Raw genomic sequence first — 57,671 nt, forward strand, 5'->3', positions numbered from 1 at the left:
GGACTCATGAACCGCATTATACATTTCATCTCCGTTAAAAAATCTAGATTTATCTGATATAATAATTTTTTCTCTTCCTACTAAAGCTGCAAACTTGCCTAGTTTTATTTCTGCATCTCCATATTCAGGAACTATGGCAGTATCAAAAAGGTTACAACCAAGTGTAAAGGCATAGTTCATTATGTTTATAGCGGTTTTTTCATCAGGACTGAAATAGTCAGGTAGTACAGGAACATTTCCACTGAGTATAGGAATTGTTCCAAAACCTATTTCAGATACCTTAAGTTTAGTACCGCCTAAAATTCTGTACCTCATGATCTCCTAAAGCTGAAGGCATCATCCTTCACTGAAACATTTTTTGGAAGATTTTTAATATCTATTTTTGAGCACCAGGCAAAGGCTCTTGAATCTATTTTTTCAAGGTTTTCTGGAAAATTTATTTCTGTTAATTCATAACAAAAAGCAAAAGCTTCTTTTCCTATATTTTTAAGAGTGGAAGGTAGAGAAACCTTTTTCAAATTTTTGCATCTGTAAAATGCTTTTTCTGGAATTTCAGTAATGCCTTCTGGTATTTCAATATTTTTTAATGAGGAATATTCAAAAGCCCTCATTCCTATATACTCAAGGTTATTAGAAAGTTCAATGCTTTCTAATATATAGCAACCTGAGAATGCAGATTTTTCTATCTTTTTTATATTACCTGCATTTTTTACAGAAACAAGCCATTTACAGTTTTTAAAGGCACTTTTACCAATTGTGACAGTATCTTTAGTTAAGGTTATATGTGTAAGTAAATTACTATCTTCAAATACATTATCATAGATATCAGTGACACCTTCTGGCAAAACTAGATTGTTGATATTTCCTGTACATTCCACAAGAACATTATTTTCATCCGTTTTAAAGCAATTTAAACAATCCATAAAAATTTGCTTTACATTTTGGGGAAGCATTTCGTTTTCTCTATCCTGAATTTTTGTTAGTCTATATTCTTTTCCATCAGCTAAGGTTACTTTTTTTAAATTAATACAGTTCCTAAAAGCATATTCTTCTATAATTGTTTTTGAAGAAGAAAAGGTGATTTCTGTAAGATCATAACAATTAACAAAAGCCCAGCCAGAAACTATTTTTACATACTCTGGAATTATTATATTACCATGACAATAAGAAGCATCAATTAATATGTTATTTACAATTACCATAGGTTTAATAGACTTCTGTTTTTCTAACCACATTGTATTATAAAAAGCTCTTTCACCAATATATTCTACATCTTCAGATATATATACTTCTTTAAGATTCATTGCATCTTTAAAAACTTCATGTTCAATTCTTTTAATTCCTTTTGGAATATGTACTAAAGAACCTTTATTTATATATCCAAATAGTGAAAGATTTTCATCTATATTAAAGCAGCTCATTGCGCTATTATATATGGATTTTACTATGTTTGGAATATCTCTTTGAAAAATCACTAAATACTCATCTGTAATATACTTTTTATGGCCAATATATATTGCATTAATAGCAGTACAACCTGAAAAAGCATAACTACCATATTTCAAGCCTTCACCTGATAAAATTACTTCTTTTAAGTTTCCACAATCTTCAAAAGCATGGGAAGAAGCATAAGTGTTTTCGTTTAAGTAAATGTTTTTAAGAGAATTACAGCTGGAAAAGGCACTAACACCTATAAATTTTACATTGAAAAAATCAAAATTTTCTAGTGAAATACATTCGTTAAAGCAATTATCACCTATATATTGAAGTTTACTGCATTCACAAATTTTAAGAGCAGCACAGCCGCAAAAAGCTTCCTGCTTGAAAGATACTGTTTCCTGAAGTGTAACATCTTCTAAATTTGTACAGTATGAAAAGGCTCCTTCTCCTATAATTTCCGCACAGCCGCTGACCTTGGTAAGAGATACACACTTTTCAAAGGATTTTTTTTCAATAGATTTTATTGAAGGCAGAACAAGTTCCTTTATACTTTTACATCCACTAAATGCTCCAATACCTATAATTCTGAGGCTTTCTGGAAGTATTATACTAGTTATATTATCATTTCCTGAAAAAGCATAAGGAGAAATGCTTACTATTCCTTCAGGAACAATAACATCACCTGTACAGCATTTACCATCTACCAAAGTATTTGATATTATGATAAGTGATGAATTACTCCTTAAGCTATCTAAAAAAGCAGTATTTAAAAAAGCATCTGCTTGTATGTCTGGGCAATTTAGCTGTATATTATCAAGCTTTTTACAACCATTAAAAGCATTTTTACCTATATATATGGCATTTGATGAAGGAACTTGTTTTATAGAAGTACACCCATAAAATGCATTATCTGATATATGCTTAATTTTGCCTTGTGATTTTACACTTTCTAATGAAGTACAATAGGAAAAAACTCCTTCTTCTAATACAGTTACACCATTAGGAAGCACTGCATCTTTAAGTGAAGTACATCCACAAAAAGCTCTTGAACCAATTTGTACAAGAGAATTAGGGAAGTTTACAGACGTAATTTTTGTATTGCCATAAAAAGCACCTCCAGCAATGGCCTTTATTCCATCAGGAAGTACAATATTTCCTGAAAGTTCACTTCCATCTATAAATATATTAGATGCTGCATTTTCTGTAAGTTCTTTTATATAAATGCTATCTTCAAAGGCATTCCTGCCAATGTATTCAATGGTGGAAGGAAGATTTACATATTTAAGAGAAATACATTTAAATGCAAATTTGTCACCAATACTATTAACTCCTTCATCAAAAGTCAGCTTTCTAAGCTTGCTGCATTCTGAAAAGACATCTGTTCCACATTCTTTTAAATCGCAATTTATTGATGCTGATTTTACACCTGAGTATGTAAAAATGTTATTACCAAGCTTAACTAAGGATTTTGGAAGCGTTATTTCCTTTAAAGAAACACATTTATAAAAGGCCATATCACCTATACTTATTAGCTTTTCTGGTAGGTGTACATTTTTCAGGGAATTACATCCGTAAAAAGCTAAGCTAGATATTTCTTTAATATTGCTTCCAAATATCACTTCATTTAAATTTTTACATCTATTAAATATTGAGTTTTCTATTTTATTAAGTGATTCTGGCAATTTTACACGTATAAGCTTTACACAGTTTTCAAAGGCCGATTGACCAATATACTCCAGACCTTCTGGAAGTGTAATAGTTTGTAAAAGAACACAATCAACAAAAGCTTCCTCATGAATTTCTTTTATAGAAGCTGGTAAAATAACTCTGCCAATTATCTCATTACCTGCAAAGGCTTTTTCACCAATTACTGTTATACCTTCTGGGATTACTACTCTTTCTTCCTTTCCCCTATATTGCATTAAGGTTGTTCCACTAATAAAAAAGTTATTCAGTATTTGAGAATGAATTGTATGTATTATCTCAGGAAAATCTTCATTATATTTATCTGGAAGTCCTTTAAGTTCATAAGTGTTTCCATCAGATAATGTGATATATTTTAATGTTGTACAGTTTTTGAAGGCATCTGCATTTATAGTTACATCTTCACTAGCAAATTCTATTCTTTCTAAATTGATACAATTTCTAAAGGCTTTACTTCCAATATCTTTTAAAGTTTTAGGCAGTTTAACAGACACTATACCTTTTTTATCAAAAAAACAACTTTTAGAAATAGCAGTTATTCCATTAGGTATTTCTACATCTTTAACATTTATAAGAAATCTTAACAGCATACCATCTTCAATTTTCATCATTCTATATATATCAGTTGCAATTGCTTTAATTACTGGATGTATATTAGAATGTGAAGATATAATATCAATGACACTCTCAATATTGTAAGTTGTTCCATTTGATAAGATTATTTTTGAAATTTTACTGCAGCCTGTAAATACATCGCAAATGCATGACAAGTCCAAGTTATTTGAAACTTCTATTTCTCTTAAATTTGTGTCATTTGAGAAAACTTGCTTGCCAAGTTTTGTTACTCCAGGCATAGAAACTTGTTCAAGGTTATCACAATATAAAAATGCACAACTTTCAAGATTTTCAACTGTAGAAGGCAATTTAACACTATGCAATGAATGACATCTATGAAAAGCATATTCTCCTATATGGGTAAGCTTTGAAGGAAAGTTGATTTTTTTAAGTTTTCTACATCCTTTAAAAGCGTCGTCCATAATGTCTGTTATAGTTTCAGGAAGAATAACCTGTTCAATAGATACACATCCTTTAAAGGCACCTTTGCCTATTACCTTTACTTCCTTTGGAACTTCAACTAAAGTTTCTCTAAGTGTATATGTTTCTAAACCTCCATTTTGAATAATAAATTTATCTTCCATTAATCTTTCTCTCTCTCTTTGCAAAAAATTTCCTCTAGAATATCTCTAAGTTCTAGTATATTACCAGATTTGTATAGTTCTGTTTTATATTTATTGTTTCCTTTTTTTCCTCTCATTAAAAAAGAAGCAAGTCTTTTTATATAAGAAATTGTAAATGTGTCATCATAGTATTTGGTTGTCAAATCAATTTGTTCAAATATTATGGTGTGCTTATCCTTTTTAATTTTTTTATGTGTAAGTTCACTGAATATAAATGGATTTTCAATGGCATATCTTGCAATCATAATACCATCTGCGCCTGTAAGATTCATCATTTTATCAGCATCTTCCTTTGAAAAAATACCACCATTTGCAATTACAGGTATTCTAACCACTGATTTTGCTTGTTCTATTTGGTCAAAATAAGGAGTACCATGATACATCATATTTCTAGTTCTGCCATGTACAGTAATCATATCTGCTCCTGAAGCTTCACACATTTTTGCAAATTCTGCTGCAATCATTTCATCTTCCTTAATTCCTACACGGAATTTAACAGTAATTACTTTTCCACTTTTTTTACAGCCTTTAATGATAGAGGATGCTCTTTTTAAATCTCCAAGCAGTGCACTACCTTGACCACTTTTAAATACATTTGGTACTGGACACCCCATATTGATGTCTATTATATCAAATTTTGAAAAGTAATCACTTCTTGCCATTTTCTCCATTATCCTTGGGTCAGAACCTATTAACTGGGCAGCTTTTATTTTTTCTTTTGGCGTTGTAAAAAGTAGTTTTTGTGTTGCTTTATCCTTATATTTAAGTGCATTACAGTTTACCATTTCTGTATAACAGAGTCCTGCACCTAGTTCGCTGCACAAAATTCTAAAAGGATAGCAGGTGTATCCAGCAAGTGGTGCTAGAAGAACATTGCAGGGTATAATTATGTTTCCAATTCTTAATTCTTTTATTTCCAAGTGATATTATCTCCCTTACAAATATATCTGCTTAAAACAATTAAGCTTATATCTATTTTTTATATAAATGTTAATACTTATACTTTCTATTTAAAGTAGAATCTTTGCTTTGTTAATATTAAATAACATTGTAGTTATTTTTGCAAGCATGCTTTATAATAAAAGGGGGCAAGGAGGTAAAAAATGAGAAAAAAGCTTTTGATAATATTTTTAATTTTTATTTGTTTAATTACTATAGGTTTTAAATTTTTTGCACAGAAAAATTTGTCCTATAATAAAAATGCAACAAAGGAGCAAACCAAAAATACGACTAGTAAAAAAAAGATTGAAACAATTAATGAAAAGTTAAAGAAAAGAATAGTATTAATAAATTCAGACAAAGATAAAGATGGTATAAAAGATCAGGAAGATATAGTTCTTGGAGCAAGAAAAGAAGCAGATAAAAAAATAAAATACAGAGGAGATTATTATGTAGGGGGATATCCTCCAGAGAATGAGGGGGTATGTACTGACTTGGTATGGAGAGCTTTTAAAGATGCAGGATATAATCTAAAAGATATGGTAGATGAGGATATAAGAAATCATCCTGGTGATTATAAGAGAATTGAGGGGAAACCAGATCCCAATATAGATTTTAGAAGGGTACCTAATCTTTATGTTTATTTTAAAAAATATGCAGTAAGTATTACTACTGAGTTAAAACCTAATGATATAGAGAATTTGAAGGAATGGCAGCCAGGGGATATAATAACCTTTGATAATAGAGAACATATAGCTATAGTTTCTGATAAAAGAAGAGCAGATGGTATTCCATATATAATACATAATGCACCCCCTTATGCCAGAGAAGGTGACGAAATTATGTATTGGATGCCCAAAATAACAGGTCATTTTAGATTTCAAAAATAAGATTTTAAGAATTTAATGGATATGAATATAATTTTATCTGAGCTTAAGTATATATTACTTAGGCTCTTTTGTTTTGCTCATATAAATTTATAATGAAAGGTGGGGCAATATGAAAAAAGAGGATCTTTTAACAAAGAATAAGCTTACAATGGATGATCATACTGATAACTTAATTAATTTTTTGAATAAGTTAAATCTAAATTTAATAAAGTACAGTTTTAAAATTTGTTAAGGGTTAGAATTTGGTTTGTTCTAACCCTTGATTTTTTATACTTAATGTAACATGAAGCTGTATGTCTAATATTTCTTGGATTACCACAAAAGTTGGAAGCTTATTGCGAAATCAATTTGTTCATTTCAACTGCTATGTTTTTTAAGTTTTCCGCACTGTTTGTCAATTCTTCGCTTACTTCTGTAGTTTCATTTATAGATTTATCAACCAGATTGAAGTTTGATATGGTTTCTTTCATAGTTTGGAAAATATTATTGTTAAATGTAACAACATTTTGAGTTTCTCCTAAGAGAGTATTAGTCAAGTCGCTTATTTCCTTAATATTATGTCCTGAATCTTTTAGTCCAGTCAACATAATCTTTATATTTTCAACAGCTTTAGTTATAATAGCATCACCATTGCTTACTTTCTCTGAGTTTTCAATCATAAGGTATTCTACTTGAGTAACCTTTTCTTTAACTTCGTTAGTGATCAAAGTTGCATTATTCAAGGACATACCTGTATCTTCAGCAAGTCTTCTAATTTCATCTGCAACAACTGAAAATCCTTTTCCAAACTCACCGGCGCTTGCAGCTTCAATTGATGCATTTAAAGCAAGGAGGTTAGTTTGTTCAGATATTTGTTTTATTATAAGAAGTATCTCATCAATTTGTTTGGATTTTTTTTCAAGGATCTTTGTAGCATCAAGGGTGTTATCTATGCTGTTTTTTATACCACTTATGATAGTTAGAGTTTCATTTAAAGCTTCCTCATTTTTAATAGATAAATTAATTAAACTAACAAAATTAGTTTCAGTATCCTTAGCTTTTATAGATATAGATTTATTAGCATCTAAAAGCTGATTAAGTACTTTAGTATTTTCAGAAGAGTCCTTTAATATTTTGTCTGTATCTTTAGTAACAGATTGAGTAGTACTTGATATTTCTTCCATAGCTGCGCCTTCTTCTGAAGCTATGGATGCTAAAGATTCACTTGAACTTAATAAAACTTTAGCAAATTCGGTAGTTTTGTTAAATAAATTGCTTATACTATCATTATTTATTTTAAGTTCATTTTCATTTTTTTCAATGGTTTTTAATAATTTAGCTGCAAAGTAGGTAAAAGAAAAAAGTCCAAATGAAACAAGAAATATAGAAGTTATTCTAAGTATCAATTCTCTTAAAAAGAACTCATTAGGTAATATACAGGAATTTAAAGTAAATAACATAATTTCTGAGATAATACTTAATATAATAGCAGCTATATTAATTTTATTATCCAGAAATAGAGAAGTCAGTGTAATCATATAGAAAATGGTTACCCATAACTCTTTTGACGGAATCATAAAATTCATATATAAATAGTTTATATAACAAGCTATAAGTGTAACTATTTTCATATTTTTGAACATTTTAATATTCAATTTTTCATCTATAACTGTTAGCCTGTACATAACGTTAAAAATAAACATCTCTAAAATTCCTACTAAAAACAGACCAATTAGATAAGTCCATTTAACCTCGTTGTATAGTCCTAATAGTTTCATTACTGAAAACATTGAACCTGCTAGTAATGCACTTATGGAATATATAATTATTACAAATTTCAATGTTTGTACTTGATATTTAATTATAGTACTTGTATCAGTATTCATATTGTTAATCAACTCCTTAATTTGTTATCATTAGTATATTAATTACTGTTTTAGTTAAATTATAATAATAATATAAATTATACTATAATTTATATTAAAATCAATAAGGCATTTGTAGTAATGTGCATAATATGGTTGAATTATATATATTTTAGTGAGTAAATTTAGTAGCAAATTTATTTTTGCTTCCTAACTATGTTTTGTATAAGTTTGAATTTAGATATAATAAATTCACTAGATCCTAATGAAGATAAAACTTGATTTATATATTTTTTAACATAATACATGTAAAGTAAATTTGACAAAGAAAATGTATTTTTTTATTGACAAGCTAAGCATAAAAATTTATACTTACACAGTATGAGAAATTTAGATAAAATTGAATATGTATTGTTAGGTGAGGCTCCTATATTAGATACATGCTACTGCCCAAAAATATCGAAAGATGCCAATGGGTCAACAGGTACTACCGAATTAAGGTTTTACTTAATGTAGCTGAGTTTAACTCAAAGCTATATAGTGCTAAAGCTCAACGAAGGATATTTATAAGAATATTTATTTATTCGTCTTTGGAGTTTTTAGAGAGCCTTTTTTAGGGCTCTTTTATTTTTTACTTAGAAATTCAAGGTACTAATGTAGATAAGGTATTTAATTAAAGCTTATATAGACTTTATTTTATGAATAAGAAAGGCGGCGGTAATTATAATGAGTATTGAGGATGGTGGTAGTTATTGAGTAACAATTAAATTAAAGGAGAGTGGATTAAAATGAAATTAGAAAAAACAGTTATAAATAGAAAGCTTGGAGTACTTGATATAATTATATTTTTAATTATTGTATCAATATTATATTTAGCAATTTCTCCAGGTATAAAAGGAAATGTAAATACTAGTGGAATACAGGTTTCAACAGATATAAGAAATCTTCCAATGTACGTTTTGAAATCAGTTGGTAGGATGACAGGGGCTTACGTCTTATCTTTAATGTTTACTCTTGTGTATGGATACATAGCTGCACATAATGAAAAAGCTGAAAAGGTAATGGTTCCAGTACTGGATATTCTTCAATCCATACCAGTATTATCATTTTTACCTGCAGTAGTTTTAGGCTTAATAGCATTATTCCCTAGTCATAATATAGGTTTGGAATTATCTTGTATTGTATTAATATTTACTGGGCAGGCTTGGAATATGACCTTTAGCTTCTATAATTCTATAAAAATATTGCCTAAAGATTTAAAAGAAGCTTCTGGAGTATTTGGATTAAATAAATGGCAGAACTTTAAAAAGTTAGAAGTACCCTTTGCTATTATTGGATTAGTTTGGAATAGTATGATGTCTTGGGCAGGTGGCTGGTTCTTTCTTATGGCTTGTGAGATGTTTACATTAAAAGGTAAAGATTTTAGACTTGAAGGTATTGGTTCTTTCTTGCAAACTGCTGCAAGTCAAGGAGACAAGAAAGCATTAGCTTGGGGAATAGCTGCATTAATATTGGTTATTGTAGTTTTAGATCAATTATTTTGGAAGCCAGTAACCGTTTGGGCAGATAAGTTTAAAATGGAACTTACCGAATCTAGTGAAATACCTCGTTCATTTGTACTTACACTTTTGAGAAGATCAGTGATTGTCGAGTTTTTGATTGAAAAAGTATATGAACCTGTTGCAGAAAATTTAAATGATGCTATAGATAGATTTCTTGTAAAGCTTATGAGCAAAGAGAGAACTAAAGGAAAAAAAATAGGATTTACAGTTAGATGTATAGTAAGAGTATTAGTTTATGGATTGCTTTTGTATTCAGGATTTAATGCATTTAAACTATTAATGCATCTTTCCAAAAATGAATGGGGAAGGATACTTCCTTCTGTAGGTTATTCATTCTTAAGAGTTATTGCAGCTCAAGTTATAGCATTAATATGGACAGTACCTGTAGGAGTAGCTATAGGTATGAATAAAAAGGTAGCAAATGTTCTACAACCCATTATTCAGGTTGTAGCTTCAATCCCAGCAACTGCACTTTTTCCTGTAATTTTGATATATTTTATGAATAAACTTGGTGGATTAAATATTGCATCAGTGATTTTAATGTTAATGGGAACTCAGTGGTACATATTATTTAATGTAATTGCAGGGGCAATGTCTATTCCTGAGGATTTAAAGGCTGCGGCTAAAACCTTTGGCATTAAAGGATGGAAAAAATGGAAAGTTCTTATACTTCCTTCTATATTTCCTTATCTTTTAACTGGAATGGTAACAGCTACAGGTGGATGCTGGAATGCAAGTATTGTATCTGAATATGTTAACTTTGGTGGGAGAACTATATCTACTATAGGACTTGGAGCTCTTATATCAGAAGCTACAGAAAAAGGGAATTATCCTCTTTTACTTATAGCAACTATTATCATGTGTATTGTGGTAGTTGGTGTTAATAAAACTCTGTGGAAGAGATTATATATACTGTCAGAAGAAAAATTTAAAATAGAATTATAAAGGGGTGGAAAACATGAAGAACATAAAAGAATTTATAAAGGTTAAAGGAATTACAAAATATTTTGGAGGTTCAGATAAACCTACTTTAGAAGATATAAATTTAACTATAAACGAAGGTGAGTTCATTGCCATATTAGGACCATCTGGTTCAGGTAAATCAACGCTTTTAAGAACTATAACAGGACTAGTAGAATCAGATTATGGTGAAGTGGTTTTTGATGGTAAGAAAGTAACTGGAGTAAATCCATATGCTTCTATAGTTTTTCAAACTTTTGCACTTTATCCATGGCTTACTGTTCGTGAAAATGTTGAATTAGGACTTAAGGCTAAAGGATTTCCCAAAGATTATACAAGAAGAAAAGCTGAAGAACTTATAAGGCTTATAGGTCTTGATGGATTTGAAGAAGCATATCCAAAGGAACTTTCAGGAGGAATGAGACAAAGGGTAGGATTTGCAAGAGCATTAGCGGTAGAACCAAAGCTGCTTTGCTTAGATGAACCTTTTTCGGCACTAGACTTTTTAACTGCTGAAAATTTAAGAACGGAATTAGTTGATCTATGGCAGGAAAAAAGGATGCCTATAAAAAGTATAATAATGATCACTCATGGTATCGAAGAGGCAGTACTTATGGCAGATAAGATTGTAATGCTCAGCAGAAATCCTGCACATATAATTGCTGAGATTAAAATAGATCTTCCGCATCCAAGGAACAGAAAGTCACCGGAATTTGAAAAAATAGTTGATAATGTTTATAAGTTATTAATCAAAGGAAAAACTGAAAATAATGAAGAAAAGAAATTAAATAAAAGTGTGAGTTCAAACAAAGAAAATGGAGAAAAGCCTATTCAGATTCCAAATGCTCATGTTGGTGTGATGTCTGGTTTACTTGAACTTATAGATGATAATGGTGGTAAGATGGATATATATCAGCTAGGGGGAGACTTAATGATGGAAATAGATGATCTTCTTCCTAATATAGAAGGTATATCTATGCTTAACTTTGCAGAGGTAAAGGAAGGGGATATTTTTATAACTGAGCTTGGAAAAGAATTTGTAGAGTTAGATAAAGATGAAAGTAAAGAACTTTTTAAAAAGCAGCTGAAGGATATATCTACATTTCGATTAATAATGAATGTTTTAAATAATAAAAGGAATCATACAATGAAAGAAGAATTTTTTAAGGAGTTATTTAAGCAGCACTTTTCATATAATGAAATTGAAGGAATGATGGATATCATAATTGATTGGGGAAGATATGCTGAACTATTTACTTATGATCATGATTCAGAAGAACTTTATATACCATCTTTTTAAGATAATTTTTTAGGTTGATGGTTAAGAATAAGCTACACCTATAATCATCAATGTAAGAAGCTTAATATGCAAAAAAATATTTTTGTAAGATAACGAAACAGATCCTACAGATAGTTGTGATATCTAAGGATTCTGTTTCTTTATCTTACAAAAATAGACTAGTATAGGGTTTTGTTATTTTTGAAGATACTTTAATTATATTAGAACAGTAAAACAAATTGACCTGCCATCATCACTTCTAACAGAAAGTTTTCCATGATGAGCTTGAACAATGGATTTGGCAATGGAAAGACCAATTCCATAACCACCAGTTTCTCTGGATCTTGATGAGTCCGACCGATAGAATCTGTCAAATAACTTGTCTAAATTTTGTTTATCAATCTCATCAGCTGTATTATATACTTCTAGTTTAGTTCCTTTCTTTGCAGCAGATAGAGAAATTTTAATGGTTCCTTCCTCATTAGAATACTTTACAGCATTGTCAACAAGAGTAGAAACGAGCTGATTTATGCTACTTTGATCTCCATGTAATTTCAGCCCTGGCTTAATATCCATTAAAAACTTTTTATTCTTTGTTTCTGCAATAGTTCCAAATTGGCTTGTTGTTTTAGAAACTAAATCACTTAAATCAAAATCAGTAAACACTAATTTAATATTTCCTTCATCCATCTTTGAAAGTGTAAGTAGATTTTTTATAAGCTTATCCAGACGGGTAATTTGATTTCGAGTGCTGGTAATCCATTCATTTTTACCTCCAGTCAATTCCATTACATCTGTATTAGCTGAAATAATGGCAAGTGGAGTTTTAATCTCGTGTCCTGCATTTGTAATAAACTGTTTTTGCTTCTCCATATTTTCAATGATGGGATTAATAGCTTTTTTAGAAAAAATAGATACAAGGACAAACACAAGCAGAAGAGTTACTAATGCAACAGTACATGAAGTAAGTAAAAATAAAGTAGCCATCTGGATTTGACTTCTACAATCCATAAACACAAGCATGTAGCCATCGGTATTATCTACTACTATATATTTATATATGCCTTTATATCCTCTATTTTTACTGCTACTTAATGCTTTATTTACATATGCTGATGCATTGCCTGAAGAAATAGCAGCAATATGGCTTGTATCAATCTCTCGTATACTGCCGTCTTTATTGACTTTTACTACAAAGTATCGTGTTTCAAATTGAGTTTCCTCATTCATTTGAAAACCAAACTTAAACTCATTAGGTGGTAGTTTTCCTTTTTCATATATTGGAAATTTTCCGTGATTTTCCGAAAGAATCTTAAGAGCGCCATTAATTTTGCGATCCATCTGATAAATATTAACTATATTAATGGAGCCAAGAAGAATCACTACAACTAAAGCCAGTGAAGCCATTGTAATCATAATGAATTTTCTCTGTAATTTTTTAATCATTTACTTTCCTCCAACGTATAGCCAACACCTCTACCTGCCTTTATTTTTACATTAGCATTTAAGGAAGCCAGTTTTTTACGCAGATAAGAAATGTATACCCACACTACATTAACTTCAGCTTCTGCATCATATCCCCATATTCGTTCCAAAAACTGTTCTGTAGAAATCAAACATTTTGGATTATTCATTAGCATTTCAAGCATTTGAAATTCTTTATTACCAAGTCTTAGAGATGACTTTTCATTTGATAACTCATAGTTTTCTTTGTTAAGGCTAATATTGCCTACTTTAATTAGATTTGGCGTAAATTCAGATTTTCGCCGTGTCATAGCACGAATTCTAGCTAGCAATTCTCCCATAGCAAAAGGTTTGTTCAAATAATCATCTGCACCTGTATCTAGTCCAAGAATTCGGTCTTCAATTTCAGTCTTTGCAGTAAGCATCAAGATAGGCATATGTATTCCTCTTTTTCTTAAGTTTTCCAATACTTCTAGTCCGTTCATCTTAGGCATCATAATATCTAAAATAACTACATCATAATTTTCTGATAATCCATATTCTAATGCATCTGATCCATCATACACAGCATCCACTGAATAATTGTTATGTTTTAAAATGGCAACCAAAGCATTTGATAATTCTTTTTCATCTTCAGCTAGTAAAATTCTCATATTTATCTTCTCCATCCTCATGTTGTATTTCTTCTATCATATCTGAAATAGTTTGCAAATTCAAATCTGTTGAAGCAATTTCATCTGCACATCGTTTTAATTCTTCAGAAATCATTTTTTCATTAGGAATGTTTTTCTTGTATTTTAACTGGTGCTCTAAACTTGCCCAGCAATCCATTGCAATAGTACGTATTTGAATCTCACAGTATACCATTTCAATTCGGTTTTCCAGATGCAATGGTACCTGTAAAATCATATGATAACTACGATATCCATTTGGTTTAGGATTATGAATATAATCCTTTTCTTTAATAACCTTAATATCCTGTTGATTCTTAAGCATATTTACAATCCAATAAATATCATCCAAGAATGGACAAATAACACGTATTCCAGCTGCATCATGGATTTCATTTAAAGCACTCTCCACCGTAACGGGTAAATTTTTTCGTTTTAATTTTTCTTTCATACTCTTAGATGATTTAATTCTTGCCTTACAATGTTCAATAGGATCTTTACATTGTTGTGCTGCTTTGTATTTTCGAATAATATCCAATCTAGAAATAACTTCAATAATTGCTCCTTCTAATAGTATATAAGATTCTTTATAAAATTCATGTTCAGGTGATAGTGTTTCACATTTAATGTCATATTTAGACTGTTGCATCAGGTATTCCTCCTTGTGAAATAATCATTTTTAACTCTTGATATAAAGTATACCATCGTAACCTTAAATATACCTTAAAGTATAATATTATAAATAAATATTCCATGCCCTGGAAGAATGACAGATTAATTTTAATGCCAAAAAGTAAAGTAATATGGTTTATTGTGGAACTTGGTGGTATAATTTACAGTAAAGCATTTGTATAAAACAATGTATTAAGACATAATTAACAGGTTGCTACTTTTTAATATGTAATAATGTAGTATGTTTTCTAAATTATAATTTAAGATAGATTGAATTTGAGGAGAAGAACTATGGAATTAAAAAAGTTAACTAATAGAATTTATTATTTACCTAATGAAGAAAAGAATGATAGACCCGTACTTGGATATATATATGGAAATAAATATTCATTGGCTATAGATGCAGGGAACTCAAGTAAGCATGTTGAAAAATTTTACCAGGAATTAAGAAAGATAAATTTAAGGTTACCGGATTATACTGTTATTACACATTGGCATTGGGATCATACTTTCGGTATGCACGCAGTATCAGGAAAAACAATTGCAGGACAGATGACAAATAAAAAATTAAAAGAAGTTGCAGCATGGCAATGGTCCGATGATGATATGAAGAATAGGCTTGAAACAGGTGAAGACATTGAAATGTGTGATACATGTATTAAAGTAGAGTATCCAAACAGGGAAAATATAAAAGTTATAACTTCAGATGTAGAATTTAGTGGTAGCTTAAAAATTAACTTAGGTGGAATTTGCTTGGAAATAACAGAAGCTAATTCACCGCATTCAGAAGATTCAGTATTTGTTTATGTACCTGAAGAAAAAACTATTTTTGTTGGTGATGCAGGTTGTGAAGATTTTTATAATAATGATGGAAAATTTGATAAATATAAATTGGAAAAGTATATAGAATTAATTAGATCATTTGATTTTAATAATTATGTATGGGGCCATGATAAACCAGAAAGCAGGGAAGAAGTATTAAATTATTTAGAAAATAAGTTGAAAGATATAAAATAATTAGTATATATTTAGTTGAGGTAAACCATATAATAAATTATGTAGACTTTCTTTATAAGTGTTAAAAAAAGCATTAATGTTTTAAATATTATCATAATTTAAATAAATTATGATAATATAGGTTTATTAAGATAATATAAATAAGAGAAGCTTAGTGCGTTCAACACTAAGCTTTATTTTGAGTTGTTTTAATTATATTAGTGTTGTATGAACTATAATTAGCAACAAATTCCTTAAACGAATTTAGTTTTCTTACATTTTCTAGTTCTTCATCTTCAAAAATATATTTTAAAAACTGTGGATATAATTTTAAAGCTATAATTATATCTTCACAGGCTTTGCTTTCTTCATTAATCAAAGCATAAAAACAACTCCTGTTATAGTATAAAAAATGTGCTTCACTACAATTATTAATACCTTTTGATAAAATTTCTATACCTTTTTTTGTATCGTCATATTTATAAATTATTGCTAAATTTAAATAACTGTATTCATAATTTGTATCTTTTTCAATTGCTCTTTCATAGAAATTAATGGCTTTTTCTATAATATTAAACTTATAACAAATTACCCCCATATTGAATAAAGCTAAATGATTATTTGGATTTATTTTTAAAGCCTTTGAAAACTTCTTATATGCAAGAGCATTTTCATTTTGTTCCTCATAAATACACCCTAAATTTAAATTTGCCCAAAAATCAAGAGAGTTCAAACTTAATAGCTTTTCATAAGTTTCTATTGCTAAATCTTTTTCGCCAGATACATCATAAGCATTTGCTAAGAAAAAGTAAGCTTTATGGTAATTGGGATTTATGTAAATAGCTTTATTGTATAATTTTATAGCTTCTTCATATTTTTCTTCTTCATCATATATTGTAGCCAAACCATAGTAAGCCCTCTCTTCATAATCATCTATACTTAAAGCTTTTCTATAATATTCCTCAGCTTTTTCTGACTTTCCCAAAGAGTCATATATTAAGGCTAAATTAATTACTGCATCCACATCTTCACCACTTGAAAGTTCATAAACTTTATTATATAAATCTAATGCTTTAATTAATTTATTTTCTTCAAAGGCTTTCTCTGCCTTTTCTAAATATTTATTGATTTGTATACTATCTTTCATAAATACACTCTTTCTATTAAATTATTTTGTCTTTAGTTCTTTAATTATAACATTTTGATTATTAAAATCACTACATTTAATATTTATTTCTTTATAATGATAGCATTAGATTGCATTGAATCAAAAGTGGTAAAAGGCTATACAGATTCTGTTTTGGTAGCTACATAATAATTTGTTGGATTTTGCAGTTTCATATAGAAATTATACTGATATTTATCATGGATACTTATAACAAAATGTAATAAATCATACTATGTTTATAACATTTTAAAATTTGCTAAGATTTTCTGTAGAAATTGAAAACATTGATGATTTATTAATAGATATACAGCAAGCACTTGAAAAATCACGAAAATAAAAACTTATTTAATGAAAAGCAAAAAAAAAATTGATTTAATGTAAAAAAAGATATTGAAAGAGTAATAGTGATTTGATATAATAAAAATATAGCAAATCTGATATGATGTTTTTAAAATATAGTAAAAAGGTTTGCAGTTTATAAAAAAATAAATATTAACAATTTGCGTGTTACTGATTCGATCAGGCATGAGCAAAGGTTGGTTAGATTATATTTATATCTATTTGTACTAGTCGAATAGATATAATATAGTTTTAATTACCTTAGCTCATGCCTTTTGTGTTTTGTAGCACAATTAGGTTAGTTGATTAATCAAATTAAGCCTTGAAATGAAAACAATTACAAATAATATTAGGATAGAAAATTAAGGAGAATAACTATATGTCTAAAAAAGGTAGTATTTTTGGTAAGTTACAACAAATTGGTAAGGCGTTAATGCTTCCAGTTGCAATATTACCAGCTGCAGGTATCTTGCTTGCATTTGGTAACATGTTTCAAAATCCAGCTTTCTTAAGTCATGTAGCATTTTTGAATAACCATGCATTCCAGACTTTTGCTAAAGTTATGGAGCAATCAGGAGATATTATTTTTGGTAATCTTTCATTATTATTTGCAGTAGGTGTTGCAGTAGGACTTGCAGGTGGTGAAGGTGTTGCAGGACTTGCAGCAATCGTTGGTTTCTTAATAATGAATAAAACTTTAGGAATAGTAGCAGGAGTTACTTCACAGTTAGCAAGTGGCAATAATCCAGCTTATGCATCAGTTTTAGGTATTCCATCATTACAGACAGGTGTATTTGGTGGTATCTTAATAGGTGTTGTAGCGTCGAAGCTTTATAAGAAATTTCACAATATAGAGTTGCCTTCATATTTAGGCTTCTTTGCAGGAAAAAGATTTGTTCCAATTGTGACAGCAGTAACATCAATATTTTTAGGAATTATACTTGTATTTGTATGGCCTCCAATTCAATATGGATTAAATACATTCTCACATAATATGATTGATGCAAATCCTACATTAGCAGCATTTGTATTTGGAGTTATTGAAAGATCATTAATACCATTTGGATTACATCACATATTCTATAATCCATTCTGGTATCAATTTGGAGAATACGCAAGTAGAGCAACTGGTCAAATTGTAAGAGGAGACCAAACAATATTCATGGCTCAATTAAAAGACTTTACTCAATTTGGTATGCTTAGTAATGGCGGTACACAATTTACAGCAGGTACATTTATGGCAGGTAAATTCCCATTTATGATGTTTGGATTGCCAGCAGCAGCGCTTGCAATGTATCATGAAGCAAAACCAGGAAAGAAGCTTATTGCAGGTGGTATACTTGCATCAGCAGCATTAACTTCATTCTTAACTGGTATAACAGAACCAATAGAATTCTCATTCTTATTCGTTGCACCAGCACTATTTGCAATACACGCTGTATTTGCAGGTTTATCTTTCATGACAATGCAATTGTTAAATGTTAAGATAGGTATGACGTTCTCCGGAGGTTTAATAGATTACATGCTATTTGGAGTTATACCAAATAGAACAGCATGGTGGTTAGTAATACCAGTAGGTTTGGTTTTTGCATTGATTTACTACTTTGGATTTAGATTTGCTATAAGAAAATGGAATCTTAAGACTCCAGGACGTGAAGATGATGCTGAAGAAGAAGTAACATCTGATGTTCAAAAGTCAGAATTACCAGCAGCAATATTAAAAGCATTAGGTGGAAAAGAAAATATAACTAATTTAGATGCTTGTATAACTCGTTTAAGAGTAAGTGTTACTGATATTAAAAATGTAGATAAGGCTGAACTTAAGAGATTAGGAGCAGCAGGTGTTATGGAAGTAGGAAATAATATTCAGGCTATATTTGGAGGAAAGTCCGATCAGTTAAAGACTCAAATTAAAGATATTATGGCTGGAAAAATTCCAACAGTTGTAGAAGAGCAGGATAAAAAAGAAGTAGCAGTAACGAAATCAGATGACAAAACTTTTGTAGCTCCTTTAGATGGAAAAATATTACCTATAACAGAAGTTCCAGATGAAGTTTTCTCACAGAAAATGATGGGAGATGGATTTGCTATAGAGCCAGCAAATGGTGAGGTCGTTTCACCTGTAAATGGAGTAATAACAACTGTTTTTCCAACAAAACATGCTATTGGAATAACTGCAGCAAATGGAAGTGAAATACTAATTCACTTTGGTATAGACACAGTAAATTTAAAAGGTGAAGGACTAGAAGCTTTAGTAGAGCAGGGAGCTGAGGTTAAGGCAGGTCAGCCTATATTAAAGGCAAACTTAGATGTAATAAAAGATAAGGTTCCATCAATTATTACACCAATTATTTTTACAAATTTAGCTGAAGGTCAAACAGTATCAGTTAAAGCTGGAAGTCAAATAAAACGTGGACAAAAGAATATAGTAACTATTAAATAGTAAGCTTAAAAAGCCAGTGTATATCTAGCATATATACTGGCTTTTTATTTTAGTAAAATAAAACTTATTTTAGGCTAATATTTTATAATTCCTCCAAATGATAATAAGAATTGTTAAAAATAAAACAAAATATTCTTTATGACCAAAATATATTTTAAAAGTTCAAAATATTTTAATAAGTAAATATTGATGATATTATTTACTCATAGCAAACGGTTACAAAAATTGATATAAAAAATGAAAGGAAGATTTAAAAATGAATTATTTTAAAGAAAGTTTAAAATTACATGAAAAAAATACAGGAAAAATTGAAATAATATCAAAGGTTAAGGTTGAGACAAGAGATGATTTAAGTTTAGCATATACTCCTGGAGTTGCAGAGCCATGCAGAAAGATTTATGAGGATGAAGAAAACGTTTATAAATATACTTCAAAAGGAAATCTAGTTGCAGTAGTTACAGATGGAACAGCAGTATTGGGACTTGGAGACATAGGGCCTAAAGCTGGACTACCAGTTATGGAAGGTAAGGCAATTTTATTTAAAGAATTTGCAAATGTTGATGCATTTCCAATATGTGTAGATACAAAGAATATTGACGATATAGTGAAAACTGTAAAACTTATAGCTCCAGTGTTTGGTGGAATTAATATAGAAGATATAGGAGCGCCAAGATGCTTTGAAATTGAAGAAAGATTAAAAAAGGAACTTGATATACCTGTATTCCACGATGATCAGCATGGAACTGCTATAGTTGTTCTTGCAGGTGTAATAAATGCTTTAAAAGTTGTTAATAAGAAAATAGAAGATATAAAAGTTGTTATAAATGGTGCAGGAGCTGCAGGAACTGCTATAGCTAAATTATTACTTTCTTCAGGAGTAAATAATCTAATTGCATGTGATAAGGTTGGTATTCTTTACAGAGGAATAGAAAATGTAGATGATGCTAAAAAAGAACTTGCAAAGGTAACTAATCTAGAGAATATTCAAGGAAATTTAGCAGATGCATTAGTAGGTGCAGATGTATTTATAGGGGTTTCAGCACCAGGAATAATAAGTCAGGACATGGTAAGATCAATGAACAAGGATTCAATCTTCTTTGCTATGGCAAACCCAACTCCAGAAATAATGCCTGATGAAGCAAAGGCAGCAGGAGCAAGGGTAGTAGGTACTGGACGTTCAGATTTTCCAAATCAGGTTAACAATGTATTAGCTTTCCCAGGAATATTTAGAGGAGCTTTAGATTGTAGAGCAAAAGAAATTAATGAAGAAATGAAAATAGCAGCAGCTTATGCTATAGCAAACAGTATTAACGAAGAAGAGCTAAATGAAAACAATGTAATACCAAGTGCATTAGACAAAAAAGTAGCTGCAAATGTAGCAGAGGAAATTATGAAAGCAGCTAGAAAAACTGGTGTAACAAGAGTATAAAAGAAAAAATAAATGGAGGGATAAAAATGCAAATTCCAATTAAGAAAACACTTGATAAAATACCAGGCGGTATGATGGTTGTTCCACTTTTTCTAGGAGTATTAGTTAACACATTTTGTCCACAATTTTTAAAAATTGGAGGATTTACAACAGCATTGTTTAGCGCAAGTGCATCATCCACAATTTTAGCTTGTTTCATGTTTTTGATTGGTTCACAGATTAACTTCAAATTAGCACCAAAGGCAATAAAAAAAGGTGCAATATTAATAACAGGAAAATTTATAGTAGGTGCTGGTATTGGTATATTTGTAGGAAAAGTTTTTGGAACTGCAGGAGTACTAGGTTTATCACCGTTAGCTATTCTTTCAGCACTCACAAATTGTAATGGTGGATTATATGCATCACTTGCTTCACAGTATGGTGATGAAACTGATGTAGGTGCTTATGCTTTGTTATCTTTAAAAGATGGTCCATTCTTTACACTTGTTGCATTGGGTGCATCAGGACTTGCACAAGTTCCTTTTAAAGCACTTGTAGCAGTAATGATTCCAATAGTAATAGGAATGATTTTGGGAAATCTTGATTCTGATATGAGAAAATTTCTTGGAAGCAGCAAAATGTTATTAATACCATTCTTCTCCTTCCCATTAGGTGCTGGAATGAATCTTGCAACTATTGCAAAAGCTGGAGGTCCTGGTATATTATTAGGAATAATAGCTGCTTTTACTGGAATAGGAGCATTTATACTTCTTAAATTATTCAAAGAAGAGCCTATAATTGGACTTGCTACAGGCTCAACTGCAGGAAACGCTGTAGCCACTCCAGCAGCTGTTGCAGCAGCAGATCCGACACTAGCTGTTGTAGCAACGGTAGCTACTGCACAGGTTGCAGCAGCATGTGTAGTATCAGCCATCGTATGTCCGTTTATTGTTACTTATGCATTTAAAATGCTTAATAGGAATAAAGTGAAAAAATTAAACAATGAAGTTATTGCATGATGAAAAATGTCACTAAAATAAAAAAAATTAATAAGTAGCTATCAAATTAAACATGGAAAAGTAGGAGACAATAATGGAAGAAGCATTATATAATGGGATAAAAGTATTTGTTTCTATATTGATTCTTTCATACACATTTATAGTCTCCTATGCTTCTGTGTTTTTTACATGTTTTTAATTATAAAAGCTAGATTTGAATATAAGTAGACGGATAAACTTTCTAATTTTATAAAAATTAACCAAGTAGTTATTCTAAATATGTAATTTTATGAAAATTTGCTTTTATATAAGAAGAATGAATTTTATTAAGTAAGGTGATGAATGTGAGAAAGGCAATGAAACTGCAAACAAAAATTACTTTATTGGTCATTACAGTTGTGTTTATTTCCATATCCATAATCATTTCTTTTATTGTCCCATGGATGACAGGAAATATTGAAAATAAGGCTAGAACTAACATCATGAATGTAGCTGAGATGGTGGCACATTCAAAAGAAATAGTAGCTGCACTGGAAATTAAAGATCCAGAGAGGAAAATAGAACCTTATATTAATACGCAGCTCAAGAATTTAGAACAAGTTGAATATATAATTGTAGTAGATAATAATGATATCAGGTATTCCCATCCCAATCCTGAAATGATAGGAAAAAAGTTTATGGGGGGAGATGAAAAAAGAGTAGTTCAAAAGGGAGAAACATATATTTCTCAGGCTATAGGTACACTTGGAAAATCACTTAGAGCTTTTACTCCAATATATGATTCAGAAAATAAGAAAGAAATAGGCTTTGTTTCTGTAGGTACACTTACTCATAGTATTGAAACATCTAAACGCACAGCTGTTATATATATAATTTTAATTGGTATTGGAGGACTTATGACAGGTGTAATAGGAGCATTTTTATTAGCTAATAACATAAAAAATGCATTGATGGGACTTGAACCTGATGAAATAACAAGACTTTATAATGAGAAAATGGGGATTCTTGATGCTATTCATGAAGGATTAATAGCTGTTGATGATAAAGGTAAAGTTACACTTATAAATGATTCGGCTTTAAATATATTACATTTTGAAGGCAGTATTAGTAAGGAATATATTATAGGTCAGTATGTAGAAGAGGTTATTCCTAATACCCGTATGGTTAATATATTAAAAACAGGAAAATGTGAATTTGAAGAGGAACAAAGAATAAATGATACCATAATAATGACAAATAGGATTCCTATAATAAGTAGGGGAAGGATTATAGGCGCTATTGCTAGCTTTAGAGATAAAACAGAAGTAACCAAAATGGCAGAGGAGCTTACTGGGGCAAAAAAACTAGCCTGGTCTTTAAGGGCTCAAAATCATGAATTTATGAATAAACTTCATACTATATCAGGACTTATACAATTAGAAGAATACGATGAAGCTTTAGAGTTCATATCGGATGTAGCAAAAGTGAGAAGTAATATAAGTAATATTTTAACGAATAATATAAAAGATGCTTCTTTATCAGCTTTATTATTGTCTAAGTATAATAAAGCTGAGGAGTGTAGAGTTAAGCTCAAAATAGATGAAAATTCAAAACTTACAAAGTTACCTCAGGATATGACTTCTGATGAAATTGTGTCTATTATTGGAAATTTAATAGAAAATTCCTTAGATGAAGTTAAGAATGATGGAACTGGGTACATACATGTAAAAATAGTTGAAATGAGAAATTCTTTAGGTATAGAAGTGAAAGATAATGGCGGTGGAATTCCTGTAGAGTATAGAGAAAAAATATACGAACAAGGATTTTCAACAAAGGAAGGCCAACGTGGACACGGCATGTATATTGTAAAGAAAATAATTGATGAGTATAATGGTATAATAGATTTAGATGTAGATGAAGGAGTTGTCTGGCAAATAACTATACCAATGACAGGGAAGTAAATGTGCTAAATAAATTTTTATAAGTAAATTGTTATTTATGACTGAAGAAGCTAAGTTGCCTGGTGTTTCTCAAAAGAAAAAAATTCTATAAGTAAAGGTTTACTGATGAATCTAATTTAAAGGGAAGGTTGCAGTAGGTAGATATTAAATAAACTGTAAGTAGAATAAATAAATCTCTTAAGTTGTCCAGTATTTTAAATTTAAGGTGGAATAAGCATGATTGAAGTAATGATTATTGAAGATGATCCTATGGTTATGGAAATAAACTCTAAGTTTTTAAAGAGGACTGAAGGGTTTGACTTATATAAATCAGTTTCTAATCTAGAGGATGCAAAAAAATTTATATCTATTAAAAAACCAGATTTAATATTGCTTGATGTATATCTTCCAAGAGAAAATGGAATTGACTTCTTAAAGTGGATAAGAAGCCAGGAGATGGATATAGATATTATTTTAATTACAGCAGACAAATCTATTGAAAGGATACAGGAAGCTTTTAGATACGGAGTTATAGATTATCTTATAAAACCTTTCAGCTTTGAAAGATTTAAGGAATCACTTATTCAATTTAAAGGCAGATATTATAAGTTTAAAAAAGATGGTGTAATAGAACAAAAAGATTTAGATAAATTAATATCTAGTTCCAATATTTCTCAAAATGAAGATGATTTTGCTAAGGGACTTAACAAATATACTTATAAATCCATATGGGATGAAATAGAAAAGAGGAATTATGAAGATTTTACAGCAGAGGAATTAGCAGAAAAGCTAGGAATAGCAAGAGTAACAGTTAGAAGATATCTTGAACATATGGAAAAGGAAAATAAAGTAGATAAATTGATAGAATATGGTAGAATCGGAAGACCTCAACATAAGTATCACAAAATTTAATAACGTTTTTTCAATACTATTATGCAAATAATTTGTGCATTATGCATGTCAATTTTATGATATTAACAGTATTCTTTAGCATTATTGATATTTCTTTAGTAAAGTTATATAATTTTATAGGAAGATTTTTAGCATGAATTATATTAAAGAATTTATTGTGTGCAATGCACCTATATTTGAATTTACACAAATTTAGGTGCATTTCCTATCATATTTGAAATTCTTATAATTCAGATTATATAAAAGTTTAATAGTATACCTGTTATAGAGTAATATATTTGTAAATAAGGAATAAAAAAAAGGAGAATTAGTTAAAAGAAAATTTATATTTTAACTGCAATATAGTATAATATTTGTTAGAATATAAAAGGGTGTAGCAATAACAATATTAAGCTAATCCAAAATAATTAATTTTGCTCTGTAGTTTAGAGTAATTGATAATAATTTTTAATATAATAACAGATGAGGAATATAAAAATATGACAATGGAATTGGAAAAATACTATAATAAATTTTGTGAGGATAAAAGATTAACAAGAAGATATGGACAAGTTGAATATATAACTTCCATGAAGTATATTCATAAGTATCTAGAAAATGATGAAAATGCAAAAATTTTAGATGTTGGAGCAGGGACAGGCAGGTACTCTGTAGAATTGGCAAATGAAGGATATGATGTTACTGCAATTGAACTTGTAAAGCATAATTTGGGTGTTTTAAAATCAAAAAAAAGTGCAGTAAAAGCCTATCAAGGAACAGCACTAAATTTATCAAGATTTTCAGAAAATGCTTTTGACATGACACTTTTATTTGGACCAATGTATCATTTATATACATTTGAGGATAAAGTAAAAGCACTACAGGAGGCAAAAAGAGTAACGAAAACTGGAGGATTTATCTTAGTAGCATATTGCATGAACGAATATAGTGTAATAACATATGGTTTTAAAGAAAACAATATTCGTGAATGTATTGATAATGGAAAACTTACTGATAATTTTCATGTTGTATCAGAACCGAAAGATTTATATGATTATGTAAGGATTGAAGACATTAATAGGTTAAATGATGAAGTAAACCTTCAAAGAATAAAATTAATTGCAGCAGACGGACCTGCTGATTATATGCGACCAGTTTTGAATGCCATGGATGATGATACATTTAAACTTTTTCTTGATTATCATTTTTCTACCTGTGAAAGACCCGATTTGCTTGGAGCAAGTGCACATACGGTAGATATTTTAAGAAAAGAATAATTAAAAACAGAAATTAGTAGATAACATTCTAAAGTATAGTATTAAAAAACTTTAGGCTGAAAAGTTTCAAATAATCTATTTATGAATATGGTTTAAATAGATATTGACTCTTCTAAATTTGATTTGATATAATGATCATTGAAACATGTGGTGCCTTGCACGTAAGTCTAGTTTACGCAAAGTACTACATGTTTTTTATTTGTATTCAGTAAAAAATTTTTATATATGTTTATATTGCTTAGAATAATAATATAATAAATTTATGAAAGTACTTAAACAGTTTGTAACAATATAATATTAGAAGGAGAAAATATATGAATAATACGAATAGCAAAATTTATAATAGACGATGGATAATATTATTTTTATGTTTGGTAGATTAGGGGATATTAAAGGAAAAACTACTATTTTTAAATTAGGTATTGTAATTTTTACACTTGGTTCATTTTTATGTGGATTTGCAAATTCCCTTATACTATTAGTTTTAGCAAGGTGTTTACAAGCAGTAGGTGCAGCTGGAACTATGTCAACTAGTCAAGGAATTATAACTCATGTGTTTCCAAGTAACGAAAGAGGTAGAGCTTTAGGCTTAAACGCAACATCTGTTGCATTAGGTTCCATGGTAGGTCCTCCAATAGGAGGAATAATTGTTTCTATATTAAGCTGGCAATATATATTTTTGATAAATGTACCTGTAGGAATTATAGCATTTATTATTTCTATGAGAACATTTCCTAAAAATAATAATATAAATTCAAATGAAAAATTAGATATAAAAGGAACAGTTCTATTTGGATTAACCATGGTATTATTATTTGGATCATTAACTTTAGGAAATGACATTGGATATGAAAATAAAGGAATTATAATTTCATTTATTGTTGCAATCATATTTTTTATTTTATTTATAATAGTTGAGAAAAAAAGTTCTCAACCTTTATTGAAATTAGATATATTCAATAATTCGTTGTTTTCGCTTAGTATATTTTGTGCATTTATTTCTTTTGTGGCAATAAGCTGTTCAAATATTATATTACCTTTTTATTTACAATATGTACTGAAGCTTACACCTTCAGTAACTGGATTTTTAATGATGGTATCTCCAATAATATTATCAGTTGTTGCACCCATAAGTGGATATATATCTGATAAGATAGGCTCAGAAATTTTGACACTTTTGGGCCTTATAGGAACTAGTTTAGGATTGTCTTTAATGGCATTTTTAAATCAGTACTCTCATATAGCACAAGTAATTGTATTTATAGCTGTAATGACTGTTGGAAATGGAATGTTTCAATCACCTAATAATTCATTAGTAATGTCCACAGTTGACAGGAAAAGTTTAGGAATTGCAGGTGGTATAAATGCACTAGTAAGAAATTTAGGAATGGTATTTGGAATATCATTTTCCACAACACTTCTGTATAGTCAGATGAGTAGAAAAATTGGATATCATGTTTCTGGATATATAAATGGAAGAGATGATATTTTTGTATATGGAATGCAGTATGTATATATTACTGCTGCTGTTATATGTCTGGTAGGAGTAGGATTAACATCATACAGGTTATACTTTAAGTTAAAAAGAAAGCTGTAGGTAAATAAAAATTTAGTTTAAAATATAGTTACATTAGAATGAAAGCTTTCATAATATGTACTGAATATTGATATTGTTTTCCACTTAATGGAGGAAGGTAAATATGGAAGTTAATCTGGATAAAATAATTTTTAACTTTTCGAAAGAATTGGAAGAATTTAAGTATTTTAAGCAATTTAATGTATATGAAACGGTAGATTGTAAAGATTATATGCATACTAAAAAAGATAATTTTAGAAAAGCATGCATTTCTAATTTACAAACTACTATTCCAACATTGAAGGTAATATCAATAAAAATAATAGACACAATAGAGGGTACATCATTAGAAGGACAATGTTTAACGGGAAAGAAGCTAATAATTATAGGAAAGATAAGCTTAAGGGTGATATTAACCTATTTTTTTAATTGTAAAACATATGAAAATAGTATAATAGATGTCAATATTCCTTTCAGTACATTTATAATAATACCAAAAGATATATGCAGTACTGATAAAGTAAACTTAAGATATTTAATAGAAGATGTAAGTTCAGAAAGTTTGTCTAAAAGTAAAATTATACTCAGTGTTACTATATTAATGCAGTATTTAGATGAATATTAGATATTATTTTAAAAGGTGATTCAATGAAAATAGTAAATGAATGTAGGATAGATTTTAAATATAAACTATCACCTTATATAGTAAGTAAGATTGTTTTTAGTAATGTAGTTTCAACACAAATTATAGAAAATATTTTGGAAGTTAAAAAAAATGTAAATAAAACAGAAACAAATTATTTTGATATATTAATATATACAGTATATATTTGCAATATAAGTAGTTCTATTGTGACAAATATATTTTTACAGGATAATATTCCAAAGAGTACGAGATTTATTGAAAATTCAGTAACAATAAATAACATAAAAAAGAAATGTGCTAATCCAGAAAAAGGATTTTATATAGGTAATTTAAAAAGCGGAAAGAAAGTTACAGTAACTTTTAAAGTTTTGGTATTACCTATATATTGGGGAAATGCTATAAGAAATTATTCAACTGTAGAATATGATTATATATATAATGTAGAAGAAGCTCCTATTAGGGTAAATAAAACTAGTAATAGTGTAAAAACAAATTGTGAAAACAAATTATTTACACAAATATCAGTGGGAAAAACCTTAAGAACACACAGCCATATAAATGAAATAATCAATATTAAGTACAATATGAGAATAATAAAAACAAAAGTTATAAGTATTTTAAAATCAAATTTATGTACACTTTTGGTAATAGGAAAAATTGAATATAAAATGTGTTATAAAAAGCGGCATCATATTAGACATATAAAAGATATTTGGGGATTTTCAACTTATATGATGGTGCCTATAGGTATAAATTATTTAGATACAAATGAAATAAAGATAAATATTGAATATTTATCAATTGATTTTGTAAGTAAGCATAAAATATTTATAAATGCAAATTTACTATTATATTATTAAAAAGTCATCGATTATAAGAGAAAAATCGATGGCTTTTATATTTAGAAAGGATTAGGGTCTATATTTATTACTGTTTTTTCAGGATAAGGAGAAGTTTTTGATTTGACAGTAACTTTAAAGTCATATCTGATTCCTAAAGATTGTTCTGAAGGAATAACAGTAGTAATTTTTATGATTTTAGTAATATTAGGAGGTAAGTTTGCCATTGCAGGTAAATCTGCTTGATAAAGTGTATTTGGTTGAATATCATTTATTTTAACATCATCTATATACAAGCTATAAGAAAGTGCAACTTTTTGAATTATTAAAGTAAAATCATCATATCCTCCTCCAGTATTTTTAAAATAATCGAGTATTACAGCTGTGTTACCGAGAGGTGTAACAATAAATGCTGTTGAGTCATCTATTTTGTATAAAGGATTAGGCATTAATGAAACTCCAGCAGGTAAAGCACAAGTTAATATATTACTTTTTTCACCATTATATACTTTAGTAGAAGATATATCATTATAGTATGAAATAGCAGCTGCTTGAGTACTTATAGAAGTACAAGTTCTTAAAGTAGATTGGGGTATTATAGTAAAAGACATATAGCCTGATACAAATGAGGCTAATTGAGGTATAGTTATAATTATTTTTTTTGAAGTAATATTGAAAGTTGCACTGCATAGTACAGTGGTATCAATCGAATAAAACAAAAAGTTATTATCTATAGGAATTTCTATAGTTCCATTTGTTAGACTTATAGTACTATTATTTTGAAAAATTAATTTAAATTGTACTATTGCGTTAGTATTTATATTAGCAATTTGAGTATATAAAATAGAAGTTGTTTTATCTAGTGCAGTTAGAGTCATTAGTAAATTAGGATGATTTATTGTTACAATTAAGCTTTTACTAATTGTAGTAAAGCTTCCGCTTTGAATTTGCTGGTATAAACATTGAAAAGTATTAGTTTGAGTAGAGCTTATAGCATTAATACTTTTATTTGCACCAGTTATTTTAGAAGTCATAATATAAATGATTGTTTGAGTTGAAGTTCTGGCATCTATGATTCCTTCATTAGGGAAAGTAACTATATTTGAAGATACTATAGTAGTGATAGGTAAGCTATTTTTATATGAAGGACCAATATAGCTTTGACTGTCGCTTGGTAAAGTATCCTTTATATATAAACTGTAAGCAATAGTACCTTGTGGAATAGTAACAGTAAGGGTATAGGTAATAAGAGAGCCTACTTTAAATACACTATTAAAATTAGTTTTTGCAAGAGTTACAGCAGATGAAGAGATAGTTATAGAGGCACTTTTATTTAAATTACTATATTGAAAGTTAGTAGAAGTAGAATCATATACTTGAGAATAAGGGTTAGTAGTTGCAGCTGTAGTAGTTATATTCACTCCAGGTGCTAAAACTGAACTTATAGTTACCTTGTAGGTCAAAGTTAAATATTGACCAGGAGCCAGTTTATTTATATAAAGAACTATATTATTGTTTTGAAGGACAGGATCAGTGAAACTACCAGTACCAGTAATATTTATGCTGTTTTTATCAATTATGAACCAGGTAGCACTTAAAGTATCATTAAGAGTAAAGTCAAAGGCATCTGTCTCTGTTCCTAAATTGTTTGAATTACTTATAGTAATTGAGTAGGTATAAATTTCATTTGCTTGTATAGCACTTTTATTAGGTCCAGTCACAGATTTAGTTAAGCTCAAATTTGGAGCACCTATATTAATGGTTACTTGGGAACGACTGCTGTAAGAATATCCATAGGTATTTATACCTTTTAATTTCATTAAGTTTGAATTTTGGGAAGCTGAGCCAAGTTGAGATATAGGAACTTTAAAATTAATAGTACCTGAGGATAACCCCGTAATATTTCCATAGTAAAAATCGACTCCGTGAGGGCTGATTAGTTGAGGCAATGAAACAGGATTAATTCCTGTATACACATAAGTTAAATTATCTATGGGAGATGCTGTTAATGGAAAAAAATCATCTATATAAGTTTCTTTTTGAATGGCTTTTAAAGTAGAGGCATTATAAGTTAAAGTATATTCTGCCAAATCACCAGGAGCTAAAGCATTTATAGTTTTATGTGTTCCATTTTTATAATAACCTTTAACAAATTGTTTGCTTATAATACCAATACCTATACTAGAGTTAATATTTGTATTATCGCTAACTGAATTAAATGATCCTATAATAGTACCTGAAATGTCAGCTGTGGCTAAGAAAAAATCTGAAGCAGCAACAGGCAAATTTAAAGCTTGACTATCTTTCTTATATCTATAATAATTATCTACTTTTCCAATAATAACTATTGTTTTAGTAGAATTTTGTGCAGTAAGAGAAAAATTATAAGTTATATAATATCCCTGTAAAGTAGGATTATCCACTGCTGAAGCAGGAATAGATGAACTAGAAATATAGAATATGCCATCAGGCAAGAAGTAGTGGACAACTATATCTTGGATGTTATAATATTGACCAACCTTATACACATAAGTGTAAGTTACGTTCGATTGAACGTCTACTGTAGATTTGTTTATAGAAGTATTTATTATTAAATCCATAGCTGTAAAGCTAGTACTACTGTCTGAATTTGAAATAGCTAGTGGATCAGCAGATTTCATATTAATAGACATGTTGAGTATAGTACCATGTTTTATAAAGCTGCCTTGATTACTATTATATTGATTCCATACTGCATAGCTAAAAATTAAGGTAGTGCTGCTGCTAGTTGAAAGATTGATGTTACCATAATAAAGTTGAGTATAAAGTTTACCATTAATATTAACTAAATTTATATTAGGTGTTGAAAATTTAGAAGCATCAGTACCAGAAGTTATAATGTTTCCTATATATCTTATACCATCTTCTAATAGTATGGTTATATTTACCAAAGAAGATGAAACTGAGTTATTAAAAAACTTACATGTGGCTCCAGTTACTTGAGTATAATCATTTAAAGAAGGTGACGTTCCAGCACCCTTCAAAACTTTTCCAGCAGTAGTTATAGTACTGTAAAATCTCACAGTTGAATAAGTCATAGATATAGTATTACTAATTACTTCATTTCCTATATCATAAACCCCTCTAGGCATGGTGTCTACTTGACAGTATACTGCTATTCCAGAAAAATTGTATTCAAAAGGAATAGTAGTTCCATTTTTAAATTTTGTATTACATTTTACTGTAATGCTAAAAATAAAACTTATTTCCATAGGTGCAAGATCTTTTATATTAATCCATGAATATGTGATACTGTTATCAAAATTAGTTACACTATAGGTTTGAGGTATAGTTGAAGTTGAAAGAACCATACCATCAGGCACAGTTAGTGAAATCCCTAAATTATATAATCTTTGACTACTACTTATATTTTTTATATTTATATTAAATGCAGAAGTACCTCCTACCATAATCGGTACATTTTGAGTTCTATCTATACTCATAGAGAGTATACTAGACGTCATAGTATCACTCCTTAAAATTTCCTCATCACATTATATTCACTGTTAAATATAATGTGATATTAAAAGATAATTAAAATAGTAACAAGTGAAAATAACTATCAATATTATATATTGAGGTTTTCAAAAGTACCCCTAAGCTTTAGGCAATCAATAATAGGAGGTAATATAAATGGCATTAACAAATCATTTTTCTGCAATTGATAAGGCAATGCTGGTGGCTACTGGAAATACTTTGGTAGTATGTGGTAGCACAACTGTTCCAGCTGTAAATACTTCTGATCTTATCAAACCAGATGGATCAACTACAAGAGATTGGATGAAATCAGGAAGTTCTGCTGTTTTAAATATATTAGAAGGCAGTATTATACTTTATGCTGAGCTTGTATGGTATTCTACTGTAAAGAGTAATGTATCGGGAAGCTTAGATCTAAGAAGCGTACAAGATAATGCAATAACATTTGCAACTTCAAAAGGGAATTATCAAATAACTCCTCAATATACTGATAGTTACACTGGAGCATCTGGAAGTATAGATAGATATAGAGCTGCGGATGTAACAACTTACGTGCAAGATGCCTTAACGGGAAATTATACAGTATCTAATGTTCCCATAAGTGTACCAAGTGAAGGCTTAAGCAATTCAAGAGCTGGGTGGTCTTTAGCAGTAATTTATAGAAATAATGCATTTCAACCTCAAAAAATTATTTATAATTCGGGTATAGCGGCAGCAACTTCAGAAACCCCTCTGCAGACAACTATCACAGGATTCACAACTAGTGCAGTTACAGAAAATTTAAAAGCAAATGTGTTTATGGCTTCTGCTAATGGAGAACCTCTTAATGGAAACGAAATTGTATATGCAGGACCATCTTTTGCACAGTTAAGTAATATAGGAAATACTGTAAATACTCCAAATCCTAATCCGACAACAGCACCAAACAACCCAGGTAACAGTTTTTTTTCAGGGGTAATCAACACAGCAAATCCACTAAGTTCTGTTAATGGACTTTTAAACATTAATGGTACTAATGGTACCATTAATCATGATGGCTTTGTTCCTACGCAAACATTAGGTGGAAGAAACAAATGGGATATAACTAATGTAGATATATCCAATACTTTAGTTACAAATCAATCATTATTGGCAGGTCAAATAACGGAAAATACTTCGGGAGATGGAGTTCAATTAGTGGCTTTAGGTGTTCAAGTACTGGCAAAAGCACCTAATATAATAATAATGATAGATGCTTATGATATAGATGGAGATAAAGAATATAATGTTGAAGTTGGAGAACCTTTAGTTTATGCAATTCATATAAAAAATGATGGAGATGTGGAAGCAAATAATGTTATAGTGTCGGCAGTATTAGATTCATCAACTTCATTTATACCTGGTTCTGTTGTAATTAATGAAGTAAAAAATTCTACAGCAAATATAGTTAATGGAATTAATGTTGGAACTATTAGTGCCAGAGGTATTGTGAACTTGTTATTTACAGTTAAGGTTAATGAAATTCCTTCTGGTGAATTAATAAATCAAAATGTAAATTATAGTTATCAGTTTGTTTCAGGAATAGATACTGTTACTAACTCTGGTAAAACTAAGACTATTCAAGTAGTAGTACAAGATGGATTATTAAACATTGAAAAATCAGCTTCAAAGAACAATGTAAATATAAGTGAAACAGTGACTTATACAGTAAATATAAGTAATGTTGGTACGGAAACTGCTAAAAATTTATTCTTCCAGGATAAAATAAATTCAAGTTGTTCTTTTGTAGAAGAAACTGTGGTTATAGATGGAACACCATATACTGATTATGATCCAAGTGTAGGCTTTTCTTTGCCTGATCTATTGATTGGTAAAAGTACTCAAATATTATTTAAGATAAAGGTTAATTCACTGCCTTCATCCACAAAAATAAATAGTGTAAGTTTTATTACCTTTGGATATATATATAATCAGTACGGATATTCTAGAGAAAAAACTGCAGTTAGTAATGCTGTGTCTATTCAAGTTCAGTATATAGATATAATAGGTAAAAGATGCAATGACAATAACTATCCTAATATAGGGGAAATAGTAATCTATACACTTTCATTAACAAATATGGGAAATTTACCAGCATCTAATGTTAAAGTATTAGAACCTTTAATACCAGGAACTACGTTTGTTACAGGTAGTGTTAAGATTAATGGGACTTTAGATGCAGCCCTTGATCCATTTAATGGTTTCACACTGGAAAATGTCATAAATCCTAAGCAAACTACAACTGTGGAATATAAAGTTTTAGTAAACAGTATTAATCCTGCCAATTTGATAGAAAATATAGCACAGGTTCCATTTAAATATCAAATATCCCCAAGTGAGTCTATTATAGAAACAGAAAAAGAGTCCAATAAAGTTGATACAGTAGCTAATTATGTATGTATGAATGTAGTTAAAAGTGTAGATAAAGCTTATGGGGAAATAGGCAGTACTTTATATTACACAATAAATGTAAGTAATAATGGAAATATTAATTCTACTGATACTGTATTTTTAGACAGCATACAAGCTGAAGCATCCTTTGTAACTGGATCAGTGGCTATTAACGGTATATCTTATCCAGCATATGATCCTACCCAAGGTTTTACAATAGGAACTATATGTGCAGGCGATAATATAGAAGTTACTTTCCAGGCTAAAGTGAAAACTCTTCCAAGTCCGAATATAATATGCAATAATTCAAGCTTGGTATATAGTTATAAACCAGATCCTAATGGAATTAACCTGACTAATACAGTGTCCAGCAATACAGTTGAAACCATTATAAATGAAGCACAGTATTCTGTAATTAAAAAGGTAGATAAAATGTATGCTCAAGTAGGCGATATACTTGTTTATACAACAACAGTACAAAATACAGGAACAGTGACCTTAAATGATATGAAATTTGCAGATTTTATTGGAGCATATTTATCATTTTATCCTCAAAGTGTATATATTGATGGGGTTAATAAATTAGATTTTAATCCAAGTAATCAATTTTCAATTGGAAATATGGCTCCTGGAGATACTAGAACTATAGTATTTAAAACTTCAATAGTAGGTAATCCAACAATTGGATATATATCAAATACTTCAGAAGTCACTCTTAGTTACAAACAAAATCCTGATAATCCGATAATAACTAAGACTGTATATTCAAATACAACTGCAACTTATGTTCCTTATGCAGCAGTAAGTTTGATTAAAACTGTAGATAAAGCATTTGGATTAGTAGGAGATAGTTTAACCTATTCATTTACAGCTACAAATACAGGTAATACAGCTGCAATTAACACTTTATTTACAGATATAATTCAATCAGAGGCATCATTTGTTCAAGGTTCTGTAATTGTAAATGGAGTAAGCAAAACAGATTATAATCCACAAACAGGATTTTCTTTAGGGAAAATGGAGGCTGGGCAGGTTGCAACAGTAGAATTTAAAGTAATAGTAAATAGTGTACCAACTCCTAATACTATTAAAAATAATGCCACAGTAGCTTTTGGCTATTATGTAGATCCAAATAAACAGACAATTGCTAATACTACAACAAGCAATACTGTAACTACAGTTATAAACAGCTATTCAGCAGCATTAACTAAGGTTGTAGATAAATCATATGCAGCAGTAAGGGATGTATTGCAATATACTGTTACAGCAACTAATACTGGTACAGTGTCTTTAACAAATGTTTATTTTACAGATATTGTTCCAAATGGAGCTGAATTTGTAGAAGGTTCTGTAATTATGGATGGAGTAAGTAAACCAGATTTTAATCCTAATAAAGGATTTGCAATAAATGATGTTTTACCAGGTGGAAACGTAGTTGTAATGTTCAAAGCAACTGTAACTAGTGTTTTAGAACCACCTAAAATTAGTAATATTGCTCATATTAATTTTAAATATCAGCTAACTCCAACATTACCTTATATTAATAGTAGCTTAACAAGTAATACAGTAACTACAAATGTAGTTTCTATGTCAGTTATTAATACTAAGAGTGTAAGCAAAGCTTATGCAACAGTAGGAGATTCTTTAACTTATACTTCTGTAATAAATAATAAGAGTAATGTTAGTATAACAAATACCGAATTTATAGATGTAGTACCAGCACATACAACTTTTGTACTGGGAACTGTAAAAATAGATGGAACACCATATACAGACTATGATCCTAATAAAGGATTTACAATAGGAACCTTAAATGCAGCTTCAAAGGTAACAATAACTTTTGATGTTACAGTGGATAGTGTACCAAATGAAAGTTATATAATAAATTCATCTGTTATAAATTATCAGTATAAAATAAATCCAAGTGGCTCATATATAACAGCATCTGCAAACAGTAATGAAGTTACAACTTATATTAATTTAGGAAATTTAACAATAACTAAAGACGCTGATAGAAGTATAGTTAGGTTGACTGATATTATAAATTATAATTTTGTTATTGCAAATACAGGTAATACTGTACTGAAGAACTTATCTTTTAAAGATGTAATTCAAGCTGAGTCTTCATTTAATTCAGGATCGGTATATGTAAATGGTGTTAATAAACCAAATTATAATCCTAATACTGGATTTAACTTAGACGATATCCTGATAGGTCAAGAAACCACAGTTAGTTTTAAAGTAACAACTAATTCAGTGCCATCAGGTAGTAAGCTATTAAACTCAGCTGATGTAAATTATTCTTATTATGTTGATCCTAATGAAACTCCAAAGGCTAAGACAAAAACATCCAATACGACTACAGTATATGTTTATGATACTATAGTATCTGCTAATAAAGAGGTAGATAAATCATTGGCTAAAATAGGGGACACATTGAACTTTACAGTTACTGTAAAAAATGAAGGTAATGTTTCTGTACAACATGTAGTCTTTAAAGATGTACTGGATACTAATATATCCTTTGTTACAGATTCAGTATATATAAATGGTGCTCAAAAAATTGGATATAATCCTAATAATGGATTTAATCTTGATGATATAACAGCAGGTTCAACTACAACAGTAACTTTTGCAGCTAAAGTAGCTAAAAGACCAGAGTATAATATAGTATATAACTATACTGCCATAAATTATGATTATACTGTAGGAACAGAAGTTGTAACTGCTAATATCAATACTAATACTACTCAAACCTATATTGCAGTAGGTGAATTAACAATTACTAAATCTGTAGATAAGTTATATGCTACAGTTGGAGACAATATAGCTTATACAATAATGATAAAAAATACAGGCTCAGTAAATGCAACAAATTTAAGTTTTAAAGATTTAATACCAGCATCAACTTCTTTTAATAGTGGAACAGTAGTGGTAGATGGAAACTCTCAATTAGATTTTAATCCTGATACTGGATTTACTTTAACCGATTTAACACCAAATCAATATCATGTAGTAGGTTTTAATATTCATGTTGACTCATTGCCACAAAATGGTAATGTTGAAAATACTGCAGATGTAAGCTTTAGTTATAGGTTGACACAAACAGATGACTCTGTTACAACTACAATTACTTCTAATAAGGTTACAACTCTTATTAAGTTAGGTAATTTAACAGCTGCAAAAGCCGTAGACAAATTATATGCAACAATAGAAAATACTTTGAATTATACAATAACTATAAATAATACTGGCAATGCTTATTGTATTGATGTATTCTTCAAAGATATAATTCAATCAGATGCTTCTTTTGTAACTGGATCTGTAAAAATTGATGATTTAACTTATTCGGATTATAATCCGAATAATGGATTTAATTTGGGGAATATAAAAGGACATGGAAATACTGTAGTAACATTTGCAGTAACAGTAAAGACATTGCCAAAAAATTATACTATAGACAACTATGCGATAGATAATTACAAGTATTATATAGATCCATCTAATCCACCAGTTGTAAAAGAAGGAAAAACTAATACAGTAACAACGGTAATAAATGTAGGAGCATTAACAGCAATAAAATCAGTTAGTAAAGCTTATGCAACAATAGATGATGTTATAACTTATACAGTGAATGTGATAAATACCGGAAATACAACTATTAAGAATGTAAACTTTAGGGATGTTATTCCAAATGGATTAACCTTTGTACCAGAATCAGTGACTATAAATGGAACAGCTTATTCAAATTACAATCCTTATGCAAGTTTCACATTAGGTAATATAATATCTGGAGATACTGTAGTCGTTGAATTCGATACTAAGGTAACTTCACTACCAACACCTTCATTAATAAGTAATACAGCTAATATTGTTTTCTACTATCGTATAGACCCAAGTGGCAATGATATAGCAGTACAAGTTAATTCTAATACAGTAACTACGCAAATAAATGTGGGCTCAATAACTGTTAATAAGAGCGTAGATAAGGTATATGCTGCAGCAGGAGATATATTGACTTATACTGTTGTTTTAACAAACACTGGTAATATACGAGAAGATAATGTAATATTCACAGATGAATTACAAGCTGATGTAACATTTAATGAAGGATCTGTAAAAGTTAATGGTACAACACATCCAGATTATAATCCAAATTCGGGATTTAGTTTAGGAAATATAGAGTCATTAGATCATGTTACAATAATATTTACAGTTACAGTTATAGATTCACCTAATAATCAAACATTACTAAATTATGCAGAAGGAACATTTTCATATAAGATAGATCCTAATGGGCAATATTACACTAAATCTACTCAATCTAATACAGTGTCTACTATGATAATAATGCCTAATTTAACTGCTGCAAAGACAGTTGATAAATTATATGAAGCACTACAGGAGGTCCTAAATTACAGTGTATTGGTTAAGAATGCAGGAAATACAGCCATATCTCAATTATTTTTTACAGATTTCTTATCTAATGGTGCAGTATTTAAATCAGGAAGTGTATTAATAGATGGAGTTAGTTATTCAAATTATAATCCTGTAATGGGATTTAATCTACCAAATAATCTTCTAGCAGGAGCCACTACTTTAATAAAATTTCAAGCTGCAGTAACAACACTGCCATCACCACCACAAGTAACGAACTATGCTGCAGTAAATGGTATTTATCATGTAGATCCTACAGGTTCAACTTATCCAATAACTGCAAATTCCAATACTGTTACTACTAATATAAATTTAGGCAGTTTATCTAACACTAAAACAGTGGATAAGATGTATGCTAAAGTTAATGATACAATAACTTATACTTCAACTATAACTAATACAGGTAATGTAATTGTAAGTGATTTATTTTTTACAGATGCAATGCAATCAGAATTGACTTATATATCTGGAACAGTAAGTATAAATGGAGTAGTATATCCATCCCTAGATCCAACAAATGGCTTTGAATTGTCAAATTTGGCTCCAGGTCAGTCAGTTATCATTGAATTTAATGCAAAAATAAATGAATTGCCAACACCAGCATATGTGACAAACAGTTCCTTGATTCAATTTAGTTACAAGGTAGACCCTAATGGATCAACAATAATTAAAAATCAGGCAAGCAATACTGTAATAACTAATGTAGTTTTAGGAAAGATAAATGCTGTTAAAATTGTAAACAAATCAATAGCTACTATAGGAGACGAACTAATTTATACAGTAACATTAACCAATGTGGGAAATGTTATTGACAGCAACGTATTTTTCCAGGATACTCCATCAAAAGGCACAACATTTAAAGCTGGCAGTGTAAAAATTGACAATATAAGCAAACCAAACTATGATCCAACAGTTGGATTCACTATAGGAGATATAGGAATAGGTAATGTTGTGACAGTAACATTTATTGCAACAGTAGTATCAGTACCAGATACAAACCAAGTAACAAATCAAGCTGCCATAACATTTGAATTCTTAATAGATCCAAAACAACCAGTATACACTGAAACAATCTATTCAAATACTGTAACAACCAATATAGCATATGGAAATTTGAGTGTAACCAAGGTTGTAAACAAACAATATGCAACAATAGGTGAGCAATTAACCTATACAATTAAAATTGTAAATATAGGTAATATTAATGCAACTAATATTGTATTTTTAGATCCAATTCCTCGTAACTCAACATTTGTATTAGGATCAGTAACTATTAATGGAATATCATATACAGACTATAATCCATCAGCTGGATTTAACTTGAATACAATGGTGCCAGGACAAATTATAATAGTAGTATACAAAGTTCAACTTGTTAATTTATGCTAGATAGTAAAAAACTCCATTAAAAACTTAAAAAGTACCTTATAGAGTAGATAATCGAAAGTGTTTGCTTTATAGGGTACTTTGCATTTGATATTTTATAGATAGTTATAGTTATTGACTTAGAAATTTAAATAGTGTAAACTTATATTAATAATTCGATATTTATCAAAGTGTTAGGAGCAATTATGGATACAAAAGAATTAGCAAAAATATTTAAAGCTCTTTCTAATGAAAATAGATTGGAATTATATTTTCAGATATTAAGGAGTGCTGAAAAAAGTTTTGATACAAATTGTGAATGCTTTATAAATGATGTTATCAGTAAATTAAATATAGGTGCACCTACTATTTCACATCATTTAAAGGAATTAAGCAACGCAAATTTAATTTTTACAGAAAAAAAAGGTAAATTTTTAGTGGCAAGAGCAAACGAAGAATTGTTAAATGAGATTTGTAGTATATTAACAATTAAAAGAGATGAAAAAAAATAAATCTCTTTTATTTTTAAACGATGCTTTGATAGTTGTCAAAATATAAAAGTACTTAGCGGCTCTAAAAGTGTTTTAAGATTATTTTTTAATATAATGAAGATAAATAAAAGCTGATAGGAGGGTTATAAAATGAACAAGAAAACAATTATATTTTATTTTAGTCAATCAGGAAACTCTCTTTATGCAGCAAAAAAATTGGCTGAAATTATTGGAAATACAAAATTAGTATCAATACCAGAAGCTATTTATAACAATCAATATAAATATTATAACTATGAAAGAGTTGGTTTTATAATACCTTTATATTTTATGAGCATGCCAAATATGGTAAAAGAATTTATTTCAAACTTGGAAATTTCAAAGGATAGTTACATTTTTTCAATTGTAACAAGAGCTATTACGAAGGGGCGAATATTTCATGATATTGATACATTACTGAATAAAAAAAATATTAAAATAAACTATGGGGAATACATAACCTTTCCAGATAGTTATATCAAATGGGCTGAAGCTCCTAAGGAAAAAACTCTTCCTAAAGTATTTCAAAAAGCAGAAAAACATATATATTTAATTGCAAATAAAGTTTCAAATAAACAAGTTTATAGAGAAAGTGAAGGATTTATTCTTAAATCAATCTCATCAGTTGTATATACTATTTGGAAGAGTAGATTAAAATCAATAGGCAAAAGTTTTAAAATAAACAATTTTTGTATAAGTTGTGGGATATGTGAAAAAACTTGTCCTGCTGGAAATATTAAATTGGAAAATCACATACCTATATGGTCAAATAGATGTGAAGATTGTATGGCATGTGTGCAGCATTGTCCTAAAAAAGCAATTTATTTTAATTCAAGAACTATAAATAAAAAAAGATATATTAATCCTAATATAAAATTAGAAGAGTTATTTTATAAAAGAGGATAAAATAAATAATTATAGTTGAATATTCAATGATGAAAATTTAAAAGGAGAGATTTTTTATGAAAAAGGTATATTTTAAGGCTATAGATTCATATTTGAAAACACAAGATATAAATGAATCAACAAAGATGCTTTTGAATCGCTTGGTGGAGGAGGAAAGTATTACACTGGAAAAGTATATACCACTAAAGGTTCATTTTGGTGAAAAGGGCAATAAGACATATATAGAATCCAAAAATTTTGAAGGCATATTAGAATATTTTAAGGAAAGAGAAATAAGAAGTGCTTATATGGAGACAAATGTTCTTTATAGAGGGGAGAGAACTACGTCAAAAAATCATATTAAGCTTGCTGGAGAACATGGATTTACTCAATTACCTATTGTAATTGCAGATGGTGATCATGGAGAAAATTATGAAGAGGTAGAAATAAATAAAAAGAATTTTAAAAAGTGTAAAATAGGTGCGGAAATTGCAAAACAAAAACAAGTTATGATTATAAGTCACTTCAAAGGACATGCCTTAGCTGGTTTTGGAGGAGCAATTAAGCAGCTGGGCATGGGATGTGCTTCAAGAGGTGGAAAGCTTGCTCAACATGCTAATTCCATACCTAAAATAAGCTATTTCAAATGTAAAGGCTGTGGATCATGTGCCAAGAATTGTCCTGAAAAAGCAATTGTTATGGGAGCAAAAGCTAAGATCAATAAAGATAAATGTGTTGGTTGTGCTGCTTGTATGACAACTTGTAATTTTGGAGCAGTTTCAAATAGTTGGCTGGCATCACTTTCAAAAAGTTTTAATGAAAGGCTTGCTGAATATGCCTATGCAGCTTCAAAGGATAAGAATAACATTTACATAACCTTTGCATTTAATATAACAAGGAATTGTGATTGTGATGGTCACAGTATGAAACCTGTGGCAAAGGATATAGGAGTATTTGCATCTACTGATCCGGTTGCTATAGATCAGGCTTGTCTTGATGTACTTGACAAAGTTAATGGGAGGCGTGTATTCAGAAGAGGGAAATATACTCTTGATTATGCAGAAAAGATAGGCTTAGGAAGTAAGGAATATAAACTTGTAGAAATATAGAAATATAATTTTTTAGAAACAGATGGAAGTATTATTAACTTAGCTTTCATAATATAAAAATAGAACGAAACCGCTAAATAGCGGTTTCGTTCTATGCTTACATTATACCTCTTTAAGCTTTTCTAAAAATATTTTTATATTTTTCTCGTCTAAAGAAACTTGACCTATTTTTAAAGGATGTTTTGAATCCTCCTTGGTTATACCATGAAAATCAGAACCAGCTGTAATTATTTTATTATGTTTTTCAGATAAAGTTTTAAATATTTTCGTGTCATTAGCGCTATTCATAGAATAAATAGCTTCAATCCCATCAAAAGGCATATTTAAAATCTCCGTAATATCTATATTTTTTATTAAAACGGGATGAGCAAGAACTACTAAAGCATTATTCTTTTTTAAAAGTTTTATACCATCTTTAGTATCTAACTTTCTATTTGGAACATAAGCAGGACTATTTTCACCTATAAAATTTGTAAAAATATAATCCCAGGGATATTTATACCCAGCAGATATTATAGCTTTAGCAATATGAGGTCTTGCTATAATACCTTCAGCATCATTCAATATTTTTTCATAATTTAACTTTATATTAAAAATTCTATCTAAATTTTCTACTATTTTCTTGCCTCTATAAGTTCTATATTCATGCATGCCTTTTAAATAGTTCTTTAGTTCACATCCTATTTTTGAAGTATCATTAAAATATCCTAGAATGTGAACATTTTCTTCCCTATATAAGGTAGAGAGTTCTATACCGGGAACAACTTTAATTCCAAGTCTTTTTCCTTCCTGTACTGCTTCATCGATTCCATGTATAGTATCATGATCTGTAATTGACATTATGTCTATGTTTTCTTTTTTTGCCATGGCAACTAACTCTTTAGGAGAAAATTTCCCATCGGAAGCAGTAGTGTGTAAATGAAAGTCTCCTTTTGTGTACAATGAAATCACCTACTTGTTAAAATTTGATGTATATATCATTATACTCCTGTAATTATATGTTTGGCAAAGTCTTTTGCTTTAAATTCTATATTTTCTACTTTAAATATGGATTTAGGATTATTAGCAGTTTCGGTAATTATAGCATGAGGAGATAATTTGAACCCCTTATTTATGTTAAGTGCACCTATAAGTTGTTTAGCTACAGAATCACTACCTGAATTTCCAGATACAATAACACCAAACATGGATTTATTGTAAAAGCTTATTTTATTATACAATACTGTAATTCTATTTATTACTGCAGTTAAATTAGCAGCAATAGCATCATTATAATTAGGACAAAGCCATACTACTGCATCAGATTCTTCTATAGCAGGGAGTACATTATCTACCATAAAACCACCATAAAAGCATTTATTTTGTTTTCCATAATGTAGGCATAACTTATATGAACAACCTTTACAATCTAGTATTTTACCATTTTCAATGTGTATTTCCCTTATGGAAAAATTATTTAAATGTTTAGATACCATATGCCATAAATCTAAAGTGTTAGAAAATTTATGAGTAGATGAGTATAAAACTGTAATTTTTTTCTGGATTTCTATTATTGATAAAGGATTTTCATATTCTGAAAGTCTTTTCCCAAGATTATAGGATAACTTAAAACAAATTTCCTCTAAAGAAAGATCAATATTTTTCTGCCAATTTATAAAATTTTTTAAACTTTTAGTAGCTTCAATTATAGGATGCCCTAAAAATCTGCATCCTAGATTATTTGCTATAAATATGGTATCTTGAGTAGATCTTTTAGTTCCAAGTTCTGAAATGCTGTTTACAAGTAATGCACCTGTTGAATTTTCAAGTGCATTTTTATCACTGCAACTTAGTTCTTTTAAAAAATTAAGCATAGGTAAATCAAAACCATTTACGTCCAATTGAAGTAAAAACAATAGTTTTTTGTTTTTTAAGTTTAAAGAAGGAGTGAATTTTTTTATATATTTTACAGAATCAAAATTTTTTATAAAATTTTCAGTCATATATTTAAGTCTATCTGATAGATCATCATTTGGTGATACAACGTATAAAATCTCCATAATTAAGCCTCCTGAATAAGTTCTTCTAAGAATCACTTGATAAAACTTATGCTAAAACAAAACCATTATGCATACTTATTAAAGCAAAGTAATAATTAATTTTATATTTGCTTTGATCAATATTGAAGTCTAATTTTATAGGGAAATTAAGATTTTCAAGTTGTATATTGATAGTAATTTCTTAATATTTAAAAGAAAGTAATTCATTATAAGTTTTTTCAAGCCTGTCAAAAAGTTTAGAAGGCATGTTTTTATAGCCTTCAAGCTCTATACCAGAAGTAAGTAATCTGTTTCTACATCCCATAAACGCACCGCCTATAAAGGTAGCACTATAATGCCACTCACTTTTAATAGTAGCAATAATTGAAAGAGCACCAGAAGATAGGGCAGGGGCTATATAAGGTTTAAAACCTAAAGACCGAACTTCTAAGTTTGATTTTATGGTTTTTTCAGTTAGATATTTGGAAGCTTCTTCATTATAGTTATTTATACTATCGGCAATAACAAGATGTTCTCCATGAGGACCAAAAGCTCTACCTTCTTTTAAGTATTGAATACAGTTGTCATTTTGAGACGCATAATAAGAAGCTCTGGCGTTCATAACTCCAAGACCATATCCTCTAATTTGTTCAGGAAGTAGGTGTTCATTTAATGCAACTTTACAAAGCAAATCTACAGGATCAGATACTACAGAAAATATTCCTTTAAAATTTTTTTCTTTAGCCATTTTAGCATATAGGCTTACTATTTTAGAATTACCTTCAAACTGAGCTAATCTTACATCAGAAGATTCATTTCCAACTTTGGGAACTCCTACAGAAACACAGAAAATGAACATGTTACAGTTGAACAAATCTTCTTCCTTCGCTGAAATTACAGTAGGATAAAAAATACTTGGATCAGGTGAGAGTATTTGATTGCACTCAAAGCACCATCTTTTAACTTTATTTATATCTTTATCGTATATGTTAATTTGAGATATACAATCAGCACCTAAAAGTCGTAATCCCGTAATTAAAGTTCCTCCTACATCACCTAACCCTACTACAGTTACACTCCACTTTTTAAAGTGTTTATTTTCTTTCATAACAGGAAAATATTCATTTAAACATTCTTTCCAATTATCATAAGCTGTATTTAATGATATAACTTTTCTTTCTTTTATAGCATCTAAAAGAAATGATGGCAAATTTGATTTGTTGGAATTAAATTTTTTAAGTATATTTAGATTTTCTTCTTTCATAAATAAGTTTTCTAAGGATGTAACACAAAAGCTTCTTCGAGCTTCTTGAGAATCTATTTTATTTAAAGCAAATATTGGCCCTTCATATGCAAGAACATAATTTTCAGAAGCTTCATTTAAATCATAAGGTTTATTTGATATAAGTAAATTATCATTTAAAACATAATAAAATAAGTCCGAATTCATAAAAAAACACTCCTTTTAATATAATCAAGTATTCAAAAAATAATAGATTAAGTACTACAAATTATGTGTACCATCTATTATTTTTATAGCTCTATAAATTAGTCATCAAAGGCAAGATTCATTCTAAGTAGTAATTCTAAATCATTTTTCAAATAACTAGATGGACTTAGATTTAAGTTGTAATCTACGTTTGCACCATGATCTGGACATCTTGGTGTAGTAAAAACTTGACCTAAAGATGATAAAGTTAGATTCTTTTCATGTAAAATATGATATTCATCTTCTAAAACTTCTAATATAGAGATAGAATTTTCAATAGAAGTTTTAGACAAATTAAAGATAGCAGCTTTTGAAGTATCTCTTATAAATGTAGGATAGGTATATGGTAAAATTAAATTTATAGATGGAAGAAGATTTCTCTCAGGATAAATACCTCGCCACATAGCATCACCACCTATAAATGGATACAAAGAATTTTCACTAAACCATAATTTAAGTCGTGGTATAAAATAAACACTTTCTACATCTCTATTTTGCATATCCATAAGATCTTTCCCTCTACCAGATAATACTCCTACAATAATTTTTTGAACTTTTATATCTTCACCTTTAAAAATAGGATCTAAAGCTTTCATTCTGTAGCCTTTATGCAATAAATTATCAACTAATATTATCGACTTTTTAAAGGATTTAATCATTTTCACTTGAGTTTTTAAATTTAGATAGTGGGGAAATTCTCCAATTCTAAAGTTTTTCATATTAGGATAAAATAGCTTTTCTGTATGAAGAGCTTTTGTAACAGTATTAGGTATAACATATCTTTCGAGTATATCTCCATAAGGAACGCACATAGCGCTGCCAAGTTTTCTTGGTATTAAGTTTTGTGTAGGCACTAGGTTTTCTTTGCAAATTTTTCTTATCATACATTGATATACAAAGTTTACATCAAAGGGAAGAACTAATTCTCCAGGATAAAGTTTAGTAACAGATTCCATAAGCCTTTTCCTGCATTGGCCAAGTACATTTTTAACTTTAGGATTGGTTCTAAAAGGATTTTTTATTATGTTTTGTATATCTAGGTTTAATATACACGGAGTACTCATGTTTACGGCATAAACAGGATTATTATCATCACAATGAGGAACTTTTACAAATCCATAATATTTTAATAAATCACAAATATCTTCACAAGAAAGTTCCTTATCAAGCATATTTTTATAAATAGCATATTCATAATCTGTAGCTATACATGCAGATAAAGTTTGTGTCAAAAGAATTTGCTCCAGCTGCTTATTTTTATCAATAGTATTTATAAATATACCGCTAATTAAAATAATTCTACCTGCACTTTTTTCACGTATATATTGTGATACTTGAGAATTTTTAAATTCGTCATAAAGCATGGCAGATCGAATCCAGTGAAGCACCGAAAACCCTAGTATTTCGTTTGTAATAGTGTTTTTAAGTAGCACTATTTTAGCAGATGGTTTAAGTGATATATCCATTAATATATTTTTTAAGTTCTCATGACCATTAGGTATACATGAACATATCTTATCTATTATATCTTTATTAAATTCTTCTATTATTTCAGTATCTAACCATAATGATTTGAATGAAGATTTATCTTGAGATTCTCTTTGATAAAAACCATTATTGTATATATACTGTTCAGCCATAGGATCTACAAGACTGGATATATCTCTATTTTCATCTATATAGTTTCGTATTTGTGTAGAACTTATTTCCGAATATTTAGATGAAAGGCTTAAAACCAATACATCACCATCAATACATTTAATTGCATCATTGAATTTAGGATTTTTCCCTCTTTCAAATATTATATGAGAAAAAGTTTGTATGGAGTTTTCAGTTTTAGGAAGCTTATAGCTAGAAGCATTAAGAAGTACATCACTACCTATACATATATATATATTAGAATTTGGGAAATTACTCTTTAAAACTTTCAAATCATCTTCATTAGCTATATTAGTAGGGTATATGTCGGGATACATATATATATTTAGTTCAGAGGATATAGAAATACTGACTAAATTTCCTCTTAAAAGGCTTGGAAGTGTTTTTTTAGACCAAGAAAATTCATCTATTGCTAGATAGACTTCAAAACCTAAATCTCTTATATACGTTGCTATTTCAATATGACTTAATGAAAAAGGATCAAATGTTCCAGGAAAAAAAGCCACTTTAGGAGCAATAGGAATATTTATATTTCCTTTAGAAAAAGTAAAATCAGATATAAATCTATAAATATGATTTAACCCAGCAGACCTTGTTAGAAATAATAGTTCATGTCTATCATTTCCCGTAATCATTGTAAGAACTTTTTTTGCAATAAGTTTGAATATAAATTCTTTTCTTTCTAAATTCATAAAAGGACTACCAAAAATATATTTTCCTATAACACTAAATGCAGATTGTTTAACCTGTGGATCATAGGTTCCAAGACCATTTAAAAGGATTCCAAGCATTTTATTCAATCTTTCAAGATAAAGACTTTTGTTTTCATAAAAACGATCTTTATATACATCATAATTTGATATAGCAATACCAATAGTTTTTAATGTGAGAGATTTTAAATTGGAGTTAGCAGTTTTAATTTTAATTACAGAATCATCTATAATTTCATCTAATTCTTTAGGCTGAAGCCATAGTATTGCCTGACCCGTATATCTTGGTATATATTCTGTAAACTTATTGCCTTCTATTTCAAGAGCTCTTAATAATTCTACAGCAACTTCGTTTCTTTCTGCTAAAGTTAAATAGGACATAATTTCTAAAATGGCACTTCCTGCACAATTTCTTACACTTTCAATTGCACTTACCTTTAAGAGATTGCAAAAATGTATAGCTGTATGAAGTCTGCTAGATTGAGGAGCTTTAAGCGCATGATGCAACAAAAGTTCCACATGATTTCTCTTTTTTATCCAATCAGTAGCAGTCTTTAAGTTACTTAAAAATATATCAGTAACTGTTTTATTGTTAATTTCACAGTAGTTTTTGAATAAATTTATATTCTTATATAAATTTAGTGAAGTATTTATTTTAAGTAAAAGCAAATTTTCAGCTGGAATTTTACTTTTAGTATTTATAGAAGAAAAATATTGTTCTAATTTTTTTACAAAGTAATTATTTTTAGGAAGCTTTTCAATAAAACATAGAATAGTTTCTAAACATTCTAATCTCAATGTACTGTTTCTTTTTTTTATTTTAGAAAAAATATAATTAAAAATTATTTCTATGTTGTCATTATCAATATCTAAAGGTATATATTTTGTAGTTTCAAGCAAAAATAGTTCGCACTCTGTACTTTTATAGCTATTATCCTTATAGAAGTTTAGTATAGTTTTTTTATAATGATTCTCAAAAGATTTTTTACAATTTTTAAATAATGAGTTTATCATAATACTAATGCTATAGCCAATATTAAATCTATGGGGTGGGATAATTTTATAACCTGGATTTAACATAAGCTCTAAATATTCATTTAACAGATCAATACTACTTATGGAAGAAGATTGAAAATGTGCATTTTCAGGAATTTCTTTTCTATAGTCTTCATCAAAAATAGCAATGAGATTCCCAATTAGTTCAGCACAATGTCTTCTTATATCATCTTCAGGATGTATTAAATTTTCATATAAAAATTTAATAGTTTGTATTTTTTGCTTCTGAGTAAGATATGTAGAGTACTCTTGAAATATTCGTATATATTCCCGAAGATTTTTCCAGTCATTCTCACTTCTAGCTGCTTCTAATATAATTTCAAGGGAATACTCATCGCGAAGATGATGCATAAGATTAATGTTATGTTTCACAGCTAAATATTTTAAATTTTGAACTATATCATCTCCCTGAAGAAGAGCATAGTTTTGTTCTACTTTTTTTGTAATATTGAACTTTCGTTTAGGTTCTATATCAACTCCTAAATTTAAAATAAAATCCTCAAAATCTTTTAATTTAGAATAAACCTTTTTGTAACGTTTACACTTTTCGTCATTTACATTTTCTAGCTTATCTAAAATAATATAAAAGGCACGTTCTAAGGAAAAAAGTTTCATTTGTGGGACATTATTTATAAATTCGTTTTTAACTCTAAAATCAGAATAAATTAAAAGCAGGGATTCTAAAGATAAATTTTCAAGCTCTAAATCCCAGGTAGAATGATTTAATGCTATATTTCTTATATAATTTATGCCATATTTTTTAAACCACTGATCAGTATAGTAATAATGAAGATGTGGAACTCTTTTAAGTTCAGCTCCTTTGCAACCATACTTTCCTATATCGTGACCTGCTGCTGCACCTGAGACTCTTCCAAGATCTACAGGTAATCCTATAATTTTTAATTGTCGAGCAATATAGAGAGAAAGGTAATGAACTCCGCATACATGATCCAAAGTATTGAAACCCGTTAATTCTCCGTTTATCTTCATCATTTCATAAATATAATCATCTTTAAAAGCTTTAACAAATTTTCTGTATTCTTCTGGATATTCTAATTCATTTTCCTCTTCTAAAGTTAAGAAGTTCATTGGATAAAGACTTTGCCAGCTCTTATCCTTAGAATTTTTTTGAGTTTCACATATAATTTTAAAAACTCTTAAATATATTTCACAAGTAGAATCTAGTTCCTGTAGAAAATCTATAGAAACAGTTTCTGGAAAAGTTTTATTAAGAGCATATTGATATATGTAGTTAATCCAATCAGAAGGAGCATTATAGCCAGCCATTTCCTGAAGCATACATTTACATAAATTAAAAGTTCCTTCAGTGGAGAAATCATTAGTTTCTATAATAACTTTTAGTTTATCAATAAACTCTTTATTTTTAATATGTTTATCTATAAAAAGTTTATTTATGTTCCATTTTTGAAGCCATTTTGTACTAGTAAGTTTTCTAATTATTTTATTGTATACCTGACCATAAGATAAAGTAATCATAAAAACCTCCTCAAAGAATTTCTTACAACGATTATATACTTTATATAACCTTTTTTCAAAAGATTTTTATTCCATTATAAATTAAAATTCATAATTAAATAAAAGTATAATAAATATAAAACAAATATTAAATAATAAATATAAAATAATTATTTAAGGGGAGAAAAATTGTGAATAGATATGTTTTAGTATGTATACTGGATGACCAAATTCTAAAGTTTCATGAAAAAATAAGAAATGATGTTTGTACTAAGTTTAATAAAAAACCTCAAAAACTTCCAGCACACTTTACTATAAAAGCTCCTTTTGAAACAGAGGAAATAGATGATATGCTTGAGGTTTTAGATGAGTTTTCAAAAGTTAGGAAAAAAGCGCCTATTAAGGTAGAAGGATTTGGAAAGTTTAGAGAAGATGTAGTATATATGAATATAAATTTATCTTATGAAGCTAAAAAGATTCATGACGAACTTATAGATGAACTGGCCAAAATACCATGGATTGAATTTAAATCAAATGAAGGAAAAAATAAAACTTTTCATTGCACTATAGTATCTAAAAGAATAAAGGATAAGTTTAAAGAAATATGGGAATATGTAAACCAATATGAATGCAGCTTTGAAAACTATTTTGATAATATTTCACTATATAAATGGGAAAATAACACTTGGAAATTGTACAAAGAATTCAAATTGTAGTTAAGTTCTTTTAAGTTATATAAAGTTTTATGCTATAGACAAAGTATGTAATAATAGTAGAATAAATATATAAGAGTATGGAATTTTATCCAGGGGTACTATCCGTAACATACCCGTAATAATGGCTGGCACACCCTGAATAAGTTCTTCTAAGACTTAAGAGAGAGGTATTTGTTTATAAAGGAAACATCTATCTGAATCTAAGAATCACTTTATATAACGATAGGAGAGATAAAAATGTATACGTGTGAAACAAAGCTTACTGTAAGATATGTAGAAACAGATAAAATGGGAATTGTTCATCATTCTAATTATTATCCATGGTTTGAATTAGGTAGGGGAGATTTTATTAAAAAAATAGGTATTAAGTACAGTGCTATGGAAGCTTCAGGAATTATGATGCCTTTAGTTGAAACTTACTGCAAGTATTATGAAGGAGCAAAATATGAAGATGAACTTATAATTCAAACTTACATAGAAGAAATTACGCCTGTAAAAGTTATTTTTAATTATAAAGTTATAAGAGAGTTCGATGGAAAACTTTTAGCAAAGGGAAAGACTACTCAAACTTTTATAGATAAAGATTTTAAAATAGTTAATCTTAAAAAGAAACATTCCGACCTTTGGGAAAAGATGCAGCAATTAAAATAACAATTATTATGTATACTTATCATAGTAACAAATAGTATGAGTTGTACATAAAATGACTTTGACAAGTAGTTATTAATATGCCATCTGGTTATATGTAATAATTCAGGAGGTTTATTTATGCTTTTTAAAGCAATTTTAAGTACAATTATAGTGGTAGTGATAGTACTTATTGTTATATCCTCAGCTCTATACAAAGTTTTGAAAGAATATAAAAGCTATATGAAGAATAATAAATAAAAGTTTTTTAATCATCAAGTATTTATGTTTAAAAAAGTTATATTACCTGTTTTAAATATAAATTAAGATCTTTAAATTATAAAAAATATAACTGCAAATTTTTAAGTGCAGTTATATTTTTTAATGTACAATATTTACATAAAATGCATCTATCTGCAGCAATAGCATGGATAACATTGATAATATGGATAGCACTGATAGTATGGATAACATCCGAAATATGGATAGCAAGGATAACAACATCGTCTGCGGTGGTGATGCCTATAACCATTTTTAAAATCAGAATCAAATTCATCATCATCTTCATCTTCTTCTCTAGGTTGCATCATTGGAATTCCAAACATCATTGAACAATAATTAGCATAAGGACAATAAGATACTTCTTGAGAATAATCTTCTTGTTCAGAATTATCCCTATTTAAGTTATTTTCATCAATATTTTGATTAGTGCTTTTATTATCCACATCTTTCATGATATTTTGGTTATCATTTTTGCTGGCCATATATATACCTCCAAAAATCTTAACTACATTAATATCATATGCATGGAATAGAAAAAGTTTACTAAAATTTATAAATTTATTTAATTAATTATTTTAACCAGCTAAGTTACTGCTCCATTTTCCACATCTATCACCAAAACATCCCAAAACAGTTCCAGTGGATTCAATTTTTACTACTTCACATCTATTTGAACATCCTGCACATTCAAAGCTTTGAGATTTATAGGTTTTATCAGCTAAATTAAATCCTTTAAATTGAGTTTTAGAACCTGTTTTTAATATCAATTCTTTAGATAAGATTGCAGCACCAATGGCTCCCATAACTTTAAAATTTGGAGGAATTATAACTTTTAAGCCTAATGAATTTTCAAAAGCTGTTTTCATTCCTATGTTTGCAGCAACACCACCCTGAAAGAATATTTCAGATCGTATTTCTTTACCTTTTCCAACGTTATTAAGATAATTTCTAACTAGTGCTTCACAAAGTCCTCTTATAATATCTGATTCACTGTATCCAAGCTGCTGTTTATGTATCATGTCTGATTCAGCAAATACAGCACATCTTCCAGCTATTCGTACAGGATTTTTAGATTTTAAAGAGTAATTTCCAAACTCTTCGATAGGTATATCAAGTCTTTCTGCTTGCCTATCTAAAAAAGATCCTGTACCTGCAGCACACACTGTATTCATCGCGAAATCAGTTACAACACCATTGTTCAATGTTATTATTTTTGAATCCTGCCCTCCAATTTCTATAATAGTTCTTACATTTTTATTTGTATGCAAAGCAGCTACAGCATGAGTAGTTATTTCATTTTTTATTACATCTGCACCAATCAGAAAAGAACAGATGTGTCTTCCACTACCTGTAGTTCCTACACCTTTAATTTGTTTAGTATTATATTTTTTTTGTAAAATTTTAAATCCTTCCTGAATTGCATTTATAGGTCTGCCTTTAGTTCTTAGGTATATGGATTCTATTACATTTATGTTTTCATCTATAATTACAATATCTGTACTCACAGAGCCTACATCAACTCCCATATAATACATTATCTCGTCTCCTTTCTAATAAATCTAGAAAAGCTTCTATTCTAGTTAAATAACCTACATCACCAGTCATCTCATCTACTACTAATGTCATAATTGGAAGATCCTTCTCCCTAGAAATGTTAGGTAGTATTGATTTTGAAACAATTTCTGGCATGCATCCCATAGGCATTATTTGAATAGCACCGTCACATCCTTTTTTGTGTGAAAGTAAAGCTTCACCAATACATTCTTTTGCGTATCCTCCAATAGGCATCGGAATATATTTTTTTGATAGTTTTCTTATATCTAATGAATTTATTTTAAATATACTTAATAGGGTATTTTTAATCCACCAACTTGGGGAAAGATACCTGATGCTTGATACACCATAATCCATAAGTTTATCTTCTATATATAAATTTGAAAAGGGTTCTATTATAGTGTAAATTTCTCCAATTATAGCTACACTAAGCGGATTTTTATTTTTGTCTATATTAATATTTTTTATAATTGTGCTATATTTTTTAAAGTGATTAAGCATAGCCTCAGGGCTATTGCAGTTAAAAGCTTCTCTCTTACACTTATTTAAAACTTTGCTGCAGGTTCCTTTATTAATTTCATAACCTGCAATTAATTTAGTATATGATTCAATATTATCTATCAAATTTATGATTTTATAAGCTTTATAAAGTATACTAAGCTTTTCTTTAGTTTTTATAGAACTTTCTGAAGAAATTTTATTAATCCTATTTATAAATTCTTTAAATCCTATGGAGTTTGGTTTATCTAAGACTATAAAATTTAAATTATAACCTAATTTTTTTAATATATTTATTTGAAGCTCTGAATATTCTCCAAATCTGCAGGGGCCGCAGCTTCCTACAGATAATATAGTATCTGCTCCATTTTTAATAGCTTGAATATAATTACCCATCATTATTTTAAATGGGAGACATATTTCTTCTGGAGAATACATTGAACCTATTTCTAAAGCTTCTTTGTTACTAAAAGGTGGAATTACATAATCTATTTTAAGTCCATCAAATATTGCTTTTACCGCGAAACATGAATTTCCTAAATGAGGAAAAGTAACTTTCATTAAGTACACCTTCTTTCAAGCATATCGGCAAAGGCTTCTAAACGAGTATAAAAACCTGCTTCACCAGTTTGCTCATCTATTTTAAGTATTAAAAATGGAAAATTACACAGCTCGCTTTTTATTAATTCTATGGTTACAGAATCTATTCCACAGGCAAAAGATGAAATGTATATTACTCCATCAACTTTTTTATTAACTGCCATATATCTTGAGAATCCATAAGAATTTTTTGTGAAAGTCCAAAAAGGTTTTTTAAACAAGTTTTTAATTTGATTGTTAATTTCATTTTTTTCTATAAAATCTTCTGTTACTACGCCTATTCCTAGCTTATTTAACTTTTTAATTAAATCCATATTTGCAAATTTATCATAAATATTGTACGGATGTCCTACTAGGGCTACATTCAATTTAAATCCATGATTTTTTATGCCTTTTTTATATTGAATTTGAACCTGCATAGCTTTCTTATAAGCTTTTTGTATTTTAAAGTAATTTTTAGTAATACACATTCCTACTTTAAAAATATACTTTCTAAATGAATTGTAGGAAAATGCATAAATAGGGTAAGTTATGCATTTAGGCATATTGGGGATATCATTTAATATCAGCTCTGGAAGTCCACAAAATTTAGGACAAATATATTCATCTTTATTAAGGCACATTATACGAGGTATAAGCATAATATCACATTTACTTTTTAAATACGCTGTATGTCCGTGAAAAATTTTAATAGGCAAACAAGCTTCGTCTACAGAATATTTTACTCCCATATTTAGAATATCTTTATTTGTTTCAGGGGAGGTTACAACCTCTGCTCCCAGCTCTGTAAAAAAAGTATTTATAAATGGATGGTATTTGCAATATAACAACCCTTTTGGTATACCAATTTTCAAATTAAACACCCCTTGACTTTAACTAGAAGTATAATTAAGTAAATATACTTCTAGCATTAATTAGTCTTATAAAAAGACTAAAATTTATTTTATATTATATTTTTTTCTAAATGATGAAATATTATTCAGTATTTCCTAATAAAATGTGATAAAATAAAAAGTAAATTATGAAAATTTCAAATCAATAAATAAGTTAATTAAAAGGGGGATTATATATGAAAAAAATAATTAATAATCCAGATAATGTTGTAGAGGACATGTTAAGTGGAATGGTGTCAGCTCATCCTGAGTATATTAAAAAACTAGAAAATGCTAATGTAATAGTTAGAAAAAATTCACCTATAAAAGGAAAGGTAGCTATTGTAAGCGGTGGGGGAAGCGGACATGAACCATCTCATGGCGGATATGTAGGATTTGGTATGTTAGATGCCGCTGTAGCAGGAGCAGTATTTACTTCACCCACTCCAGATCAAGTATATGAGGCAATTAAAGCAGTAGATGGTGGAGCTGGAGTTTTACTTGTAATAAAGAACTATAGCGGTGATGTAATGAATTTTGATATGGCAAAAGATTTAGCAGATATGGATGGAATAAAAGTAGAATCTGTAGTTGTAAATGATGATGTAGCAGTAGAAAATAGTACTTATACAGCAGGAAGAAGAGGTATTGCTGGAACTGTATTTGTTCACAAAATTGCAGGAGCTAAAGCAGAACAAGG

Annotated in this window: 38 protein-coding genes and 1 riboswitch (2 of these 39 cut by a window edge); of the genes, 21 read left to right on the forward strand and 17 right to left on the reverse strand. The window is 29.1% G+C overall.

Going from position 1 to position 57,671, the window contains the following annotated elements:
* The 3 genes in view from HBE96_RS07990 to HBE96_RS08000 are tightly spaced (each overlapping or abutting the next) and all read right to left on the reverse strand, a layout consistent with a single transcriptional unit that may run on beyond the window.
* Positions 1 to 315, reverse strand: the 5' end (the start) of a protein-coding gene (locus HBE96_RS07990; protein WP_169297237.1) for an aldo/keto reductase. The gene continues 762 nt to the left of window position 1, outside the view; the window shows 315 of its 1,077 coding nt (coding positions 1–315); its start codon is at positions 313 to 315; the stop codon falls past the left edge of the window.
* A complete protein-coding gene (locus tag HBE96_RS07995) occupies positions 312 to 4,367 on the reverse strand; it encodes a leucine-rich repeat domain-containing protein (RefSeq protein WP_243186864.1) in 4,056 nt (1,351 codons plus the stop codon). Before HBE96_RS07995 ends, HBE96_RS07990 begins: the two co-directional genes overlap by 4 nt.
* On the reverse strand, positions 4,343 to 5,302 hold the full coding sequence (locus HBE96_RS08000; RefSeq protein WP_169297238.1) for a tRNA dihydrouridine synthase: 960 nt from the start codon (positions 5,300 to 5,302) through the stop codon (positions 4,343 to 4,345). The genes HBE96_RS07995 and HBE96_RS08000 overlap by 25 nt, the downstream gene beginning before the upstream one ends.
* Before the next feature lie 183 nt (positions 5,303 to 5,485).
* Here HBE96_RS08000 and HBE96_RS08005 point away from each other — a divergent pair, with 183 nt between their 5' ends.
* Complete coding sequence (locus tag HBE96_RS08005) at positions 5,486 to 6,211, forward strand: DUF1287 domain-containing protein (protein WP_169297239.1); 726 nt, start codon at positions 5,486 to 5,488, stop codon at positions 6,209 to 6,211.
* A gap of 109 nt (positions 6,212 to 6,320) precedes the next feature.
* Positions 6,321 to 6,443, forward strand: a complete 123-nt coding sequence (locus HBE96_RS26655) for a hypothetical protein (RefSeq protein WP_281064337.1) — start codon at positions 6,321 to 6,323, stop codon at positions 6,441 to 6,443.
* A gap of 100 nt (positions 6,444 to 6,543) precedes the next feature.
* Here the strand turns inward: HBE96_RS26655 and HBE96_RS08010 are convergent, their stop codons facing one another.
* Positions 6,544 to 8,076 carry a methyl-accepting chemotaxis protein gene (locus HBE96_RS08010; RefSeq protein WP_169297240.1) on the reverse strand — a complete coding sequence of 511 codons (1,533 nt, stop codon included), beginning with the start codon at positions 8,074 to 8,076 and terminating at the stop codon, positions 6,544 to 6,546.
* A 382-nt stretch (positions 8,077 to 8,458) separates the two neighbouring features.
* Positions 8,459 to 8,624, forward strand: a riboswitch (M-box (ykoK) riboswitch).
* A 219-nt stretch (positions 8,625 to 8,843) separates the two neighbouring features.
* Here HBE96_RS08010 and HBE96_RS08015 point away from each other — a divergent pair.
* Together HBE96_RS08015 and HBE96_RS08020 are read left to right on the forward strand one after the other, a co-directional pair.
* Positions 8,844 to 10,562, forward strand: a complete 1,719-nt coding sequence (locus HBE96_RS08015) for an ABC transporter permease (RefSeq protein ID WP_169297241.1) — start codon at positions 8,844 to 8,846, stop codon at positions 10,560 to 10,562.
* Positions 10,563 to 10,575: 13 nt separating this feature from the next.
* Entirely contained in the window at positions 10,576 to 11,877 is a 1,302-nt protein-coding gene (locus tag HBE96_RS08020) for an ABC transporter ATP-binding protein (protein ID WP_169297242.1), read from the forward strand.
* A gap of 195 nt (positions 11,878 to 12,072) precedes the next feature.
* Here the strand turns inward: HBE96_RS08020 and HBE96_RS08025 are convergent, their stop codons facing one another.
* The 3 genes from HBE96_RS08025 to HBE96_RS08035 are packed head-to-tail and all read right to left on the reverse strand — an operon-like array spanning position 12,073 to position 14,640.
* Positions 12,073 to 13,302: a sensor histidine kinase gene (locus HBE96_RS08025; RefSeq protein WP_169297243.1), complete on the reverse strand. Its 1,230-nt coding sequence runs from the start codon at positions 13,300 to 13,302 to the stop codon at positions 12,073 to 12,075.
* Entirely contained in the window at positions 13,299 to 13,973 is a 675-nt protein-coding gene (locus HBE96_RS08030) for a response regulator transcription factor (RefSeq protein ID WP_206154858.1), read from the reverse strand. Before HBE96_RS08030 ends, HBE96_RS08025 begins: the two co-directional genes overlap by 4 nt.
* Positions 13,954 to 14,640, reverse strand: coding sequence for a GTP pyrophosphokinase (locus HBE96_RS08035; RefSeq protein WP_169297245.1), 687 nt, complete (start codon positions 14,638 to 14,640; stop codon positions 13,954 to 13,956). Before HBE96_RS08035 ends, HBE96_RS08030 begins: the two co-directional genes overlap by 20 nt.
* A 314-nt stretch (positions 14,641 to 14,954) precedes the next feature.
* Here HBE96_RS08035 and HBE96_RS08040 point away from each other — a divergent pair, with 314 nt between their 5' ends.
* The gene (locus HBE96_RS08040) at positions 14,955 to 15,680 is read left to right on the forward strand and encodes an MBL fold metallo-hydrolase (protein WP_169297246.1); all 726 of its coding nucleotides are present in this window, start codon (positions 14,955 to 14,957) and stop codon (positions 15,678 to 15,680) included.
* A 166-nt stretch (positions 15,681 to 15,846) separates the two neighbouring features.
* On the opposite strand, the gene HBE96_RS08045 is transcribed toward HBE96_RS08040, so the two are convergent.
* A complete protein-coding gene (locus tag HBE96_RS08045; RefSeq protein WP_169297247.1) occupies positions 15,847 to 16,806 on the reverse strand; it encodes a tetratricopeptide repeat protein in 960 nt (319 codons plus the stop codon).
* 739 nt (positions 16,807 to 17,545) lie between these two features.
* Here HBE96_RS08045 and ptsG point away from each other — a divergent pair.
* The 9 genes from ptsG (at position 17,546) to HBE96_RS08090 (ending at position 29,184) form a co-directional block, all read left to right on the forward strand.
* Positions 17,546 to 19,609 (forward strand): glucose-specific PTS transporter subunit IIBC, encoded by a 2,064-nt coding sequence (gene ptsG / locus HBE96_RS08050; RefSeq protein ID WP_169297248.1) that lies wholly within the window; start codon positions 17,546 to 17,548, stop codon positions 19,607 to 19,609.
* A gap of 256 nt (positions 19,610 to 19,865) precedes the next feature.
* The gene (locus HBE96_RS08055; RefSeq protein WP_169297249.1) at positions 19,866 to 21,038 is read left to right on the forward strand and encodes an NAD(P)-dependent malic enzyme; all 1,173 of its coding nucleotides are present in this window, start codon (positions 19,866 to 19,868) and stop codon (positions 21,036 to 21,038) included.
* Positions 21,039 to 21,064: 26 nt separating this feature from the next.
* Positions 21,065 to 22,036: a 2-keto-3-deoxygluconate permease gene (locus HBE96_RS08060; RefSeq protein WP_169297250.1), complete on the forward strand. Its 972-nt coding sequence runs from the start codon at positions 21,065 to 21,067 to the stop codon at positions 22,034 to 22,036.
* Between the two features lie 422 nt (positions 22,037 to 22,458).
* The gene (locus HBE96_RS08065; RefSeq protein WP_243186865.1) at positions 22,459 to 23,955 is read left to right on the forward strand and encodes an ATP-binding protein; all 1,497 of its coding nucleotides are present in this window, start codon (positions 22,459 to 22,461) and stop codon (positions 23,953 to 23,955) included.
* A gap of 216 nt (positions 23,956 to 24,171) precedes the next feature.
* Complete coding sequence (locus tag HBE96_RS08070; RefSeq protein WP_169297252.1) at positions 24,172 to 24,846, forward strand: response regulator; 675 nt, start codon at positions 24,172 to 24,174, stop codon at positions 24,844 to 24,846.
* A 479-nt stretch (positions 24,847 to 25,325) separates the two neighbouring features.
* Positions 25,326 to 26,102 carry a class I SAM-dependent methyltransferase gene (locus HBE96_RS08075; protein WP_169297445.1) on the forward strand — a complete coding sequence of 259 codons (777 nt, stop codon included), beginning with the start codon at positions 25,326 to 25,328 and terminating at the stop codon, positions 26,100 to 26,102.
* A gap of 349 nt (positions 26,103 to 26,451) precedes the next feature.
* Positions 26,452 to 27,699, forward strand: a complete 1,248-nt coding sequence (locus HBE96_RS08080; protein ID WP_243186866.1) for an MFS transporter — start codon at positions 26,452 to 26,454, stop codon at positions 27,697 to 27,699.
* A gap of 103 nt (positions 27,700 to 27,802) precedes the next feature.
* Positions 27,803 to 28,303, forward strand: coding sequence for a DUF3794 domain-containing protein (locus HBE96_RS08085; RefSeq protein ID WP_169297253.1), 501 nt, complete (start codon positions 27,803 to 27,805; stop codon positions 28,301 to 28,303).
* Between the two features lie 23 nt (positions 28,304 to 28,326).
* Positions 28,327 to 29,184 carry a DUF11 domain-containing protein gene (locus HBE96_RS08090; protein ID WP_169297254.1) on the forward strand — a complete coding sequence of 286 codons (858 nt, stop codon included), beginning with the start codon at positions 28,327 to 28,329 and terminating at the stop codon, positions 29,182 to 29,184.
* A gap of 41 nt (positions 29,185 to 29,225) precedes the next feature.
* Here the strand turns inward: HBE96_RS08090 and HBE96_RS08095 are convergent, their stop codons facing one another.
* On the reverse strand, positions 29,226 to 32,666 hold the full coding sequence (locus tag HBE96_RS08095; protein WP_169297255.1) for an isopeptide-forming domain-containing fimbrial protein: 3,441 nt from the start codon (positions 32,664 to 32,666) through the stop codon (positions 29,226 to 29,228).
* A gap of 169 nt (positions 32,667 to 32,835) precedes the next feature.
* Between HBE96_RS08095 and HBE96_RS08100 the strand changes: the two genes are divergently transcribed.
* From HBE96_RS08100 to HBE96_RS08115, 4 genes are all read left to right on the forward strand, one after another.
* Positions 32,836 to 40,914 carry a DUF11 domain-containing protein gene (locus HBE96_RS08100; RefSeq protein ID WP_169297256.1) on the forward strand — a complete coding sequence of 2,693 codons (8,079 nt, stop codon included), beginning with the start codon at positions 32,836 to 32,838 and terminating at the stop codon, positions 40,912 to 40,914.
* 182 nt (positions 40,915 to 41,096) lie between these two features.
* Positions 41,097 to 41,402: an ArsR/SmtB family transcription factor gene (locus HBE96_RS08105; protein ID WP_169297257.1), complete on the forward strand. Its 306-nt coding sequence runs from the start codon at positions 41,097 to 41,099 to the stop codon at positions 41,400 to 41,402.
* Positions 41,403 to 41,531: 129 nt separating this feature from the next.
* Entirely contained in the window at positions 41,532 to 42,326 is a 795-nt protein-coding gene (locus HBE96_RS08110; RefSeq protein ID WP_169297258.1) for an EFR1 family ferrodoxin, read from the forward strand.
* Between the two features lie 56 nt (positions 42,327 to 42,382).
* Positions 42,383 to 43,414, forward strand: a complete 1,032-nt coding sequence (locus HBE96_RS08115) for a DUF362 domain-containing protein (RefSeq protein WP_206154860.1) — start codon at positions 42,383 to 42,385, stop codon at positions 43,412 to 43,414.
* Positions 43,415 to 43,516: 102 nt separating this feature from the next.
* Here HBE96_RS08115 and HBE96_RS08120 read toward each other — a convergent pair whose 3' ends face one another.
* From HBE96_RS08120 to HBE96_RS08135, 4 genes are all read right to left on the reverse strand, one after another.
* A complete protein-coding gene (locus HBE96_RS08120) occupies positions 43,517 to 44,356 on the reverse strand; it encodes a PHP domain-containing protein (RefSeq protein ID WP_169297259.1) in 840 nt (279 codons plus the stop codon).
* Positions 44,357 to 44,394: 38 nt separating this feature from the next.
* Positions 44,395 to 45,453 carry a flavodoxin family protein gene (locus HBE96_RS08125; protein WP_169297260.1) on the reverse strand — a complete coding sequence of 353 codons (1,059 nt, stop codon included), beginning with the start codon at positions 45,451 to 45,453 and terminating at the stop codon, positions 44,395 to 44,397.
* 181 nt (positions 45,454 to 45,634) lie between these two features.
* Positions 45,635 to 46,882: a lactate/malate family dehydrogenase gene (locus HBE96_RS08130; RefSeq protein WP_169297261.1), complete on the reverse strand. Its 1,248-nt coding sequence runs from the start codon at positions 46,880 to 46,882 to the stop codon at positions 45,635 to 45,637.
* 98 nt (positions 46,883 to 46,980) lie between these two features.
* Positions 46,981 to 51,843 carry a cytidyltransferase gene (locus HBE96_RS08135; RefSeq protein ID WP_169297262.1) on the reverse strand — a complete coding sequence of 1,621 codons (4,863 nt, stop codon included), beginning with the start codon at positions 51,841 to 51,843 and terminating at the stop codon, positions 46,981 to 46,983.
* A 170-nt stretch (positions 51,844 to 52,013) separates the two neighbouring features.
* Between HBE96_RS08135 and HBE96_RS08140 the strand changes: the two genes are divergently transcribed.
* Positions 52,014 to 52,538, forward strand: a complete 525-nt coding sequence (locus HBE96_RS08140; protein WP_169297263.1) for a 2'-5' RNA ligase family protein — start codon at positions 52,014 to 52,016, stop codon at positions 52,536 to 52,538.
* Positions 52,539 to 52,775: 237 nt separating this feature from the next.
* Positions 52,776 to 53,189 (forward strand): acyl-CoA thioesterase, encoded by a 414-nt coding sequence (locus HBE96_RS08145; protein ID WP_169297264.1) that lies wholly within the window; start codon positions 52,776 to 52,778, stop codon positions 53,187 to 53,189.
* A 386-nt stretch (positions 53,190 to 53,575) separates the two neighbouring features.
* Here the strand turns inward: HBE96_RS08145 and HBE96_RS08150 are convergent, their stop codons facing one another.
* The 4 genes from HBE96_RS08150 to HBE96_RS08165 form a co-directional block, all read right to left on the reverse strand.
* Positions 53,576 to 53,929, reverse strand: a complete 354-nt coding sequence (locus HBE96_RS08150; RefSeq protein WP_169297265.1) for a hypothetical protein — start codon at positions 53,927 to 53,929, stop codon at positions 53,576 to 53,578.
* Positions 53,930 to 54,022: 93 nt separating this feature from the next.
* Positions 54,023 to 54,982: an acyl-CoA dehydratase activase gene (locus tag HBE96_RS08155; RefSeq protein ID WP_169297266.1), complete on the reverse strand. Its 960-nt coding sequence runs from the start codon at positions 54,980 to 54,982 to the stop codon at positions 54,023 to 54,025.
* Complete coding sequence (locus HBE96_RS08160) at positions 54,963 to 56,060, reverse strand: 2-hydroxyglutaryl-CoA dehydratase (RefSeq protein ID WP_169297267.1); 1,098 nt, start codon at positions 56,058 to 56,060, stop codon at positions 54,963 to 54,965. Before HBE96_RS08160 ends, HBE96_RS08155 begins: the two co-directional genes overlap by 20 nt.
* Positions 56,060 to 56,953, reverse strand: a complete 894-nt coding sequence (locus HBE96_RS08165; RefSeq protein ID WP_169297268.1) for an acyl-CoA dehydratase activase-related protein — start codon at positions 56,951 to 56,953, stop codon at positions 56,060 to 56,062. Before HBE96_RS08165 ends, HBE96_RS08160 begins: the two co-directional genes overlap by 1 nt.
* A gap of 215 nt (positions 56,954 to 57,168) precedes the next feature.
* Between HBE96_RS08165 and dhaK the strand changes: the two genes are divergently transcribed.
* On the forward strand, positions 57,169 to 57,671 hold the 5' portion of the coding sequence (gene dhaK, locus HBE96_RS08170; RefSeq protein WP_169297269.1) for a dihydroxyacetone kinase subunit DhaK. The gene runs 499 nt beyond the window's last position; only the first 503 of its 1,002 coding nucleotides appear in the window; its start codon is at positions 57,169 to 57,171; its stop codon lies off the right edge, out of view.

This window comes from Clostridium muellerianum, from assembly GCF_012926525.1.
Lineage (GTDB): Bacteria > Bacillota > Clostridia > Clostridiales > Clostridiaceae > Clostridium_AM > Clostridium_AM muellerianum.

What these genes read in the sequence shown, in the direction of transcription:
- HBE96_RS08060 (WP_169297250.1), top strand. Translation starts at nt 21,065, where the DNA reads ATGCAAATTCCAATTAAGAAAACACTTGATAAAATACCAGGCGGTATG.
- HBE96_RS08090 (WP_169297254.1), top strand. Translation starts at nt 28,327, where the DNA reads ATGAAAATAGTAAATGAATGTAGGATAGATTTTAAATATAAACTATCA.
- HBE96_RS08080 (WP_243186866.1), top strand. Translation starts at nt 26,452, where the DNA reads ATGGATAATATTATTTTTATGTTTGGTAGATTAGGGGATATTAAAGGA.
- HBE96_RS08145 (WP_169297264.1), top strand. Translation starts at nt 52,776, where the DNA reads ATGTATACGTGTGAAACAAAGCTTACTGTAAGATATGTAGAAACAGAT.
- HBE96_RS08065 (WP_243186865.1), top strand. Translation starts at nt 22,459, where the DNA reads ATGACAGGAAATATTGAAAATAAGGCTAGAACTAACATCATGAATGTA.
- ptsG (WP_169297248.1), top strand. Translation starts at nt 17,546, where the DNA reads ATGTCTAAAAAAGGTAGTATTTTTGGTAAGTTACAACAAATTGGTAAG.
- HBE96_RS08155 (WP_169297266.1), bottom strand. Translation starts at nt 54,982, where the DNA reads ATGTATTATATGGGAGTTGATGTAGGCTCTGTGAGTACAGATATTGTA.
- HBE96_RS08110 (WP_169297258.1), top strand. Translation starts at nt 41,532, where the DNA reads ATGAACAAGAAAACAATTATATTTTATTTTAGTCAATCAGGAAACTCT.
- HBE96_RS08015 (WP_169297241.1), top strand. Translation starts at nt 8,844, where the DNA reads ATGAAATTAGAAAAAACAGTTATAAATAGAAAGCTTGGAGTACTTGAT.
- HBE96_RS08025 (WP_169297243.1), bottom strand. Translation starts at nt 13,302, where the DNA reads ATGATTAAAAAATTACAGAGAAAATTCATTATGATTACAATGGCTTCA.
- HBE96_RS08040 (WP_169297246.1), top strand. Translation starts at nt 14,955, where the DNA reads ATGGAATTAAAAAAGTTAACTAATAGAATTTATTATTTACCTAATGAA.
- HBE96_RS08010 (WP_169297240.1), bottom strand. Translation starts at nt 8,076, where the DNA reads ATGAATACTGATACAAGTACTATAATTAAATATCAAGTACAAACATTG.
- HBE96_RS08130 (WP_169297261.1), bottom strand. Translation starts at nt 46,882, where the DNA reads ATGAATTCGGACTTATTTTATTATGTTTTAAATGATAATTTACTTATA.
- HBE96_RS08005 (WP_169297239.1), top strand. Translation starts at nt 5,486, where the DNA reads ATGAGAAAAAAGCTTTTGATAATATTTTTAATTTTTATTTGTTTAATT.
- HBE96_RS08030 (WP_206154858.1), bottom strand. Translation starts at nt 13,973, where the DNA reads ATGAGAATTTTACTAGCTGAAGATGAAAAAGAATTATCAAATGCTTTG.
- HBE96_RS08020 (WP_169297242.1), top strand. Translation starts at nt 10,576, where the DNA reads ATGAAGAACATAAAAGAATTTATAAAGGTTAAAGGAATTACAAAATAT.
- HBE96_RS08115 (WP_206154860.1), top strand. Translation starts at nt 42,383, where the DNA reads ATGAAAAAGGTATATTTTAAGGCTATAGATTCATATTTGAAAACACAA.
- HBE96_RS08045 (WP_169297247.1), bottom strand. Translation starts at nt 16,806, where the DNA reads ATGAAAGATAGTATACAAATCAATAAATATTTAGAAAAGGCAGAGAAA.
- HBE96_RS08055 (WP_169297249.1), top strand. Translation starts at nt 19,866, where the DNA reads ATGAATTATTTTAAAGAAAGTTTAAAATTACATGAAAAAAATACAGGA.
- HBE96_RS08135 (WP_169297262.1), bottom strand. Translation starts at nt 51,843, where the DNA reads ATGATTACTTTATCTTATGGTCAGGTATACAATAAAATAATTAGAAAA.
- HBE96_RS26655 (WP_281064337.1), top strand. Translation starts at nt 6,321, where the DNA reads ATGAAAAAAGAGGATCTTTTAACAAAGAATAAGCTTACAATGGATGAT.
- HBE96_RS08070 (WP_169297252.1), top strand. Translation starts at nt 24,172, where the DNA reads ATGATTGAAGTAATGATTATTGAAGATGATCCTATGGTTATGGAAATA.
- HBE96_RS08160 (WP_169297267.1), bottom strand. Translation starts at nt 56,060, where the DNA reads ATGAAAGTTACTTTTCCTCATTTAGGAAATTCATGTTTCGCGGTAAAA.
- HBE96_RS08105 (WP_169297257.1), top strand. Translation starts at nt 41,097, where the DNA reads ATGGATACAAAAGAATTAGCAAAAATATTTAAAGCTCTTTCTAATGAA.
- HBE96_RS08095 (WP_169297255.1), bottom strand. Translation starts at nt 32,666, where the DNA reads ATGACGTCTAGTATACTCTCTATGAGTATAGATAGAACTCAAAATGTA.
- HBE96_RS08035 (WP_169297245.1), bottom strand. Translation starts at nt 14,640, where the DNA reads ATGCAACAGTCTAAATATGACATTAAATGTGAAACACTATCACCTGAA.
- HBE96_RS08075 (WP_169297445.1), top strand. Translation starts at nt 25,326, where the DNA reads ATGACAATGGAATTGGAAAAATACTATAATAAATTTTGTGAGGATAAA.
- HBE96_RS08150 (WP_169297265.1), bottom strand. Translation starts at nt 53,929, where the DNA reads ATGGCCAGCAAAAATGATAACCAAAATATCATGAAAGATGTGGATAAT.
- HBE96_RS08100 (WP_169297256.1), top strand. Translation starts at nt 32,836, where the DNA reads ATGGCATTAACAAATCATTTTTCTGCAATTGATAAGGCAATGCTGGTG.
- HBE96_RS08085 (WP_169297253.1), top strand. Translation starts at nt 27,803, where the DNA reads ATGGAAGTTAATCTGGATAAAATAATTTTTAACTTTTCGAAAGAATTG.
- HBE96_RS08125 (WP_169297260.1), bottom strand. Translation starts at nt 45,453, where the DNA reads ATGGAGATTTTATACGTTGTATCACCAAATGATGATCTATCAGATAGA.